Genomic DNA, 55,454 nt, shown 5'->3' with positions numbered 1-55,454 from the left:
CTCCAGCACGTGTGCCCGGATGACACGCGTGTCGACCTCGACCCCTATCGGGCACAGATGGCTGAGCACGTTCATCACCAGGTCGTACTGGTCCTTGCGGATGACGACGCGGCCGCCCTCGCGCTCCACCTCACGCAAGCTCTCGGCCAGTTCCACGCGCATCGTGTACGCGGGCGTCGCGTCGTTCCACTGCTGGACGGCCCGTACCTGTACGGTTCCCGCCCCCTGGGCGAGCACCGAGGCCCACGGCCGGGTCGTGCTGGACAGCCGCGCGTCCGCTCCGCCCGTCAAGCGCACCGACCACACGAGGCGTTCGCCGAGCCCGGTGCCGAGCGGCCAGCAGGTGAGCAGCGTGCCGTCCGCGGCGTCGAGCACGGCGACCGTATCGGGCACGTCCCCGGTCGAGGCGACGTAGCAGCGGCCGGCGTCCGCCGTCACGGCGGTGGCGCCGGGCAGGGGCACGGACGCGGGAAGGCCGGGCGGCGCGTGCGCCGTCCCGTCCGGTCGGCGCAGGTGCACGCGTCCGCCGGCGAGATCGACGACGTAGAGGACGTCGGCGGACGGGGCGAGCGCGAGAGCCGCCGGCTCGGCGCCCACGTCCGTGAAGGTCGCCTGCACGGAGGCGGCGGCGAGATCGACGACCAGCAGGGACGACGCCCCGGGCACCGTGACGTAGGCGCGTGCCGCCCCCACCGCGAGGCCGTGCGGCGCCCCCGGCAGGCTCACGATCTGCGCGGCCGTGAACGTGGGGAGGGACACCGCCCGCAACCGGCCATCCTGCGTCGCGGCCCACAGCCGGGCGCCGCCGGGCTCGCAACGCACCGCCACCACGGGTGAGCCGAGGCTGAGGACCCGGGTCACGGTCCGGGTGACGGGGTCCACCTCGGCGACGTCCCCAGATCGCAGGGCGGCATAGGCGCGGGCGCCGCCCGGATGGTACGTCACGTCGGTGGGCGCGGCGGGGAGGACGATCTGCCCGGCCACCCGGTGGTCCGCGGTGCTGACGACGGTGAGCGTGGTGTCCCCGGCGTCCGCGACCAGGAGCCGGGCACCGTCCGGCGCCGCGGCGATCGCCCGCGGGCCCAGCCCGGCTTTGACGCAGGCCCTCACCGTGCCAGTCTCCGGATCGACCGCCGACACGCTGCCCGTGCCGCCGTTCACCGTCCACACCTGACCGGCCGCGGCCGCGAGCGCGCACGGCTCCGCCCGGGCGACCCGCAAGGTGACGGACGCGCCCGCGTCGACCGTCACCGGGCCCTCGATCGGAGCGGCCGGGCCGGCCTCCTGCGCCAGCGTGAGTTCCGACCCGTCGTTGGCGACGTAGCCGAACCCTGCCGCGTGCGCCAGAGCTCCCAGCCTGGCGAGCGACGCCGTGGACGTCCCTCGTCTCAGGGTCACCGCGCGGCCGGCGCCCGCCGGTCCGTCGTCGGCGGGATCCCAGGCGGACCGCAGCTCAGGGTGCCCGGAGGGCAGAAGCGTGGCCAGCGCCGCCAGCCGGGCGGCCAGCGCCGGATGCACGCGGCGGGTCCGCGGCTGGCTTCCCGGAGGGCGGCCGAACGCGACCGGCGCGTCCACCAGGTAGACGGGATGGACGCGTTCGTCGTCGCGCAGCGGGCCGGGAGGACTCGGGCCGAGCCGGCCGGACGCCGCGACCGAGTCGCCCGCCGCCAGCTCGGCCAGGCCGATCCGCAGCAGGCGGGACGCCGAGAAGGCCCCGCCGCGGTGGCGGACCTGTACCTGGGCGAGCAGGTGTCCGGGCCGCTCGGCGCTCAGCACGACGTCCCGGAGGTCGCTCTGTCCTGTGATGCGCGCCCGTCCCTCCCCGCACGGCATCACCGACCACCGGACGGAGGCCCCCAGGGGTGGCGCCGGTTCCAGCCGCAGCCCGATGGTTTGGTGGATCAGCAGGTCGAAGCCGTTCTCCGGAGTGGCGTCACCGCCGGGACCGGCCACGATCTCCACGGACGCCGTCGAGCGCACGGCCGCGTACACGTCCCCGCTCGCGAGTCCGGCGCCCGGCCGGTGCGCGACGAAGGCGAAGCCGGCCCGCGCGGCCTGCGCGGCCAGCCGATCCGGCGGCAGTGCAGGATGGGCCAGCACCAGGGCGCGGCCGACGGCCCGCAGGTCCTCGGCCGCGGGATCGAAGCCGGCCAGTATCCGCAGCCGGCCGGCGACGCCGCTCGCCGCCAGCGCGCCGAGCAAAGTGCGCAGGGCCACTCGGGTGCCGGTCCGCATGAGCCGTGGATCGCCCGCCGCCGGAGGCTGGGCGAACTCCACCCGTGGGTCGCTGCCGTCCACGAGCAGTTCCGCCGCGAACGCCTTGTCCCGCGAGGGCGGCTCCAGGACGTCCGCTTCGCCGAGCCCGCGCCGTCCGGTGTCGTCCAGCGTGCCGCCCGCCGGGACCGCGACCGGAAGCACGGTCAGGGCATGGGTGGCCTGAACGAGGGTCGCGTCCGCGTCGGTCACCACGAACGGGTCCGCCACCCCGGCGAGCGTGCCGACGACGTCGTTGAGCGCCGCCTGCACCCCGCTCCGCGTCGGCAGCACCCAGCGGCGGAAGATGCGCAGGCGGAGCCGGTACCCCTCGTCGGCCTCGCCCAGCACCGGGTGGAACGCGGCGCGGGCCGCCGACGACAGCCGCACCTCGTCGATCGTCCCCGCGAACGTGCTCGTCGCGTTGACGCCCTTCCTGCCGATGCGTACGGGTTCGGTGTTGGCGAGGGCGCCGGAGAGCGCGGGCAGGCCGCCGGTGGCGGTGAGCGGAGCGGCGGCCACGACCTCACCGTCGACGACGAGGCGCGCCTGGCCGGCGGCGCGGTCCACCACGGCGGCGAGATGCGTGAAGCGGGCGGTGGGGAGCGGGCGGTCGGCGAACAGGTCGCGTGACGTCGTGCCGTCCCCGATGCGCAGGCGCACGTTGCGCGGGATGCCGCGGCCGAACGCGCCGACGCTCAGAGCCCAGCCCGGCAGCGCGGCGTCCGCCGGGTCGGCGTGCTTGGACAGCACCGCGCCGTCACCCGTCATGGTGTCGGGCTTGACGAAACACTCCGCCGTGAGGCTCGCGGTGGCGCCGGTGGACAGCGCGGCGGCGTGCGGGACGGCGATCTCGGCGTCCAGGACCGCGAACCGCATCGCGGTGCCGAAACGGCCGGGCGACTCGGCCTGCACGCCTGCCGTGGCGGCGCCCGGATGCCCGGCGCCCCCGCCCAGATAGAGGGGCCAGGCGTCGCGTACCGAGGCACCGCGCGCGTCGTCGAGGTGGTACAGCGCGACGGTGCCGTCCTCCTGTCCGTACGGTTGCGGCGGGAACCGCGGAACGCCGAGGTCGTATCCGATGCGATCGAGTGTGGCGCCGGTCACCCGTTCGCCCACCCGGGCCAGGGCCCTGACACCGGCCACGTGCCGGTCGAGGACGTCGCGTTCGGCACCGGCCACCCACAACAACGTCGCGAGGTTGCCGAGCAGCGCGGTGACACGCCACTGCTCCGCCACGTGACCGGCGGAGGGCGGCGGCTGGGCGCGCAGGGAGCGCAGCACGGCCTGCCCCTCGTCGCCAGGGCGCAGCACCACGCCGAACGAGGTGCCGGCCACCGTTCCGGCCGGCACGGACACGGTGGCGGTGCCGGTCCGCACGCCGCCGGTGGGCTGGGGCACCTCGTAGCCGATGATGAGCGTGGCCGCGCCGGGCACGTCCGTCACCGCCGTCAGGACGAATCTCGGCTCGGGCTCGACGCCGAACCGTGCTCTGTGCTCGGCGAAGTCGTACAGGACGATGTCCGCCTCGCCCGGTCCGGCGGACGGCACCAGGGTGAGGTCCACGGTGTCGGCGCCGCGGCTGAAGGGAACCGTGAGGCCGGCGGTCATCCGCCGGAGGGAGGCCGTCATCGCGGAGTGACCTCCAGATCGAGCAGCGTGGAGTCGACGGTGAAGACGGCGATCTCCGTGGGGCCCATGGTGAGGCTCTCGCCCGGACCGGCCTCCACGACGTCCGCGGCGAACGCGACCTGCCCCAGCGTGATCCGGCCGAACGCAGGAGGGCAGCGCCGCAACCGCAGGTCCTGCACATCGCTGACGCCCGGCTGCTCGACGAGGGCGCGCATGACCTGGCTGAACAGGACGTCACCGCCCAGCGCCAGGCCGCCGACGTCCGCGGCGAGCCGCTCGGTCAGCGCCCCCACGAGGGCCTGGCTGTCGTAGCCCGGCTGGGTGACGAGCCGGGCCCGCAGCCCGACCTCGATGTGGTCGGCCTCGACGACCTGGGGGTGGATGCCGACCGGCCGCACCCTGTCGATGGCTGCGGTGACCTGTTCGAACAGGCCGGTCACCGTGCCCGGCGGCTCGGTCCGCCAGGGGCGGGCGAACTCGTGGGCGACGACGACGCTGAAGAAGTACGGCTCGCCGAGCCGGCGCTCGTCGCTGAAGAGACGCTGGTCGAAGGGGAACGCGCCGAAGTAGCTCTGCGACACGTCCACACCGCCGAGCGGGTCGGACAGCAGGACGTCGACCACTCCGGGGACGGCGAGCACCGCCTCGCGCACCGCCGCCGGCGTCCACATGGTCCGCGAGCGGCCGAGCAGCCGGCCCCGGTAGGCCTCGTCGTCCTCGTGGTCGGCGCCGCCGGTGAAGGGGCGCTGGTTGGTCACCCGGAAGCCGGTCGGCGGAGCGACCCCGAGGTAGTGCCGCTGGAAGTCCGGGTCGACCTCCGTCACGGCGCCGACGGCGACGTCGCCGCCCGGCCCGGCGGCGAAGGCCCGCGCGGCGACGGTCGCGGTGTCCGCGCCGGCGCTGAGCCGTACGGTCGCGGTGGTGTGGAAGGCGACCACCGGGGCCGGGGCGACGAGGACGGTCCCTTCCGGAAGCACGTAGACGCGCCCCGGCTGCGGGTTCTCGACGGTGATGGTCACCTCGCCGGCGGCCGTCAGGTGCGGCCGGTCGAACCCGAGTTCCTCGCCGAGCCGGTCCAGGTCGTCGCCGATCGCGGAGGACAGGAACCTTGAGTAGTAGAGGTCCTCCAGACGCCGCCACAGCCGGGCGTCCTCGGCGGCGGTCACCTGGAGGATCTTCAGGAGCGGGCTGGTGGGTGACAGGTCGACGTCGTCGCCGAAGGCGGACCGCGCCCGCGCCACCGCCTCGGCGAGCAGGGTGGCGAACTCCTTGCGGACGAACCCTTGCGAGGTCACCCCGAACGCGGCCATGTCAGATCGCCACCTGGAACGGGAGCGTGTGCTGTGCGCCGTCCACCGTCAGGACGGTGACCTCGACCCGCCAGAGCCGGCTCCTGTCGCCGGGCGCCGGATCGAGTACGGCCACGTCGCGGATCTCGCGGACGCGCGGATCGCCGCCGACCGTGCGCACGAGACTGAGCCGCAACAGGTCCTGGGCGGTCCGGGCGCTGGTGGCCTGGGCGAACACGGCGGCGACGTCGAGACCGTAGGTGGTGGCGAACCGGTCGCTGCCCAGCGGTGTCAGAACCCGCAGGGTCAGCGCCTGCGCCAGGTTGGGCAGCCCGGAGACCTGGGCCAGGCGCCCGTCGTCGAGTGCGAGGTCGCCGTCGCGCAGTTCCAGGCTGTGACCGAGGCCTGTCGTGCTCGGCATGTGGTCCTCCTCGGGACGCTCGGTGGGGTTCAACGGGCACGCAAGATCGTCTGGCCGGGCGACAGCACGACGAGCGTGCCCGGCGGGTTGCCGTTGGTCAGGCCGGTCACGGTGTCGAGCAGCGCCGCCCGGCCGCCGTCGGAGAGCGTCGCGGCCATGCCGCCGGTCACCGAGACCACCGCCGTGCACGGCACGATCCCGCCCGGTGCCGGCTTGGTGCCGCAGCCGCTGATCGGCCGCCCGTCGAGGTCTCCCGCCACGAGAACCTTGGCCCCGCCCGCGGTGAGCGTGGCTGCCCCGGCGCCGAGCTGGACTGTTCCTCCGTGACCGCAGCCGATCGAGGCGTCGGCGTTCAGGACGTTCGGCATCAGGCCACCTCCACGGAGGAGCCGCGCAAGGTGATCTTTCCGTCGGCGAGGGTGATGGACGCCGATCCGCTCTTCAGCGTGACGGTCCGGCTCCCGGCGTCCACGGTGACCGCTCCGTCGGCGGCGACGGTGACCGTCGTCCCGCTCTCATGCTCGACGACGAGCTTGCCGTCGAGGTCGGCGGGGACGTCCGGACGCTCGCCGACGTCGGGAAGGAGCTTCTCCCCGACGGTGACGCGCAGGCCCTTCGCCTGCAGTACGCGCCTGCCGGCGGCGTCGGTGAGGTCGTTGACCCCCTTGCCCGCCGGCAGGCCCTTGCCGTCGAGTCCGGTGGGCAGGCAGAGCCACCAGTCCCCCGCCTTGTTCTTCGGCGGCGAGTACGCGGGCTTCTCCGGCCAGAGGAAACCCGTGACGACGGCGTCGTTGACCAGTCCCCTGTTGTGTGCGAGTACGGCCCGCATGCCGGGCAGCACGGGCACCATCAGGCCGCAACGGTGGAAGGCGAAGGGCGAGGCCATCGGGCGGTCGTGCAACTGCGGGGTGTGATCGACCTCCGCCTCGATGCTGGGCGCGACGACCTCCGCGTCCGGTGTCTGCCCGTAGTGGAGGTTCGCCAGGTGCCGGCCGTCCTTGTACCGGGCCACCTCCCCCACGTCGATCGCGGGGCGTTCGCCGCGGACCGACTCGGCGATGTCGCGCATGCGCTGGGCGACTCCCTCGGCGCCGGTCGTGCGTACCGCCTTGCGGCCCGGCTCGGCCGCGACGAGCATCACCTCGCAGGTGTACCCTCGGCGGCTGTCGAACAGGTGGCGGACCCGCTCCACACGCAGAGGGCCGGGCAGCGCGTCACGCGGGTCGTCGGGCACGAGGACGGCGGGGCGTCCCGGGCGGACGGCGGGGTCGCCGAGCACGGTCAGCTCCACGCTGGTGCGCGCTTTCACCGGAACTTTCGGCAGGCTTACGCCGGCGAGCGCCGCGGCGGCGGCCGCGGGTCCGCCGCCGTCGCCGGTGGGCGGCGGATGCGGAACGAGGTCCTCCGGGTCCTCCTGGACGTGGTCCAACGCCACGATGTCGTCGGCCGCCGTGAAGCGCAGCGGCGCGCCGGTGCCCACGACAGCGCCGATGCGGATCGTCCTGTCGCCGATGACGAGCGGTGCCCGGGCGAACTCGGAGATGTCCCGCAGCGCCTGCAGCCCGTCTCCCGCGCGCAGGCTGAAGTTCTTCGCCTCCGGCAGCCCGGCTGCCGAGGCGACGATGGTGGTTCCGTCCGTGCTCGCGGCCTTCGCCACCGCCTCCACGCACGCGGCGAGCGACCGGCCGCCCGGCTCGCCCTCGCGCACCGCCGTACGCAGCAGCTGGAACCCGGCGAGTTCCATGCCGCGCAGCTCGGTCTGCAGTTCGCCGGAGCTGCTCACGCGGGTGCGGATCGACGTGACGACACCGCGCAGGACCGGGTCGGAACGCCCGTCCGGGTCGTCGAAGTAGCCGAGGTGGAGCGAGATCGACAGCGGTTCCCCGCCCGCGAGCCCGTCGGCGTGCCGCGATTTCAGGGTCTCGACGACGTCGGCCGGCAGGTTGGTCAGGGTCGCGCTGAACGTGCTGGCCACGGCGCCGCTCAGGAGGTCGAGCCGGATGTCGGCGTCGAGGACGTACTCGGCGCCGAACACGTCGTTGGACACGCGCAGCGGCAGCAACCCTCCGGGTCCGGCCTTGTCGACCTGCAACTGGAACCAGATCACGAAGCCCATCGCGTCGCCACCCCCGCCAGCACCTCTGACCCGAACGTCCCGGCCGATCCCAGGTTGCGCGGGTCGACGACCATCGACAGCACGACGAGGGCCAGCTCGGCGCCCTCGTACTCCAGCCCGGGCACCAGTTTGCGGCGCAGCACGATCCGCTCCGGTCCGGGTGACTCGCGGGTCACGGTCGCCACTATGAACGCGCCCGGCATGGGCAGCGTCAGCTTCCGGCCGCCGGCCAGCAGCGTCTCCTCGACCACCGTCACCGTGAGCGCGACCGTGTACGTGGCCGGGCCGAGCGCGAGCCGGAAGGCCTGCGGGAAGCCCTCGTCGGCGTTGACGGGCAGTCTCATGTACCTGGACAGGTCGACGCTCATGGCCTTCACCCGGCCAGGGGGGTGGTCGCGACGCGGGGCATGGGGGCGGCCGGCGGCGCCGGGCCGGACAGGGCCGTGCCCGCCGCGAGCGCGAGATCGGCGGCCTCGCCGAGGATCGCGGTGACGCTCGACCGGGGGACGTGCCGGAGGGTCAGGCTGACGTCGAGCGCCTCCCGCCTGTTGACCGACTGGGTGAACCGCAGATCGGTGATCTGCATGTCGAGGCTCACGGTCAGGCCGGACACCACCGGGATGCCGGTGACGGCGAGCATCGGCGCGGTGGCGGCCACCATCACCCGCGAGACCAGGGCCAGCGCTTCGAGCTGTTTCTTGACGAGCAGCCGGTCGGGGCCCGGCAGTGTGGCCTCGATCGCGATGGTCTTCGTCGTGGGCGCGATCGCCTGCGAGAAGCGGCTGCCCGCGATCCGCTCTATTTGGTATCCCTCGGTGATGCTGAGGCTCTGGACGTACAGCAGCGGCACTGTGCCGATGAGCACCGGGGTGTTCCGGTCGGCCATCTCCCCTCCTTCGGCGGGACGTCGTGGGCGGTCGTCGGCGGTTCACAGCCGGTAGGCGCGCAGGTTGCCGGCGCCGAGCCAGGTCCGGAACGCGGCCTTGGCCGCGGCCGGGTCGTGCCCGGCCACCGTGAGGGCGCGGGTCAGCTCCGGCGCGTCGAAGAGCCGGAGCATGCGCTGCCCGAGGTCGGGCAGCTCCGCGGCGACGTTCGGGTGATACAGGTAGATGAGGTCGGTGTAGCGGGTCGCCGCGTGGGCGGTCAGATCCTTGACGATCTGCGTCTCGGCGAAGGTCGCCGCCCCTGACAGGTTGGTCTTGACCTCGACGCTGACGCGGCCCCGGCCTGGTATCTCGGCGAGGATGTCGACGACGCGGTCGGCGCGCGGCGCCTGGAACTCCAGGGAGGTCGCGCCGAGGTCATGGACGAGCGTGCGGGCCGCGTAGAGCTCGCCCCAGCCGCCCTGGACGGCGTGCTCCATCCGGCCGGCCTTGCCGACGTTGCGTTCGAGCATGCTGTGCAGCACGTCCTCCATGCCCATGAGGTCGCGGGCCGGCAGCCTGCCGGCGATGTCGTCCACCAGCACCAGCAGGTCGGCCCGGTCCGCGGCGGCGAGGTCGAGCGCGCTGTCCCAGGCGAAGCCGCCGGTCTCATCGCTCATCCGGGCCAGGTGCTCCAGCCCTGAGAGCTCCCGATCCTGCAGCTGCCCCAGCTGGGCGGCGAGCCGGTCGCGCTGGGCGATCCGCTCGGCGGCCTCGGCCGCGCGGCCCTGCTTCCGCAACCGGGCGGCGGCCTCCTCGAACTCCTCGAGTTCGGCCAGCAGACTCCTCCGGCCACCGGCGCGGAGCCGTTCGAGAGCGCTCCCCGCCGCCTGGGAGATCCGGCGCGACAGCTCCTCGAAGGCGGCCGTCTCCCCGCCGGCCAGCCGGTCCAGCAGCCGCTGGAAGCACGCGGGGTCCGCGATCTCGGCTCTGCGCAGATCCAGGCCGTGCAGCAGGCCGTCGACCGCCCGCATGTCACCGCCGTGGCGGCGCAGCATCGTGAGGTAGACGTCGCCGCCGATCTCGGCGACGAACGTCAGCGATCGCGGCCAGTACGCGAGCGCCTGCAGCGACTCCGCTCCCAGGCGCTCGACCTGGGCGGGCCGCAGCGCGCCCAGCGCGCGCGACCACGCTCCCAGGCGCTGCGCGGGGACGGCGTCCACCAGGTTCGCCAGCGATCGACGTTCCCAGCCGGTGTCGATCAGCCGTCGCAGGGCCGCGACCATGTCCTCGGTGACGCCGCCGACGGCCTCGGCCCGGCGTTCGAACCGGCGCGCCAGGGACAGCGCGTCCGCCAGCCGCTGCACGTCGGGCATGACGTTCCTGGCCTTGGCGAGGTCCCGCAGCACTTTGCTCCTCGCGCCGGCCGGGACGTCGACGAGCTCAGCGAGGCGGACGATCTCGGCGAGGTGCCCCTGGGGGAGCAGTCGCAGGGCCCGCGCGGCGGCGACCTCGTCCTTGAGCATGGCGAGCTTGGTCAGCGCGGACACGAACCGCTCCAGCTTGGACAACTGGCCCGCCGCCTCGGCGGTGCTGCCGAGGCGGCGCAGTGACGACAGCACCTTGAGCAGCGCCGCCAGCCGTTCGGTCAGCCGGACGCCGCCGAGCGCCTCCTTGATCTCGCCGATGCCGACGAACCAGCTCAGGATCTCGATCGCGAGCGCGGTGGCCAGCGTGTTGGCGAGGTCACCGGTGATGCGGGCGCCGCCGCCCCGGCGCCCGTACGGCGTGCCCAGCTCCTCTGCGTACTCCAGCCCGGCCATCGCGGTGCGGATGGCGCCGTCGGCCTGCTCGGCGAGCAGCCGGAGCATCTCCAGCGCCTTCGGGTCGGGTGGGATGCTCGTGGCCCGGTCGACGACGATCGCGAACTCGATGAGGTGGCCGATGCCCTCGATGAGCTCCGCCGGGGAGTGCGTGAACAGGTCCACGACGCCTTCGATCGTCGAGCGCACCCACAGGCTCAGACCGTTGGCGGCGTTGCGCAGGCGGCGGATCGGGTCGGGAGCCCCCGGGTCCGCCCCGATCTCCGGCAGGAGGCCCAGCTCGCGGAAGAGGGCCACCACGAACCGCGGGCTCATCGGGCCCGGCGGGCGGGCGCGTCCGAGGATGAGCAGCAGGTCGATGACCGGGCCGTCGAGCGTGGCGAACAGCCGCCCGTAGGCTTCCTTCTCGCGCAGGATGGCCGCCATCGCCTCGAGTTCGGTGCGGCTGCCGGCCGAAGCGATCAGCTCGACCATGGTCCTCTTCTGCCGGGCGCTCGGCCACAGCAGCCCGGACAGGGCGGCGAGGAACGCCGCGCGCCGTTCCCACGGCATGACGGCGAAGATGTCCCGGTCCATGGTGACGATGCGCTCCAGCATGACCTCGTCGTCGGTCGTGCCGGGCTCGGCGCCGGTGCCCTCGGCCGTCAACCGGGCCGCGGCGACGCGGGCGGCGACGGCCGGATCGACACGCTCGCCCGCCGGTGTGCGTGCGAGTTCACGGCTGATGGCCGAGGGCCGCCAGGAAGCGCCGCGGCTGAGTTCGCACACGAAGCGGCCGTCGCCGGTGACGGTCATGACGACGCGGAAGTCGTTGAGCGGCAGCGTCCTGCCGCGCTCGGTGGCCTGCAGGCCGGGCACCGCCTCGGCGTCGTCACCCGCCATGACGGGAACGGTGCTGCCGAATCGGCTGATCAGCAGGTGCTCCGCCAGCGGCACCATGACGAACCGGTCGGCGGGGTGCCGGCCGCGGCGTTCCATGACGGTGAAGCCGTGCGCCCCGTAGAGCGCCCGGCCCCACTGCAGGGCTCGGGCGAGGGACGGCGAGGTCACGTAGGGGTCGTCGCCGGTCCAGATCCATACGTCCAAGGACAGCTTGATGATCGCCATGGCGGGGAAGGCGGACCGGACGAGCACGTCGCCGAGCGGCAGCCGCTCACCGCCGTCCGCGGCCTGCCGGATCGGGATCGCGACCGGGGCTCCTCCGCCGTTGTAGCCGGGCATGACCCACCATGCTCCGTCGGCGTCGGCTCCCCACGGCTCCCCGCCCGTCCCCCGTCCGCCGGCGGCGGGCGGGGCCGGGCGGTCCGCGCCGCGTGTCCCCAGCGCGCGGCGCACCCCCGCGGCGACGGCCGCCTGGACGCTCCTTCGCGTCCGCTCGTCGCCCTCGCCCGTCCAGCTGACGATCACCGGTTCGGACACGGTCATGGCCGGTTCGGCCGGATGGGTGCTCATTCGGTGACCCCCGGGGTGGGCCGCAGCCCGAACTTCACCTGGACGGTCTCCCGGTTGCTGTTGGGGTTGTGGAACTGGAACGTGAGATTGTCGGCGTCGACGGCGCGACGGTAGTTCTCCGCCAGCGCCTTCTCCAGGTTGTGGTCCAGGCTGACGCGCCGCTCCTGGATGGGGATGTCGGCGGCCTTCGGCAGGTCCACGAGGCCGGGGGGCGGGTCGGCCACCTTGAGCAGCGGCGCCTTGCCCTGGAGCGGGAACGCGAAACCGGCCTCGTCGAGGAAGCGCGCCGCGCCGGGGTCGGCGCGTGCCAGCGTCCAGAACTCGTCGCGCACCCTGTTGTAGAGGTCGAACATCTCCTGCCTGCCGGCATGCGCCAGGGAGCGGTCGCCGACCACCTTCGCCCGGGCCCGCTCCCATATCGGCCCCAGGGGCGTCTGGTCGAGGCGGCGGCCGATGACCCGTCGCACGCGCGCGAGCGCCGCCCGCGACGTCTCGCCCGCGGCGCGCGCGATGTGCTCGAGATCGACGCGCACGCGTTTTCTGCCGGGCACACGGATGTCGTCGATACGCGGAGTCTGTCCCCCCGTGACGCCCGGCCGGCTGGCCCGGCCCTCGATGGCCCCGGTCAGTTCGGCCACTTCGTCCCCGGTGGCGAAGAGGTCGGCGACCTCCTGCCCGGGCCGTCCCGCGTGCCCTTCCATCGCGCTCTCCGCGGCGCCGGCGCGCAGTTCTCTCGCCGTCGCCCGATCGGTCCAGCCCATGTCCTTGAACAGGACGTCCAGCTCGTTCAGGCGTTTGGCGTCGCGTACCGTACGGCCCGCTCTGACGTCGGCGACCGCCGACTCCAGCACCCGCGCGCCCGCAGTCCCGGGCCTCACCTGGGTGAGCGCCCGGTAGGCGACGTCGGCCTCGCGTGCCGAGAGCCGGTAGTCGCGGGCCAGCGTGGCGACCGTGACGGAGGCCCGCCCCGCCTTGTACACCTTGGCCGCGGCGGGCAGCAGTACGGAGGCGGCCAGAACGGCGCGATCCACCGTGCTCAGCTTGTTTCCGAACAGGTCGTACCCGAACGCGGCCTCCCCCGCGGCGACGATGGACCCGACGACGGGGATGAAGCCGATCCCGACCTCGATCGCGGTCTGCCACGCCGGGATGTCGATCCGGATCTCGTACTTCTCGGTGTCCGGATATGCCTGGGCGAGCAGGTACGCCTCGTACTCGGCCGGGTGGGCGGCGAGCCAGGCCTGGAAGTCGGCGGCGACGCTGGTCCTGGTGAAGTCCTCGTGGTGCATGGAGGCGATGACGTCCCGGAGGAACCCCCTCCCGATGAGGTCGCGGACGGCACTCTCCTGCGCCGATTCCCACACCAGGTAGCCGACGCCGCTCTCGCGGTCCTCGATCGTGTAGGGCTCCCGCACCCGCCACACCCGCGTCTTCAGGAAGTCCAGCGCCTCGTCGAGCTTGCGGCCGGCGGCCTCCCAGTGGGTCTTCGAGGCGGCCTCCGCGGTGACCTCCCGGTCGCGGCGGAGCTTCTCGGCCACCTCGGCCCTCACCTCCGCCTCGACCCGGCCCACGTAGAAGCGGGACCACACCTTCGCCGGGTCGTACCTGACGAGCGCGTCGTCGGCCTGCCGGTCGAGCCAGGCGAGGTAGTCGGCCAGCGACGCGCCCAGCCGGAGCTTCTCGGCCTGCGGGACGACGTCCGCCGTCCGTTGCATGGCGCTCGCCAGCTCCAGGAACCGGGTCCTGGCCGATACGGGTGCCGGCCGGGACGCCTCACGCAGGGACGCGCTCCACAGCGCCGGCCCGGTCTGGCGCAGGAACTCAGGAGTGCGGTGGTGCTTCTCGATCCAGGTGTGGTAGCGGCCGAGCGCCTGGGCGGTGAACTCGTCGTCGGGGCGCACCCCGGAGACGTAGGCGAGCAGTTCGCGCAGCTTGTCCAATTGTTCGGAGCGTGGCCGTTCCACTCTGCTCGACGTGTACCAGAGCAACCCGCGCGTGGGCCCGTGCCGAGGGGCGTACAGCGACCCGCGCTCGACGACCGCCACCTTGACCAGGGGATCGACGTAGATGAGCGCGTCCGTGTAGGCCCTGACGACCCGGTCGGGCAGATCCGCGGGCAGCAGGCCGGTGGCCTCGATCACGCGGTCGAGCATGGGCAGGGCGAGACCGCCCGGCCCGAGCACGTAGTCACGCGAGACGTCCTTCTGCAGGTGGGGCCCGAGCCACACCTCGACCCGGACGGTGTCGCCCGGCATCAGATAGCCGGCGTGCGGGTCCATCCGCCGCTGGAGATCGACGAGGTGGTCATCGGCGTCGGACGGGACCTCCCGGCCCAGCGTGGCCCAGCGGCCGCTGAGCCGCATGGCCTGCACGACGCGCATCAGGTCCACCGGCGCGAGGCGGAGGAGGATCCGCAGCACCTCCCTGGCCTCGGCGTCGGTCACCGCCCAGTCAGTGATCCCAGTGCCGAGCAGCTCGGTGATGCGGCGCAGCGCGGCCTGCTGCGCGGCGGGGCCGGTGACGGCCTGCGGCGCCGGGCGGGCGGCGTTCCGCTGCGTCAGCGGGACCCGCACCGGCCGCGCCGGGCCCTGATAGGACATGATGCGGTAGCCGCCGCCCGTGGGCTCTCCGCCGGAGGCCGGCGGCTCATACGGGGCCACCGGTACGCGAGAGGCGCCGGCCGTCGCGGGCGACGTGCCGGAGTCGTCACCGGTGACCCCGGCGGGGCGAGCGCCGGCCAGCGCCCGCGCCGCCTGCTCCGCACGGCGGGCGACCAGCCGCGCCACGGCGTTCTCCAGGCGCGTCAGATCCTCGGCGGTGGGCGTCCCGACCAGCCGGATCCGGATCGGCACCCGCACCTCGACGCCCGGCGTGCCGGTCACGCTCTGCCCTGCCGCCGGAGCGCCACGTCGAGCTCGTCGAACACGTGCCTCGCCACGGCGCCGACCTGCTCGTCCGACAGCTCGCCGACCACCTCGACCTCCACCGGGAAGTTCCAGACCACCCGGGTAGCCCCGCCCATCTGCGAGAACACCGCCTCGCTGCCCGGCGCGGGCACCACGTACTCGCCTTCGTGCACCAGGGCGATCCCGGTGCGTTCGACCCTGCCACCGACGTCGAAAGCCGGCATGACGAACAGGCCCTCGCCCTCGTCGGCGCCGTCGGCGGCCTCGCCCGGCCAGGTCATGACTCGACCCCCGGGCTCAGTGACATGCAGGTGAAGCTCGCGCTCGGCGCGCCGTCGATGACGACGTTGCTGGGATTCACCGACGTGATGACGCACCGGCTGAACTTGAGCGACTTGAACGACCAGTCGGTGCCCTTCTTCTCGGCGACCGTGATCTCGAACTCCTGGCCTTTCACCGCGAGTTCGGTGAGGTCCGCCACCACGGTGCCGATGGCCTGCACCGTCATCGTGAACGTGAAGGTCTGAGGCTGGCGCACGTAGCCCAGGTTGTCCGCCTCGATCGAGTGGATGACCAGGTGCGGCACGTTGAAAGTGGGCGTGAACTGGGAGATCGGCGCGACGACGGTATTGCCGAGGCGGATCTCCAGACGCGTGTTCCAGTCGGGCATGGCCGCTCCTAGACGAAATTGAGGGTCAGTGCGATGCGGTGGATCGCCCCGGCGTAGTCGATCGACACGAGGATCTGGGTGACCCTGTCGGCCTGGGCGTTCTGGATGGCCTGGAGCTGGGCGTCGGTGAGCGCCGCCGGGTCGGCGTCCAGCAGGGCGAGCACCGGGATGTCGATCGCGTAGCCGTCGATGACCTCGTCGCGCACCGCCGGATCCAGGACGGCCTCCATCTGCGCCACGAGCGCTCGCAGCCCGGTACGGCTGATGCGCAGAGTGCCGATGGCCCTGATCAGGCGGGCCTTGAGCCTGAAGGAGATGTCGTCGACCGTCCGCCGCACGTCGATGAACTTCATGCCGCCCGGATTGCCGGTGTACCCCTCGCCGAGGTAGACCCCTCCGCCGGGGATGAGCACGGGATCGACCAGCCAGTTGATCCCGTTGCCCTTCGGCGGGTTGCCGAACTCCTCGCTCGAGTTGATCGCGTCGATCTCGGTCGCGCTGAACGGCGCGCTGGTGATGGCCACCTGCTTGAGCAGCATCGAGATGTGCGGCGGATAACCGGCGATCGTGCCCGCCACCGCCGCCGCCGCGTCGTCGTCGCTCTTGTGGGCGACGTACACCATGCGGTCGCTCACGAGCTTCCCCTTGCCCGTGACCAGCGTCGCGTCGGACACGCCCTTGGCCAGCATGGCGACGCCCATCCGCTCCTTGCCCTCTCCGCCGGTGTCCGAGACGCGCGTGACGTGCTGGGCCAGCTTTCCGATCGCGCCGTTGTCCGCGCCGGACGCGTCGTCGAGCGGGGTCCCGGCGATGACCACGAACTGGACGTCCAGCTCCTCGACCGCGGCGAGCGCCGCCCCGGGATCGGACAGCGGCTTGACCGCGTCGCCCGCCGCCTTGACGGCCCACACCTGGCCGGGGCCGGGGCTCTGGCCGAACAGCGTCGTCAGCGCCGCCGTCAGCAAGGAGTTGAGCTTGACCCGGTTCGGCTGGGTCTCGGTCGGGTCAGGCACCGTCGCAGGACCGAACAGCTTCGTGGCGGCCGACGGATCGGCCACCGCCACCGGCTGGTCGTCGGTCCCCGACGGGGCGGTGCCGATGACGGCGATATTCCCCGTCGCGCGTACGACCGGGGAGAACATGTCCACGTTGGACCTGACGTTGACGTACCGGACGGCCATCACATTTCCCTTCGCTTTCCCGCGGACAGCACCGTCAGTGGAACTTCTCCTGGAGCTTGCGGCGCAGGGCCTGCCGCTGCGCGGCCGTCATCGGCCGGGGAACCTCCGGCTCGGTGACGGAGACCTCCGCCTCGGCGGCGGCGGGCGCCTCCGGCTCGGCGGCGTCGGCCTCGGAGTCGGGGTCTCGTTTCCTGGACCGGGTCATGCGTGGATCTCCTTCCTGGCTTTCGACGAGCTTTCGGGCGTCCGGGCGCGGGACCTACGGCGGCACCGTGATCGCGAGAATGTCCTGACCGGCGAAGAACGCCGTCAGGTCGGCCTCGGCGAATCCGCTCGCGGCCACGGCGTCCGCGGGGAAGACCAGCACCGGGGCGAGCGGGGCGAGGACCTCCAGATCACCCAGGTCGCGGGCGTAGGCGAGATCCCGCTCGGCGAGGTCGCGCACGAGCGAGGCGGAGCGGAGCGCCTCGGTGACGTCGACGACGTCCCGCATGAGCAGGGCCAGCTCCAGCCGCACCCTTCGCTGGTTGGCGGGGTCGCCGGGGTCGAACGGCGGCGGGTCCGCCTGCTTGATCTCTCCGAGCAGGTGGCGGTAGGCCCTCCTGAGCTCGTCGACGGTCTCAAGGCGGTGCCGCGCCATGTAGCCGGCCAGGTCGAAGTAATGGAACTTCGCCTCGAACTCGGCGAGGGTGGTGAACTCCCCGATGTCGGCGAACGTGATCGACTCGATCGCCCCTCGGTCGAGCTCCAGCACGAGGGTGACGGCGAGAGCGGCCGAAAGATCGATCCACTCGGGCGGCGTTCCGGCTTCGCGGCCCTCGTACCGGACGTCGGTGCGCGCGTGGTCGGGCGACGTACGGGTCCAGGTGCCGGTGAGCAGCCGCGGCCTGAACAGCGGCCGCTGGAACCGGGCCCCGAGCACCTCGACCTCCAGGACCTCGTGCACGCTGGAGGCCGGCAGCCCGTACAGCGTGCCGACCAGTTGCCGGACCCTGGAGACGCCCTGCTGGCCAGGAGGGAACAGCAGATCCTGTACGCCGCCGGTGGCGTGGAGTTTCAGCATCAGCGCATCGGTGAAGGCGCTCACCCGGCGCCGCCCTGTCCGGCGCGGCGGTCATCACTTCTCAGCATGTCCGCACCTCTCCACCCGGACGGGGTGTGCGATAGATGACGGGGGCCGCGGTTTCCAGGCAGGGATCAGCCCATCGGGAGGGGGAGATGTGATCGATCACTGCCGCTTGAACACTACGTTCCTTGCGGCAGCGACCCCCCTAGGGTGCGGCCTAGGGAAATCCCTAGAAGTGGGTCCCGCCCGGCTCGTCCCGCCGCTCTCTCGCAATCGTGGGTACGGTCGTCACGCCGCGATTCCCGCGCCTGCGGAGCGTCCTCCCAGTTCGAGAACGCGACGCGCACTAGCGTCGGATGCCATGAGGATCGACGGGGCCCGTGTCCTGATCACCGGTGCTTCCTCGGGCGTCGGCGCGGCGACCGCGCGGGCGATGGCCGCCGCCGGGTCGCGGCTGGTCCTGGCCGGACGTGACCGGCAGCGGTTGCACGCGGTCGCGGCCGAAACCGGCGGGCGGGCCGTCGTCGGCGACGTCACGACGGACGCCCCCGCGCTCGCGGAGCAGGCCGCCCCCGTCGACGTCCTGGTCTGCAACGCCGGAGCGGGATGGGCGGGGGCCTTCGCCGGGATGCCGCTCCGGGACGTGAACGAGCTGGTGGCGGTCAACCTGACGGCGCCGATGGAGCTGGCGCGGCTGCTGCTGCCCGGGATGATCGAGGAGCGCCGGGGACACGTCGTCTTCGTCTCCTCGATCGCCGGCGCCGTCGGGGTGGCGGGTGAGGCGGTCTACTCGGCCGCCAAGGCCGGGCTGGTCGTCTTCGCCGAGGCGCTGCGGGACGAGTTGTCGGAGTTCCCCGGCATCGGGGTGTCGGTGGTGTTCCCTGGCGTGGTCGCCACGCCCTTCTTCGACCGGCGCGGCGTCCCGTACGACCGCCGGTGGCCCCGGCCGATCCCGCCGGAGCGGGTGGCGCGCGGCATCGTGACGGCGATCCGGCGCGGCAGGTCCGAGTGCTACGTGCCGGGCTGGCTACGGCTCCCGGCGCGGCTGCGCGGCGCCGCGCCCGGCGCGTTCCACCGGCTGGCCCGGCGCACGGGCTGACGGTCAGTGGTCGCGTACCGCGCGGAGCGACTGCTGGAGAGAGCCCAGCGTGGCGAAGATCGCGGTGGGCTCGTATCCGCAGTGGGCCATGCAGTTGGCGCACCTGTCGTCGCGACCCCGGCCGTAGGCGTCCCAGTCGGTCTCCTCGACCAGCTCACGGTAGGTGCGGGCGTATCCGTCGGCCATGAGGTAGCACGGCCGCTGCCATCCGTACAGCGAGTACGACGGGATCGCCCACGCCGTGCACGGGAAGTCGACGCGCCCTTCGAGGAAGTCGAGGAAGAGCGGCGAGTGGTTGAATCGCCACCTGCGGCGGTTGCCGTCGGCGAAGGCCTGGCGGAACAGGTCGCGGATCTCCGAGACGCCGAGGAAGTGGTCCTGGTCCGGCGCCTTCTCGTAGGCGTACGCGGGAGAGATCATCATCTGGTCCACGGCCAGGTCGTCGTTGAGGTAGTTGAGCACCTCGATGACCGTCCGCGGGCTGTCGGTGCTGAAGAAGGTGGTGTTCGTGGTGACGCGGAAACCCCGCCGCTGGCATTCGCGGACGGCGGCGACCGCCTCGTCGAACACGCCTTCCTTGCACACGGCCGCGTCGTGACGCTCTCTCAGGCCGTCGATGTGGACGGTCCAGGCGAAGTACCTGGACGGCTCGAACTGGTCGATCTTCTTGGGGATGAGCAGCGCGTTGGTGCAGAGGTAGACGTACCTCTTGCGTGCGATCAGCTCCCGGACCATCTCCGCGATCTGCGGATGCATGAGCGGTTCCCCGCCGGCGATGGACACCATCGGGGCGCCGCTCTCCTCGATCGCCGCGACGGCCTGCTCGACGGGCATCCTGCGGCGGAGCACGTCGGCCGGGTGCTGGATCTTGCCGCAGCCGGCGCAGGAGAGGTTGCAGGCGAACAGCGGTTCCAGCTCGACCAGCAGCGGGAACTTCGAGCGTCGCCGGAGCTTGTTGCTCAGGATGTAGCCGGCGACACGCAGACTCTGGCGGATCGGGATCGTCATGGCTGGGCGTCCTTCGGCAGGGTGAAGCTGATGGATTCGTCGGTCGTCACGGGGCCGAGCCCGCGGAGCGCGTTCTCGGCGGTGTCGACGAGCGAAGGCGAGGTGGAGGCGCCGGCGGTGAGGACGACGGTGCGGGCGCCGCGGAGCCAGGCGAGCTCGATGTGCTCCGGCGCCTCGACGAGCCGGGCCGGTGCGTGCCGGGTGGCGGACTCCACCAGGTTCCTGGTTTCCGGGGAGCCGGTGGGCCCGATGACGAGGACGAGGTCGGCCCGGCTCGCGGCGCCGTCGAGGTCCGGTGACGCGCGGAGCACCGTCCGGGGCGCGGTCGCCGCGGCCCAGCGGGTGAGGGCCGGGCCGACGCGGCGCAGCACGCGGCGGGCCGTGAGCGCGTTGCGCACGGTGGCCGGGCTCAGCAGCGGGGCGGCGGGCGTGTCGACGACGACCCGGACGGCCGCCACCGGCCGGCCGGCGGCCGCGCGGGCCAGCGGGCCCGTCTCCATGTCGACGGCGTGCGCGCCCCGCTCGGCGAGTTCGCGCCCGCGGGCTCCGGTCACCACGTGGTCCACGGTCAGCAACGAGCCGGTCCGGGCGCGCAGACCGGCGCGCGCCAGCTCCCCGGCGAGCAGCGGCGCCGACGGGCAGGCGAGAACCCGGTCGCCGTAACGGATCTCCTCGGCCACCAGGACGTCCCCCGCCCGCAGGCCGGGGACGAGCGAGCCCGCGAAGCCCGTCACGGCCAGCGCGTCGAACTCCGGCAGGATGGCCGCGACGCGCGCGGCCCGGCGTGGCCCGAGCCCTGTCCGGCGCAGCCGGACGCGCACCGGGGAGCGGGAAAGGCCCCGCCTGACGGCTCGTGCCTCCATGCCCAGGGCGGTGCAGATCAGCAGGGCCGTCATGGCACCTGCCCGCAGGCCCGCAGGTAGCGCCCGAGGGCGTTGACGGGAAAGACGAGCCGGTACAGGTGGTAGTTGATGGAGAAGTCGCCCGGGAATCCCGTCCCGGTGAAGTGCGGTTCGTCCCAGGTGCCGTCGGGGCGCTGGTGCTCGACCAGCCAGCGCACGCCCGCGTCCACCACGGGCGACCGCTCCCCGGCGGCGAGCAAGGCCATCAGCGCCCACGCCGTCTGCGAGGGCGTGGAGGCGCCGCGTCCGATCCACGCCGGGTCGGTGTAGGAGCGCAGGTCCTCGCCCCAGCCGCCGTCCTGGTTCCGGTGGGACTCCAGCCATGCGACCGCCCGGCGGACGCATGCCGCGTCGCGACGTACGCCGGCCGCGACCAGGGCGGGCACCACGGCGCCGGTCCCGTAGACGTGGTTGGCCCCCCAGCGGCCGAACCACGACCCGTCCGGCTCCTGCGCCTTGAGCAGCCAGAGCACGGCCCGGCGCAGCTCCGGCGAGCCGGGCGCGGACTCCTGCGCCAGCGCCTCGACGACGTGCGCGGTCACGTCGGCCGACGGCGGGTCGATCACGGCCCCGAAGTCGCAGAACGGCAGTTTCGTACAGAGCGTCCTGGTGTTGTCGGCGTCGAAGGCCGCGAAGCCTCCGTCACGGGAGGCCATGCCGGTCATCCACCGCACGGCGCGGCCGATGGCCGGTCGCGCGTCCGGCCGGCCCGTCCGGCCCAGGGCGAGGACCACCTCGGCCGTGTCGTCGATGTCGGGATAGAGGTCGTTGTCGAACTCGAACGCCCAGCCGCCCGGCGCCAGCCGGGGCCGCCGCACCGCCCAGTCGCCCGGCCCTCTGATCTCTTCCTCCAGCAGCCAGTCGACGGCCTCGGCGACGGCCGGATGGTCGTGGGAGACACCGGCGTCGAGCAGCGCGTTGACGGCGAGCGCGGTGTCCCATACCGGGGACTGGCACGCTTCGAGCCTGCGGCCCCGCTCGTCCCGGATGGTGAACCGGTCGAGGCCCCGGAGCCCGCGCCGCATGATCGGATGGTCCAGGTCGTAGCCGGACAGGTTGAGCGCGATGAGCGAGTACACCCAGGGCGGCTGGATGCCTCCCCAGGAGCCGTCGGCCTCCTGCCGCGCCACGATCCACTCGGCGGCCCGCCTGATCGCCGCCTCGCGCAGCCCTCGTACGGGCCGTCGTTCGTAGCGGACCAGCAGCCGGTCCAGGCCGTGGAAGAACCCGTCCCAGCCCAGCCCGCCCCGCCTCGGCACGGGACGGCCGGTGCGGAGCTCGGCCAGGTCGAACGGGAGCGGGCGGACGGGCCGGCGCGCGCTGACGATCGTGAGCGGGACGATCGTCTGCCGTGCCCAGCAGGCCCAGTCGTAGACGTTCAGCGGGAACCACGACGGCAGGAACATCAGCTCGGGCGGCAGGACGGGCAGCCGCTCCCAGGGCCACTGCCCGAACATGGCCAGCCAGATCCGGGTGAAGACGCGCGCCGACTCGATCCCGCCGGATTCCCGTACGAACGAGCGGGCGGCGCGCATGTGGGCCGCCTCGACGGGGTCGCCGGCGAGCCGGAGCGCGGTGTATGCCTCGACCGTGGTGGAGAGGTCGGGCGGGCCGCCGTGGAAGGTGGCCCAGGTGCCGTCCGCCCGCTGTTCGGACCGGATCCAGTGGGCCGCCTCGGCCGTGTCGTCCTTGGCCCGGATGCCCAGGAACTCCCGGAGCAGCAGGTCCTCGGCGTCCATGGTGACGTTGGTCTGCAGTTCGCCCTTCCACCAGCCCTGCGGTGACCGGAGCCCGATCAGGTGGTCGCGGGCGGCGTCGAGGGCCCGCCTCGTGGACCGGAGCGTGTCGGCCGTGCTCATGACCGGCGACCTGTCGTGACGAGCTGCCGCCGGACCAGGCCGGCGGCGTGAAGTCCGCTGCGCACGGCGCCCTCCATCGTGTCGGGCCAGCCCGTGTCGGTCCACGCGCCGGCGAGGTACAGCCCCGGCCACCGGGTCCGGGCGTGAGGCCGGCGCGCACCGCTGCCCGGCCCCTGGAAGAAGGTGGCGTGGCGCTCCCTGGTGACGAAGAAGTCGGTGAGCCGGGCCTGCCGGGCCGCGGGGAACAGCCGTTCGAGCGCGGGGACGAACTCCGCCCGGATCTCCGACGTGGGCAGGTCGATCCACCGCTGCGCGGCCGACACCGAGACCGTGAGGTACTGGCCCTCGTTCAGCCCCGCCACTCCGGTCTTGTCGAAGACCCACTGCACCGGCGAGCCCACGGCGGCGGCCGACGGCAGTTCGGTGACCGTCCGGTCGTACACGGCGTGCACGTTGACGATCGGGCTCGCGCCCAGCTCACGCCAGGCGTCCCGGCCGGGCGCCGCCCCGGCGGGCACGATCCTGGCGGCCTGCCCGTGCGGCACGGCCACGATCACCGCGGCCGCCGGCACCAGGGCGCCGTCCACGACGACCGCCGGCCCTTCGGCGATCCCCGTCACCTTCGCGGACAGCCGCACCTCTCCGCCGCGCCGCTTGATGGCGTCGTGCGCGGCGGTGCCGTGCAGCTCGCCGAGCGGCGCGTCGGGGACGCCGATGTCGGCGGCGTCGGACCTGCCGAGCAGGGCGGTCCTGAACACCTTCACGGCGGGCCCGAGCGCCGCCTGCTCGGCGCCGACGTTCAGGGCGGCCTTCGCGAGGAGGTCCCAGAGGGCCTCGCGGACGGGCTCGGGCTGACCGTGCGACTCCAGCCAGCACTGCAAGGTGATCCGGTCGAGCGCGGGGTCGGCGGGGTCCAGCCGGGCCAGCGCCAGCGCGCCCCGTACGGCGCGCAACCGGTCGGCCGGACCGAGGAGGGAGTACGTCGCCAGCGCGGGAAGCATGTGCAGAGGGCCGGGAAGCGCGGTCCGGCGCAGCCGCCCGCCGCGGCCCCCGGGCGTGAGGACGCGGACGTCGAACCGCTTCTGCAGCCGGACCTTGTCCGAGACGCCCATCCGGTCGAGCAGGCCCATGTAGGCGGTGCAGCATCGCAGGAACACGTGCTGCCCGTTGTCCACGGCCATCCCGTGACGTTCGAACGAGTGCGTGGCGCCCCCCAGCCTGGGACGCGCCTCGTACAGCGTCACCGCGTGACCGGCCTCGCCCAGGGCGACGGCGGCGGCGATGCCCGCCAGCCCGCCCCCCACGATCGCGACCGGCGCCGCCGGTGAGCCGCTCATCGGCGGGGTCCGGCCACCGCGCGGACCGCGATGGCCGTCTTGCGCCAGGTGGGCAGCGACGACCGCGCGGCCAGCGCCCGGAGCGGGTCGGCGGCGATCCGGTCCAGCAGGGACCGGTAGATGCCGGCCATCGCCATCGTGCAGGCGGCGCTGCGGCGGTCGAGCAGCCTCACCAGCCGGGCCCCTTCCTCGTACCAGTCACGGGCGCGGGCCGCCTCGTGCCGGACGAGCGCGGCGAGCCGGTCCGGCGGGTCGGTGAACCTGCCCCGGGCGTCGAGGTCCAGGGTGCAGCCGAAGCGTTCGAGGTCCTTCGACGGCAGGTAGACGCGTCCGGAGAGCCGGTCCTCGCGCACGTCGCGCAGGATGTTCGTGAGCTGCAGCGCGACCCCCAGGGCGTCGGCCAGGGGCTCGGCCTTCCGGTGGTCGTCCGCGCCGAAGACGCCGAGTGACAGCCGCCCGACGGATCCGGCGACGCACCGGCAGTAGCCCAGCAGCTCGTCGAAGCTCTGGTACGTGGTGCCGCGCACATCCGCCGCGCAGCCGTCGATCAGCTCGTCGAAGGCCGGCAGGGGGATGGGATAGCGGCGGGCCGCGTCGTCCAGGGCGAGCAGGACGAGGTTCGTCTCGCCCGGGCCGATGCGGCGGAGGGCGTCGCGTACCTCCGACAGCCCTGTGAGCCGCTGCTCGCTGGGACCCTCCGTGTCGCCGATGTCGTCGATGCGGCGGGCGAGGGCGTACACCGCGCTGAGCGCCTGGCGCTTCGGCTCGGGAAGCAACCGGATGCCGTAGGAGAAGTTCCTCGCCCGGGTGCGGACAATCTGTTCGCAGAGCCGGTATGCGTGGGACAGGGTCATCCGGTTCTTCACCTCCAGGTAGTGAGAATGCGGAGCCAGGCGGCCAGCAGGCGGCCGCGACGCGGGCGGACGGCGCGGCCCAGGACGTCATGGCCCGCCCGGTCGAGCGCGGCGACGGTGGCCAGGCCGCCGGCGACGTATCCGGCGACCGCCGGCCGGGCGTATCCGGACAGCGAGGCGACGAGCGGGCGTCCCTCGCGCAGCATCTCGGCGGCTCGCACGGTCTGCAGGGCCACGACGCGGCGCAGCCTCCCCGGAGTGGTGCGGGAGGACAGGTCGGCCTCGGCGCAGCCGAACCGGCGCAGATCCTGCGCGGGCAGGTAGATCCGGCCGCGCGCGTGGTCCTCGCCGACGTCCTGGCAGTGTTCGAGGATCTGCAACGCGGAGCAGACGCGATCGGACCAGGCCAGCCGCGGCGGATCGGCCGAGGCGAACACGTGCAGGACGATGTGCCCCACGGGGTTCGCCGACAGCTCGCAGTAACCGAGAAGGTCGTCGAAGGTGTCATACCGGGTGACCGTCTGGTCGCGCCGGTTGGCCTCCAGCAGCCGGCGGAAGGGCTCGGCCGGAACCGCGCAGCTCTCCACCGTCCGGGTGAGCGCGCGGACCACCGGCAGGCGCGGTCCGGATCCCCCGTAGAGGCGGTCCAGGTCCGTCTCGACGTCGTCGAGCAGCCCCAACCGGTCGCCCGGCTCCCCCTCGTCGCCCAGGTCATCGACGAAACGCGCGAACCCGTACACGGCTGCCAAATGGTTCCGGTAATGGACCGGCAGCATTCTCAGTGCTACTGGAAAATTCTCCTGGCCGGCTTTCGACATGAAATCGTACGTACCGGTCCCGCGCGACGCCATTGCCAACGAATGCCCGCCGTGCGCTGCCCAAAACGAGCCGAAGTAACTTGTCCGGGCACTTATTAAGCGGCCACGATCCCCGTTTTACTTTTTCAGCGGAAGTCCACGGAGAAGCCCCGGTCAATCAAAATCTGGGAAACTCCGGTTTCGCCGTTCCAGGCACCGGACACACAATATCCGCACTTATATCGAGGAGGGCCGCTGTGTCCTGCCTGTCACGACATCCGCACGGCACCGCGCCCGCTGCCGACCTCGTGGTCGCGCAGCGGCCCGACCCGCAGCCCCGCCCGGCGGCAATGGCCGACCACCTCGGGCAGCGCGCCGAGCGCCGAACGCCAGCAGCCGGCGGCGGACGTGTGATCGGTGTCGTGCAGCACGACGGTCGCGCCGCCCCCCAGCCCCGGGCGCAGTCGCGCCATGACGGACTCCGGCGTGGCCGAAGCCGTCCAGTCCTGGCCCGACACGGTGCACAGCACCGGGCGGAGCCGGTGCAGCCGGGTCGCGACCAGCGCCTCGGCGCTGAGCACCCCGTACGGCGGCCGGTACCAGACGGGCCGGACCCCGGTGAACGACCGGACGAGATCGGCTGTCCGGCCCATCTCCGAGGTGACCGCTCCCGGACGGGTGACGAGGGCGTTGGTGTGCCGCCAGCCGTGCACCGCCATCTCGTGCCCCTCGGCCACGATCCGTCGCCCCACCTCAGGATGGCGTTCGAGCATCTCCCCGAGGACGAAGAACGTGGCCCGGCAGCCGAGCCGGCCGAGCTCGTCCAGGAAGAACGGCGTGGAACGCGGATCGGGACCGTCGTCGAAGGTCAGCGCGACATGGTCGTCGCGGCCCGCGCCCGCCAGCCGGGGCAGCCGGCGCCGCGCCGTGGCCAGCCAGGTGGCGCCAGGACCGACGTGGACGAACGCCAGCCCCGCCAGCGCCAGCGGCAGCGCGGCCCGCTTGATCATTGCGTCCCCCCGCGGGCCGGACGATGAGCGCCGAGGGCAGGCGTCTGCTGATCATCAGCGCCGCCATGGGCGCAGGGCACGACGCCGTGGCGGCGGAACTGGCCCGCCGCCTGACTTCCCTGGGCGCCGACGTGCAGGTCGTCGACGTGCTTCATCTGCTCCCCCTCCGCCTGGGCCGCCTGTTGCGCGGGTCGTACCGCTGGATGATCAGGCGTGCTCCGTGGCTGTACGAGGTCATCTACCGGGTATTCTTCGCGGCCAAACGCGCCCCCTCGGTCTCCCCCTTGACGGCGCTCGCCGGGGTGCGGCTGCTGCGCCTGGTCTCGCACCGCCCGCCGGACGAGGTGATCTCGACCTTCCATGTCGCGGCCCAGGTGACCGGGACGCTGCGGCGGCGTGGCCGGCTTCCGGCGACGAGCACCGTGCTCGTGACCGACTTCGCCGTGCACCGGCTGTGGCTGCATCCGGGCAACGACCGGTATCTGTGCCCGAACCCGGCGACGATCCCGCGCATCGCCGCGCTGACGGGCCGGCCCGCGTCCGTGCACGCCCCGGTCGTCCGGCCGGCGTTCCTCGACCGTACGCGGCCGGCGGCCGGCGACGTCCGGGCCCGCATCGGCGCCGCGCCCGGCGACCGGCTGGTGCTCATCTCCTCGGGATCGTGGGGAGTGGGGCACGTCGCGGAGACCGCCCGGATCGTGGCGCGTTCCGGCCGGTACGTGCCGGTCATCCTGTGCGGGCGCGACGCCGGGCTGCGCCGCCGCCTCGCCGGCGCCCACGGAGTGCTGGCCCTCGGCTGGCAGGAGGACATGCCCGCGCTCATGTCGGCGGCCTACGCCCTGGTCGACAACGGCGCGGGGCTGACCTGCGAGGAGGCCTTCGCCGCGGGCCTGCCCGTCATCTCCTACCGGCCCATCCCGGGACACGGGCTCGACGGCGCGCTCGCCATGGCCCGCGCGGAGGTGACGGTGCACGCGCCCGACGCCGCGTCTCTCGTACGCGCGCTCGATCAGTTGCGGGACGCGCGCCGACGCGACCGCCTGCTCGCCCGGGCCTCGGCCCTCTTCGACGCCGCGCCGGCCGAGGCGGTGCTGCTACGTTGACGGCGAGTCCTTGAGCAAGGGCGTTCTCGCGAGCATCACGGTGCCGAGGAAGATCACGCCGATGCCGGCCGCCTCAAGGACGATCCACGGCCCCGAGCGGACGTCCTCCCCGAACATCAGGGTGCCGTACAGGATGCCGGCGACAGGGTCGCTGATGGTCAGCGCCGGCTGCGCGACCACCAGCGGCCCGCTCCGGAACGTGAGCTGCAGGAGGAACAGGCTGCACAGCCCCGCGACCACCATCGCGTACGGCTGCCACGAGGTCACCAGAGACCCCGGAGCACTCTCCAGGATCATGGTGCTCTCCTTGATGAGCGCGGCGGTGAAGGCGAACCCGAAGCCCGTCGCCACCCCGAACAGCGCGGGCCGGCCACGGCCGCCGAAGAGGTACGCGACCGCGCAGAGTCCGAAGATCGCCCCGACCGTCGCGGTCGCCGCCAGGGCCCACACCTCCGTGCTGGGACGGTCGTGGCCGACGCTGGGCGCCGCGCTCAGCAGGAAGATCGCCAGCCCGCCGGTCATGGCCGCGACCGCGAGCCACGGCCGCCGCCCCACGTGTCCGCCCAGGATCAGCGGGATCAGGACCAGCGTGAACGGCAGCTCCGTGACGAGGACCGGCTGGACCAGCGCCAGGGGTCCGGTCGCCAGCGCCGCGGCCTGGAAGACGAAGCCGCCGATGAGCGCGGCGATCCCGGCCAGCCAGACCGGACGCCGGACCAGCGCCAGGACCTGCCGCGGCCCGAACTCCTCCTGCTGGGGCAGGGACAGCGCCGCCTGACGCTGGAGGTTGGAGGCAGCGGCGTTGGAGGCCGCGGCCAGCAGAGCCAGCACCACCGAGATCAAGGGCCCTCGCCTTCGACGCCGCACAGTCATCCGGGGAGGGGTGACCGAGATCTTCCACATGTCCCTTGCCGGAAACGGCGTTTTACGATCTCCCGGCCTTGGTGTGGGAGTTCACGGACGGCCCGTCAGCGGGCCGGAGTCCGGGGGCGGTTCCACCAGAGGGAGAGGGACAGGGCGGCGGTGATGAGGACGGCGCCGCCGGCGGCGAAGGCGGCGGCCGTGTCGACCCGCTGACGGACGACGGTGAAGGTGCCGGGGAGGGCGTCGAGGGCGCTCTGGAGCTGGTCGGCGTTCTCGGCGCGGTGGTAGGCGCCGCCGGTGGTCTCGGCGATCTCCTTGAGCGCGGGCTCGTCGAGCATGCGGACGTTCCGGCCGCCCCTGTCGAATCCGCCCCGGCCGCCCCAGCCGCCGCCCCAGCCTCTGCCGTCGAACTGCGAGTTGTCGCAGACCATCGGGGCCGGGTTCGTGGTGCCGAAGCCGATGGGGAAGACGCGGACGCGGCGCAGGGCCGCTTCCCTGGCGGCGGTCTCGGGGTCGACGCCCTGGGTGTTGGCGCCGTCGGTGAGGACGACGATCGCGGCGCCGGCGTAGCCTTCCCCGGCACCGCCCGGGTCGGCCCCGGTGGGGGCGACCGACGGGTCGACCTCGGCGATCGCGTCGATCGAGGTGAGCACGGCCTGCCCGATGGCGGTGCCGCGGCCCACGGTGAGTCCGTCCAGCGCCTCGATCAGCGCGTCGGTGTCGTCGGTGGGCGGGACGAGCAGGCCCGCGGTGCCGGCGAAGGTGACCAGGCCGATGCGCGGGCCGCCGCGCTGCGACTCGATGAACTCCGCCGCGGCTTTCCTCGCGGCGGTGATGCGGTTGGGGTCGACGTCCGTGGAGCACATGGAGCCGGAGGTGTCGAGCGCGAGCAGGATCGTCGCCGACGTCTGAGGCACCGGCACCGACGCCTGTGGCCGCGCCGCCCCGACGACCAGCAGCACGAGCCCGGCCACGAGCAGCGCCGGGGGGATCTTGCGCGTCCAGCGGGTGCGGCCGGGCAGTGCGGTGCGCACGAGCGCGATCGAGGTCACCCGCACGGCGGCGCGCCGGCGGCGGCGCAGCGCCCACCAGCGGACGGCGAAGATCAGCGGGATGACCATGACTGACAGGAGCGCCCACGGCCACGACAACGTCATTCAGATCACCCGTCCAGACCGGAGCACGGTGAGCGCCGCTCCTGCGGTGAGCAGCGCGAGGGCGAGCCCGATCAGGCCGCCGGCGAGGGGCAGCGGCTCGTCGGAGACGGTGAGCCGCAGGTCGATCGTGTCGGCGACGCCGTCGAGCCGCGCGGCGTCGGAGGCGGGGTGGTAGGCGCCGCCGGTGGTCCGCGCGATCGCGGTGAGGGTCTCCTCTTCGAGCGAGCTCTGCAGGTGGAAGCCGTCGACCTTCACCGTCGCCCCGGCGGTCGTGCCGATCCCGACGGTGTGGATGTGGACGCCCGCCTTCTGGGCCACGGCCGCGGCCTGTTCCACGTCGCCGCCCCGGTTCTGGCCGTCGGAGAACATCACGACCGTGGCCGACGGCCAGTAGCCGATGTCGGGCGCGGCGCCGTCGCGGCCGACGGCCACCTGCTTGCCGGTGATCGCCGAGAGCGAGGCGGTGATGGCCGTTCCCAGCGAGGTGCCGCCGGTGACCTTCAGCCGCTCGATGGCCTTGAGCGCGATGGAGTGGTCGGAGTCGGGCCGCGCCGTGGTGAGGGCGCCCCGTTCGAACGCGACCACGCCGATGTCGACGCTGTCGGGCTGTGCCGCCACGAACGCGCGGGCCGCCCGCTGCGCGGCCGCCAGCCGGGTGGGGGCGACGTCGTCGGCGCTCATGCTGTTGGAGACGTCGATGGCGAGGATGACGGTGCCCGCGGTCCGCGGCACCGGCACCATGGCCGCCGGTCCCGCGGTGGCGATCGCGAGCACCCCGACGCCGGCGATCGTCAGACCGGCTCCCAGGTACGTCCCGCGCCCGCCCCGCACGACGACCCCGGCCGCGGCGAGCGCCGCCGTCCGGCGGCGCGCCGAGACGACGGCCGCCCAGGCGAGCGCCACGGTGACGACCAGCCCGACGGCCAGCAGCAGCGGCGACGACAGGGTCATGGCGACCGGTCCCGGGTGCGGGCGACGACCTCGACGAGCGCCTCGGCCAGGTCGCGGTCGGTGTCGACGCGGTGGACGGGCACCCCGGCGCGGCGCATGCCCGCCGCGAGCCGGGCGTCGCGGTCGTCGACGGCCTGGCGGAACCGTACCCGGAGCAGCGGGTCGGCGGAGTCGACGACGAGTTGCTCGCCGGTCTCGGCGTCCTCAACGACGATCAGCCCGGCTTCCGGCAGCACGTCGTCGGCGGTGTCCGCGATCCGCAGGGCGACCACCTCGTGCCGCCGGGCCAGGCGCTGGAGCGAGCGTTCCCAGTCGCCGTCGCCGATGAAGTCCGACAGCACGACGATGAGCGCGCGGCGGCGGGCCAGCCGTCCGGCCGCGTCGAGCATCTCCGCCAGGTCGGTGGTGGCGCCGCCGCGGGCCTGGCCGGTGCGGGCCAGTTCGGCGCCGATCCGCAGCGTGTGCCGCCGGGAGGTGCCGGGCGGCACGACGCGCAGCACCCCGGTGTCGAACAGCAGGGCGCCGACGCGGTTGCCGCCCCGGCCGAACAGCCGGGCCAGGACGAGCGCGAGCTCGGCCAGCACGTCGTGCTTGCCGCGCCCCGGCCGGCCGGCCGCCATCGACGCCGACCGGTCGAGCACCAGCCAGACCGTCAGCTCGCGGTCCTCGGTGAACACCCGCAGGTGCGGCTCGTCCAGCCGCGCGGTCACGTTCCAGTCGATGTGCCGGGCGTCGTCGCCTTCTCCGTACGGACGCAGGCCGGTGAAGTCGATCCCGGAGCCGCGGTGCGCGGTGCGGTGGGCGCCCTGGAGCCGGCCGTCGAGCCTGCGGACGACCTTCCACTCCAGGCGGAGCAGGAGCTTCTCGGGGGCGGTGGCCATCAGCGGTTCTGCAGGACGACGTCGGGCGTCCAGACGGCCCCGAGCACCCTGGTGATGATCGTGTCGGCGTCGACGTCGTCCGCGAGCGCCTCGTAGGACAGCACGAGGCGGTGGCGGAGCACGTCGAGCGCGAGCTCGGTCAGGTCGTGCGGCAGGACGTAGTCGCGGCCGCGCAGGAACGCCAGCGCGCGGGCGCCCGTGACCAGCGCGATGGACGCCCGCGGGCTCGCCCCGTGGGTGACGTATGGTTCCAGCTCGCCGAGCCCGGCCGTCGCGGGGGAACGCGTCACGGCGACCAGCCGTACCGCGTAGTCGACGATCGCCGGGTCGACGTAGACCTGCTGGGCGCGGGCGCGCATGGCCATCAGGTCCTCGGCCGTGACCATGGGCTGCGGCGGCTGGGGCGGGCGCAGCGCCCGGCTGACGATCGCCTGCTCCTCGGCCTGGGTCGGATAGTCGACGACCACCTTCATCATGAACCGGTCTACCTGCGCCTCGGGCAGCGGGTAGGTGCCCTCCGACTCGATCGGGTTCTCGGTCGCCATGACCAGGAACGGCTCGGGCACCCGGAACGTCTCGCGGCCGATCGTCACCTGGTGCTCCTGCATCACCTCCAGCAGGGCGCTCTGCACCTTGGCCGGGGCGCGGTTGATCTCGTCGGCCAGCAGCAGGTTCGCGAACACCGGGCCGAGCTCGGTCCGGAACTCGCCGGAGTGCTGGTGGTAGACCCGCGTGCCCACGAGGTCGGCGGGCACCAGGTCGGGGGTGAACTGGACGCGCTGGAAGCTTCCGGCGATCGCGGCGGCCAGCGACCGCACCGCGAGCGTCTTGGCCAGGCCGGGCACGCCCTCGACGAGCAGGTGCCCGTCGGCGACCAGCGCCACGGCCATCCGCTCCAGCAGCACGTCCTGCCCGACGATGGTGCGTTTGACCTCGAACAGCACCTGTTCGAGCGGGTGGGCCGGGTCGGGGGAAGAGGTCATCGCATTCCTTCGGTCAGATCTGGGGTCCGTCGCCCGGCGGGCCGTCGCCTTCGTCACCGCCCAGGGCGGCGCCGATCGGCACCGCGAACGCGATGCCGGCGAACGCCTCGTCGCCTCCCGGGTCGGCGATCGAGACGACGATGCCGATGACCAGGCCGCGGGCGTCCAGGAGGGGGCCGCCGGAGCTGCCCGGGTTGACGGAGGCGTCGAACTGGATGAGCCCTCTCAGGCCGCCCTTGTCGGTGCTGCGGTTCAGGCCCGACACGACGCCGGTGGAGACGCTGTAGGCCAGGCCCAGCGGGTTGCCGATCGCCACGACGGGCGCGCCCACGGCCGCGGCGCCGCCGAGCGTCGCCGGGACGACGATCTCCGGCAGCTTCGCGGGCTTGAGCATCGCGATGTCGAGCTTGGGGTCGGACGACACGACGGCGGCCTTCGCCCTGGTGCCGTCGGCGAACGTCAGGGTGACGTCCTTCGCGTCCTCGACGACGTGGTGCGCCGTCAGGATCGTGCCGTCCTCGGCCGCGATCACTCCGGTGCCGAGCGACTTCCCGGCGCGGATGACCACCACCGACGGCCCGACCCTGTCGAAGACCTCGGGCACCGTGAGGGTCGCGCTGGGGGTCGGCGTCGCGCTCGGCGCGGGCGCGGCCTCCTCGCCGTTCCCGCCGCTGCTTCCCAGCCAGTACGCCAGCACGGCCACGACGACGAGTGCCACTCCCCCGACGACGAACCACCGAGCCCTACCGGCCATGGCTCCCTGAGTTCCCTGAGCCTCGGCCGCACCCGTCTCCTGCGGCACGTGCTCCATCGCCCCATCGTCATAAATTTCAGGCGAAAGTGCTACAAACTCCGCCTGAGAACTCCATGAGAACCGAGCGAGTCCCATCCGGCATCGATCCGTGACGTACCGGCGCATCCAACGGAGTAGGACTTCCCTGGAGAATCCGGAGATGACGGGATGACCAGATTCCTCGTCGCGCTCGCCGCCGTACTGACACTCACCGCCTGCGCTCCGCCGTCCCCCGACGTGGCGGCGCTCGACCACGAGTTCGCCCGGCGGTCCACCGTACGCGTGGACGTCGAGCTCACCGTCCGGGCCGACGACGCGCCCGCTGGACACACCTTCCGCCAGCGCGGCGTGCTGAAGCTCAGCCCGTCGGGAGCGGACGGTGCGGACCTCGTCCTGGAGTCGTCCCACGACGGGCCACGGTCCCTGCACTCGATCCAGACCGGTGGCCACGTCTACTACGACCGGCCGCCCTGGTCACGGATGCCCCTCGTGGTCGACGAGGTCACCTGCGACGTGCCGTCCTACATCGGCTGCCTCGTGGATGTGCTCCGGCCCGGGGTCGCCGAGGCGCTGCTCGCCGCGTCCGTCTCGGCGGCGCCGGACGGGGCGGGGACCGTACGGCACAGCGGTGTCATCACCGGCGATCGGCTCCACCAGGCCGCCGGGAAGAGACTTCTCTCCCTGCCCATGAGCGTGGTCCCGGCGGCCCTGTCCGGCGACGCGGAGCACTCCTGGTCGATGTGGATCGGCGCCGACGGGCTGCCCCGCCGCGTCCAGGCGTCCGGCCCGATGAGCTCGGTGGTGCCCGAACCGGTGAGCGGTCTCTTCATGACCGTGGACATCCGCTTCCACGACTGGGGCGGGTCCCGGACGATCAGCGCCCCGGCCGGCTACATCGACGTCGGGTGACCGTACGGCCGAAAACCGGTTGCCTCGCGTGATCATCGTCCGGGAATGTGGTGTCCATGATGCTTTGACGGACAACGCCCCCTGATCCCCCATCCTGTTCAGCGAAGAGAGCGTCTTGTCTCAGCAAACCTCGGCCACCGTCGCCGTGTTCGCCTCCCCCACGAGCTGGATCGAGTCCGACGCCCTGGACCAGTGTCACCAGGTGGCCGCGCTCGACGGCATGATCCACGTCGCCGCCATGCCGGACCTGCACCCGGGCAAGGGCGCCCCCATCGGCGCCGCCATGACGTCCGCCACGCTGTACCCGTTCCTGGTGGGCTCCGACATCGGCTGCGGCATCGCCGTGTTCCCCATCAGGCTCAGGCGCGCCGACCCGGCCAGACTCGCCGCCCGGTTCCCCGACCTCGACCACGCGCCGGACGCCGACGACCCGGCGTGGGACGTGGTGGAGGGCGACATCCCCGCCGGTCACGTCGAAGGGCTCGGCACGGTCGGCCGGGGCAACCACTTCGTCGAGCTGGCGCGCGTCGGGACCGTCTTCGAGCCGGACCACGCGAGCCGGCTCGGGCTGGCCGCCGGCGACCTGGTGCTCGTCGTCCACAGCGGCTCGCGCGGCCTGGGCGAACGGATCCTGCGCGCGCACACCGAGGTCCACGGCGCCGGCCCAGCCCCCGATCCCGCCGCCTACCTGGCGATGCACGACGACGCCGTACGGTGGGGCTCGCTCAACCGGCGGCTGATGGCCGCCCGGGTCGCGCACGCCCTGGGCGCGGAGCCCGCCGAGCCGGTCGTCGACCAGTGCCACAACCTGGTGGTGGTCCGCGACGGGGTCTACCTGCACCGCAAGGGGGCGGCGCCGGGCGACGGCCGTGACGTGCTCATCGCCGGCACCCGCGGCACCCCGTCCTACCTCGTGGCCGCCCACGCCGGGCCGGACGCGAACCACTCCGTGGCGCACGGCGCGGGCCGCAAGATGTCGCGGGCGGACGCCCTGCGCCGGGGCCGGGCCAAGCACACGGTCGAGGAGCTGCGCCGCACCCCGGTGGGGTCGCTGGTGGTGTGCGGCGACCGGCAGCTGCTCTTCGAGGAGGCGCCGACGGCCTACAAGCGCATCGAGCAGGTGATCGCCGACCTCGTGGAGCACGGCCTGGCCACGCCCGTGGCCACCACGGTCCCGCTGGTCACCTACAAGACGGCCGACATCGGAAGGGACCGGCGCCGTAAGAGAGGCCGGTCGTGAGCGTCCACCTGCTCCTGTCGGCCGGGCGTGGCCCGCAGGAGTGCGCCTGGGCGCTGGCCCGGCTCCTGCACCGCCTGGAAGCCGACGCCGCCCGGCGGCGTCTGGAGACCCATCGCGCCCAGGCCGTGCCCGGTGACCGGCCCGGCACGTACCGATCGGTCGTCGTCCGGATCACGGGAGCGGACGCCGAGGCGTTCGCCGCCTCCTGGACCGGGACCCTGTGCTGGCAGGCCCCCAGCCCGTACCGGGCCCGCGCGGGCCGCAAGAACTGGTATGTCATCGCCCAGCCGTGCGAGGTCGAGGCCCCGTCCACCACGTTCGCCGAAGCGGACGTCGACGTCGTCGCCTGCCGCACCGGCGGGCCCGGCGGGCAGCACCGCAACAAGGCGAGCACCGCGGTGCGCGCGACCCACCGGCCCACGGGTCTCGTCGTCGTGGTCGACACCGAGCGGCTGTTCAGCCTCAACCGCCGCCTCGCCATGCGCCTGCTGCGCGAACGCATCGAGCGCGGCGACGAGGCCGCGGCGCGCGACCTCACCACCGCCCGCTGGCGCGTCCACGACGAGCTCGTCCGAGGCGACCCCACCCGGGTCGAACGCCCGTGACCGCCCGGCTCACCGGACCGGCGACGCCTGCCTCGTCGCGCGGCGTGGGCACGCCTTAGGATCAGGGCCATGGCCTTGACGGTGAGCGACGTCGACCGGTTCGAGGCCTCCAGGCCGCGTCTGGAGGCCATCGCCTACCGCCTTCTCGGCTCCGCCGGTGAGGCCGAGGACGCCGTGCAGGAGACGTTCCTGCGCTGGCAGGCCGCCGACGCCGAGCACATCGAGGTGCTGGAGGCGTGGCTGACGAAGGTCCTCACCAACCTGTGCCTCAACCAGCTCACCTCCGCGCGGGCGCGCCGCGAGACCTATGTGGGCCGATGGCTGCCCGAGCCGCTGCTCGCCGGCGACCCGATGCTCGGCCCCGCCGACACCGCCGAGCAGCGCGAGTCGGTCTCGTACGCGGTGCTCGCCCTCATGGAGCGCCTGTCCCCCGGCGAGCGGGCGGTCTACGTGCTGCGGGAGGCGTTCGACTTCCCGCACCGGGAGATCGCCGAGATCCTCGACATCTCCGAGGCCGCCAGCCAGCAGACCTTCCACCGCGCCAAGAAGCACGTCGCGGCCGGCAAGGCGCGCGCCGAGGTCGACGAGGCCGCCGCCCGGCGGATCATCGAGGAGTTCCTGACGGCCGCCGCCACGGGCAAGACCGAGCCGCTCGTGCGCCTGCTCACCGAGGACGCCGTCTCGGTCGGCGACGGCGGCGGGAAGGTCCCGGCCCGGGTCAAGCCGTTCGAGGGCGCGGTCGCGGTCGCCAAGTTCGTCCGGGGGCTGGTCAGGCCCGCCGCGGCCAAGCGCGCGTTCACCGGCGGCGCGCCCGAGGTCTACGCCTGGACCGCCAACGGCGGCCCCGCCGTGGTGGCCGTCGTCGACGGCCGGGTCGTCGGCGTCATGTGCCTGAGGGTCACCGACGAGGGCATCGCCGAGCTCTACAACCAGGTCAACCCCGACAAGCTCGAACGGGCGACCGTGCGCTGGGCCGCGTCCGATCACGGGGAACCCCTGTTCACCATTCTGTGAGGCGCTTCACACCGCGTTCCTGTCAGGAAACGGCGGGCTGTCCGGTTCAAAGGGCACATCCGCGTAAGACAGGAGCGAGGAAATGCAGCATCGCGTCATCGTCCTCGGCGCCGGCTACTCCGGGGCCATCGCCGCCGGCCGGCTCGCCAGGCGGCTCCATCGCGAGGACGTCGCCATCACTCTCGTCAACTCCGAGCCCGACTTCGTGGAGCGGATCCGCATGCACCAGCTGGCGGTGGGCCAGGACCTCAAGCCCCGGCCGTACAGCGAGATGTTCGCCGGCACCGGCGTCGAGGTGAGGATCGCGAACGTCACCGGCGTCGACGTCGACGGCAAGACCGTCACCGTCACCGGCCCGAAGGGCGCCGCGCAGCTCGCGTACGACACGCTCGTCTACGCCCTCGGCAGCGGCTGGAACTCACAGGGCGTCCCCGGGACCGCCGAGCACGCCTATGAGATCGCCGGCCGTCCCGGGGCGCTCAGGCTGCGGGAGCGCCTGGCCCGTCTCGGCGCCGGGGAGAGGGTGGTGGTCGTCGGCGGCGGCCTCACCGGTCTGGAGGCCGCGACCGAGATCGCCGAGTCCCGCCCGGACCTCGACGTCGCCCTCGCCGCCGACGGCGCCCTCGGAGACTGGCTGTCGCCCAAGGGCCGTGCGCACCTGTGGAAGGTCTTCGGCAAGCTGGGGATCACCGTGTACGAGCACGCCGCCGTGACCCGCGTGGACGCCGACCGCGTGGCCACCGCGGACGGCAGGGACATCCCGGCCGCGGTCACCGTGTGGACGACCGGCTTCGCCGTCCACCCGATCGCGAAGGCGACCGCCCTGAAGGTCACCGGCACCGGCCAGATCGTGGTCGACGGGATGATGCGCTCGGTCTCGCACCCGGACGTGTACGCCGTCGGCGACGCGGCCATGGCGATCGGCGCCGGCGACAAGCCGCTGCGGATGTCGTGCGCCTCGGGAGGGCCGATGGCATGGCAGGCGGCCGACGCCATCGCGGCGGGGCTGACCGGCGGGAAGCTCCCCAACGCGCCGCTCCGCTACTTCAACCAGTGCATCTCGCTGGGCCGCAAGGAGGGTCTGATCCAGTACGTCACCGCCGACGACCGCGCGAGGCGGGCGGCTCTGACCGGGCGGATCGCCGCCGTCTACAAGGAAGTGGTCTGCAAGGGCGCCGCCTGGAACGTCGCCAACCCGACGTTCGGGCTCCCGGTCCGCCGCCGCCGCGTCACCCCGGACCGGGCCGCAGCGGCCTCGGCCGCCAGAGCGGCCGCCTAACCTGAGGCGACCTCCAGGCAGGGCGGCGCGCGAAGCGACGTCCGTGCGGGACGCACGAATCTCCCTGCCATCACCCCCGCCGGAGGCAGCGTGCGGGGGTGATGACGCCGCGTGAGATGCTGCATCGGTGTCCACGACCGAGCAGGCCGAACCGGCCCCGCGCCGCCGGCGGGGCCGTCCCGGTTATGACCAGCCGGCGATCCTCCGGGCCGCGATCGACCTGTTCAACCGGCGGGGGTACGACGCCACCAGCATGGGCGACCTGGCCAAGGAGCTGGGGCTGACCAAGCCGGCCATCTACCACCACGTCACGAGCAAGGAGCAGCTGCTCGGCCTGGCGCTCGACGACGCGCTCGACGAGCTGACCGCCGTCGTGACCGAGGCGTCGCGCGAGCGGGCCGGCGTCGGCGCCTACGAGCGGCTGCGCGAGGTGGTGCGGCGCAGCGTGGAGGTGCTGGTGGCGCACCAGCCGTCCGTGACGCTGCTGCTGCGGGTGCGCGGCAACAGCGAGGTCGAGCTGGCGGCGCTGGAACGGCGGCGCTGGCTCGACGACCGGCTGGCCGCGCTCGTCGCCGAAGCCGTGGCGGAGGGCGCGCTGCGCGACAACGTGCCGCCGGCGCTGGTGAGCCGGTTGCTGTTCGGGATGGTGAACTCGCTGGTCGAGTGGTACCGGCCGGACGGCGCCTACGACCCGGTGATGGTGGCCGACGCGATCACCACCGTCGCCTTCGACGGGCTGGCGAAGCACGAGACCTGACGTCGTACGGGCTCAGGCGTCGTAGTCGACGGTCACCTGCTCGCCCGCCGGGAACGTCTGGCAGGTCAGCACGAATCCGGCCGCGACCTCGTACGGTTCGAGCGCGTAGTTGCGGCGCATGTCCACCTCGCCCGCGCGCACGACGGCGCGGCACGTGCCGCAGACGCCGCCCTTGCAGGCGAACGGCAGGTCGCCGCGGGCGGCCTGGGCGCTGTCCAGGAGGGTCGTCTCCCGGGAGACGGTCGAGGTGGTGCGGCGGCCGTCGAGCACGGTGGTCAGCTCGGTGGTCGCGCCGGACGGGATCCCGTCGCCGGTCCGCCTCGGCGCGGGCGGCGGGGCGTCGGCGTAGAACAACTCGACGTGCACGCGTTCCGCGGGGACGCCCAGCTCGGCGAGCACCGGACGCGCTTCCTCGATCATGCGCAGCGGCCCGCACAACCAGACGTGGTCGAACACCTCGACGGGGACGAGACCGGTGAGCAGGCGGCGCAGCCGGTCGCCGTCGAGCCGCCCGGACAGCAGCTCGACCTCGCGCGGCTCGCGGGAGAACGTGTGCACGACCTGGAGGCGGGGGCCGTAGCGGTTCTTCAGGTCGCCGAGCTCCTCGGCGAACATGACGGTGCGGCTGGTGCGGTTGCCGTACAGGAGCGAGACGTGGGCCCCCGGGTGGGTGAGCACGGTCGAGGCGACCGACAGCATCGGGGTGATGCCGGAGCCGGCGGCGACGCACAGGTGCCGCTCGCCCGGGTCCGGGTCGGCCCGCCAGGAGCCGGTGGGCGGCTGGACCTCGATGGCGGTGCCCGGCCTCACCTCGCGGACGAGCCAGGAGGAGAACAGGCCGCCGGGGATCTCGCGGACGCCGATGCGCGGGGCGGCGCCGGCGGGGGCGCAGATCGAGTACGAGCGGCGGTGCTCGTGCCCGTCGATGACGCGGCGCAACGTGAGCGACTGCCCGGCCCGGAAGGCGTACGCGGCGCGCAGCTCGTCGGGGACGGCGAACGTGATGGCGGTGGCGTCCTCGCACAGCCGGTCCACCGCCGACACGGTCAGCGGGTGGAAGACGGCGGCCCTGGACGGCGCGGGCGCGAGCGTGGTCATGGTCAGATCTCCTTGACGTGCTCGAACGGTTCGAGGCAGCCGGTGCAGCTGTAGAGGGCCTTGCAGGCGGTGGCGCCGAACTCGGAGGTGAGCCGGGTGGCCGCCGACCCGCAGCGCGGGCACGGTGGGGCCGAGCGGGGCGGGCCGAGCGTCAGCGGGACCGGCCCGGTGCGGCGGGGGGCGGGGCCGGGCGCGGACAGCCCCGCCGCGCGCAGGGCCGCCCTGCCGCGTTCGGAGATCCAGTCGCTGGACCACGGCGGGTCCAGCACGACCCGCACCTCGACGCGGGCGAACCCGGCGTCGTTGAGCCGGTGCACGAGGTCGTCGCGCATGGTCGCCATGGCCGGGCAGCCGGTGTACGTCGGCGTGATGGACGCGATCACGACCTCGCCGCCCTCCGCGTCCCGCACCACCTCGACATCCCGCAGCACCCCGAGATCGGCGAGCGTGAGCATCGGCATCTCGGGATCACGCACCCGGCCCGCCGCCTCGACAGCCCGCCGCGCGGACGCCGTTCCCCCGGTCGCGGGCCGTCGGGTGGTCACCAGCGCCCCATGGGGTGGGCGCGGGCGACCACCTGCATCTCGGCGAGCAGGAGGCTGAGGGCCTCGGTGTGGAGGCCGTCGCGGCCGGTGCGGCCGCCGACGCCGGCCAGGGGTGCCCGTTCTGGACGGTCGAGGCCGGCTGCGGTGAGGACCTGGCCGAGGACGGCGTCCACCGGATCGCGCAGCGACGCCGGATCGACGCCGACCCCGGCCAGCGCCAGGGAGTGTTCGAGCGGGTGCGGGGCGACCAGTTCGGCCTGCAGCGGCCACAGCGCGTCGAGGGCGGCGAGGAGCCTGCGGCGCGACTCCTCGGTGCCGCGTGCCAGCGTGACGAACCAGCGCCCGGCCCAGTCGCGGTGGTAGGCGACCTCCTTGACGCCCTTGGCCGCGACGGCGGCGAGCACGTGGTCGCGGCTGACGCACAGCCGCTCCAGCAGCGCGAGCCGGGCCGTCGAGAACAGCAGCAGGCGGACGACGACGTGCGCGAAGTCCCCGTTGGCCACCTCGGCCAGGCGCACGTTGCGGAAGGCGCGGTCGTCGCGGAAGAAGGCGAGCGCGTCCTCCGGCGGCACCGGCGACCCCTCCGGCAGGGCGGGCACCACGCGCGGGTCCGCGGCGGCCGCCCGCGCCAGCAGCAGGCGCGCCTGCCCGAGAAGGTCGAGGGCCATGTTCGCCAGCGCGATGTCCTCTTCGAGGTCGGGGGCGCGGCTGCACCACTCCGACAGGCGCTGCGACATGATCAGCGCGTCGTCGCCGAGCATGAGACAGTACGCGGCCAGCTCGGCGGGGTCGACACCGTCGGGCGTGGTGGTGTCGATGCCGGCCAGCGGGTCCTCGAAGTCGGTGCCGAAGGCCCACTGGGAGGAGTCGCCGCCGAGCAGGCCGTCGAAGATGCTGCCGTGGTCGTCGTTCATCCAGCCCTCACATGTGCGGGACGTCTTCGGGGATCTCGTAGAACGTCGGGTGCCGGTAGACCTTGTCGCCGCTGGGCGCGAACAGCGGGTCCTTCTCGTCCGGGCTGGAGGCGGTGATGGCGTCGGCGCGCACCACCCAGATGCTGACGCCCTCGTTGCGCCGGGTGTAGACGTCGCGGGCGTGCCGCAGGGCCATCGCGTCGTCGGGGGCGTGCAGCGATCCGACGTGCACGTGGTTGAGTCCGCGCTTGCCCCGGACGAACACCTCGTAGAGCGGCCATTCCCGCCGGTCGCCGCTCATCGGGCGCCCTCCCGCTCCGCGAACGCGGTCGCCGCCTCGCGCACCCAGGCGCCGTCGTCGTGCGCGGCCCTGCGGTGGGCCAGCCGCTGCGCGTTGCACGGCCCGTCGCCGCGGATGACGGCGGCGAGCTCCCGCCAGTCGGGCTCGCCGAAGTCGTAGTGGCCGCGTTCCTCGTTCCAGCGCAGGCCGGGGTCGGGCAGCGTCACGCCGAGCGCGTCGGCCTGCGGGACGGTCATGTCGACGAACTTCTGGCGCAGCTCGTCGTTGGAGTTGCGCTTGATGCCCCACGCCATCGACCGCTCGCTGTTGGGCGAGTTCGCGTCCGGCGGGCCGAACATCATCAGCGACGGCCACCAGAACCGGTCGACCGACTCCTGCACCATGGCCCGCTGCTCGTCGGTGCCGCGCATCATCGTCATCAGCAGTTCGTAGCCCTGCCGCTGGTGGAAGGACTCCTCCTTGCAGATGCGGATCATCGCGCGGCCGTAGGGCCCGTAGGAGGTGCGGCAGAGCGGCACCTGGTTGCAGATCGCGGCCCCGTCGACCAGCCAGCCGATGGTGCCGACGTCGGCGTACGAGAGGGTCGGGTAGTTGAAGATCGAGGAGTACTTCTGGCGTCCGCTGAGCAGCAGGCCGGTCAGCTCGGCGCGGGACACGCCGAGGGTCTCGCACGCCGAGTACAGGTAGAGCCCGTGCCCGGCCTCGTCCTGCACCTTGGCCAGCAGGATCGCCTTGCGGCGCAGGGAGGGCGCGCGGCCGATCCAGTTGCCTTCCGGCTGCATGCCGATGATCTCGGAGTGGGCGTGCTGGGCGATCTGGCGGACGAGCGTCTTGCGGTAGGCGTCCGGCATCCAGTCGCGCGGTTCGATGCGGTCGCGGCGGGCGATGGTCGCGTCGAACCCGGCCTGCAGCCGGGCCTCCAGGTCCGGCTCCGCTGGGATGGTCGTCATCTTCCCTCCGGAACGGGCTCATTTACTTATCGCTCGGTCAGTAATAAGGTCGCACACGAGTGGGCATCGACGCAACGGGGCGCGAGAGGAGACAGGGTGAGCACGCTGCTGGAGAGCTACGCAGCCGGACGGTGGTTCCGCGCGTCCGACGACGGGGAGCCGCTGCTCGACGCGGCCACGGGCGAGGAGGTCGCGCGCCTCTCCAGCCGAGGGCTGGACATCGCCGCGATGGTCCGCCACGCCCGCGAGACCGGCGGCTCCGCGCTGCGGTCCCTGACCTTCCACGAGCGGGCCGCGCTGCTCAAGGCGCTGGCCAAGCACCTGTCGGAGCGCAAGGAGGAGCTGTACGCGCTGTCGGTGCGTACCGGCGCCACCTCGCGCGACACCGCTGTGGACGTCGACGGCGGCATCGGCACCCTGTTCAGCTACGCGAGCAAGGGCGTACGGGAGCTGCCGAACGACACGGTCTTCCTGGACGGCGGCCTGGAGCGCCTGGGCAAGGGCGGCACGTTCGTCGGCCAGCACCTCTACACGTCCAGGCCGGGCGTGGCGCTGCAGATCAACGCCTTCAACTTCCCCGTCTGGGGCATGCTGGAGAAGCTGGCCCCGGCCTTCCTCGCCGGGCTGCCCTCGATCGTCAAGCCCGCCAGTCAGACCGCCTATCTCACCGAGCTCGCCGTCCGGCTGATCGTCGGCTCGGGCATCCTCCCCGAAGGCTCGATCCAGCTCGTCGCGGGAAGCGCGGCCGGGCTGCTCGACGAGCTGACCGTGCAGGACTCGGTGGCCTTCACCGGCTCGGCGCACACCGCCGGGATCCTGCGCCGCCACCCGAACGTGCTCGACGGCGGCGTGCTGCTCGGCGTCGAGGCCGACTCGCTGAACTGCTCCGTCCTCGGCCCCGACGTGCGGCCGGACGACCCGGAGTTCGACCTGTTCGTGAAGGGCGTCGTCACCGAGATGACGGTCAAGGCGGGGCAGAAGTGCACGGCCATCCGCCGCGCGCTGGTGCCCTCGGCGATGGCGGACCAGGTGGTGGAGGCGCTGACCGCGCGCCTCGCGCGGGTGACCGTGGGCGACCCGCGCAACCCCGACGTGCGGATGGGCGCGCTGGCCGGGCTCGGCCAGCGCGAGGAGGTGCGCAAGGCCGTCGAGGCGCTGCGCGCCGGCGCCGACGTCGTGGCCGGCGACCTCGCGGGCGGGCCTCTGCTCGACGGGGACGCGACGCGCGGCGCGTTCATGACCCCGCTCCTGCTGCGTGCCCGGCCCGGCGCCACCGAGCCGCACGAGGTGGAGCCGTTCGGGCCCGTCAGCACCGTGCTCACCTACGACACCCTGGACGAGGCCGTGGCCCTGGCGGCGCGGGGCCGGGGCAGCCTGGTCGCCTCTGTCGTCACCCACGACCCCGAGGTCGCCCGGTCCGTCGTGCTCGGGCTCGCGCCGTGGCACGGCCGGATCCTCGTCCTCGACCGGGACGACGCCGCCGAGTCCACCGGTCACGGTTCGCCGCTGCCCGTGCTCGTCCACGGCGGCCCGGGGCGGGCGGGCGGCGGCGAGGAGCTGGGCGGGGTGCGCGGCGTGCTGCACCACATGCAGCGGACCGCCGTCCAGGCCTCCCCCGACCTGCTCACCGCCGTCACCGGGCGCTGGACGACCGGCGCGGCGCGCACCGACTCGGACGTGCACCCGTTCCGCAAGTCGCTGGCCGAGCTGCGGATCGGCGACACGATCGCGTCGCCGCCGCGCACGGTCTCGCTCGACGACATCGAGCACTTCGCCGAGTTCACCGGCGACACCTTCTACGCGCACACCGACCCGGAGGCGGCCGCGCGCAACCCGCTGTTCGGCGGCATCGTCGCCCATGGATATCTGGTCGTCTCGCTGGCGGCCGGGCTGTTCGTGGACCCCGCGCCGGGTCCGGTGCTGGCGAACTTCGGCGTGGACGCGCTGCGCTTCCTCACGCCGGTCAAGGCGGGCGACGCCATCGCCGTGACGCTGACCGTCAAGCAGATCACGCCGCGCAGCGGGGCCGGCCACGGCGAGGTCCGCTGGGACGCCGTCGTGACCAACCAGGAAGGGCGCGCGGTCGCCACGTACGACGTCCTCACGCTGGTGGCCAAGACGTGGGACGAGAACGCGCGTTGACATCCTCCCCGTGCTGAAGCACGGGGATTCCAACCGCAACTACCCCACGAGGAGGAGGTCGTGTTGAGGTTCGCGGTGCACCGGCCCGGCAACCCGTGGCCCTTCCCGCGCAGACACGACATGCCCTGCCGCGTGTGCGATGTTCCTGGCCGCGTTCACATCAGCGTTGGCGGCGTATCCGCAGGACCGGCACCGGTAACGCGCTTGGCTCTCACGCGCTTGCCGGTCCACGATCCCGCACGCCGAGCACCGCTGACTCGTGTACGCGGGGCTGACCTTCACCACCCGCCCGGGCGCCTTGTCCTCCAGGCGCCGGACGAGACAACCCCATCCGGCGGCCATGATCGACCGATTCAGCCCCGCCTTGGCCCGGACATTGCGGCCCGGCGCCTCGACGGTGCCGCGCGCCGACCGGGCCATGGCACCGATCTTCAGGTCCTCGACGGCGACCACGTCGAACCGCCGGGCCAGGCCCGTGCTGACCTTCTCCACCCAGTCCTTGCGCCGGTCGCTCTCGCGCGCCTTCACCCTGGCGATGGCGGCCTTGACCTCGGCACGCCGGTTAGATCCGCGCCCGGCCCTGGCGAGCTTGCGCAACAGCCGCCGAAGCCGCGCCTTCTCCGCCTCACGCAGCCCGGGAGCATGCAGCATCTCCCCGCTCGACAGGGCGGCCGACACAGCCACACCCCGGTCCACACCGACGACCTCGCCCAGGCCCGGCGCCGGGACGGGATCGGGGATCGCGGCGAACGCGACATGCCAGCGCCCGGCGCGGTCGCGGGTGACCCGATACGACTTCACCTCGTCAGGGACGGCGCGGGACCAGCGGAAGCGGATCCAGCCCACCTTCGGGACCTTCACCTCGCCCACGTGCCGGGACAGGCGGCGCACGTCACCCGCTTTGACGGCGACGATCCGGAACCCTTCACCCCGCCCGCGCTTGCGCCATGTCGGACGCCTGTGGGTTCCACCGAAGTAGTTCGCCATGGCTTGCGCGAAGTCCTTCAGAGCCTGCTGCTGGACGATGATCGACCCGGTGCGCAGCCACGCGAACGCTGCCCGCGCCTCGGTCAACTGGCGGCACTGCTCGGCGAACCCCGGCGCGCTCCTGCGGCCCGGCTTCCAGAGCATGTGCTGCTCAACCGCGAGATTCCACACATACCGGGCGTGCCCGCAGTGCTCCAGCAACCCTGCCTCCTGGGCAGGCGACGGCTGGAGCCGGTAGCGGGACACGCCGATCAAACTACCGACCACCACCGACAAAACCGGGAGACCGCAGTGTCTGGCCGTTCCGGCTTTCCTCCCCGCCCTGAACGACGGGGCCTCCAGCCTGTAGGTATCCGGTGAGCGACACCGGCGAGGGCCGGCCGGCACGTCCTGCCGCCCCGCTGGACGACGTGGACCGGGCGATCATCGCCGAGCTGCTGCGCGACGGGCGCATGTCGGTGCGGAACCTGGCTGAGCGCGTGCACATCTCGCGCGCCAGCGCCTACGCGCGCCTGGCCAGGCTCCTGGACGACGGCGTGATCACGGGTTTCACGGCCGAGCTCGCGCCGGCGAAGGCAGGGCTGGGCACCAGCGCGTACGTCTCGGTGGCCATCGAGCAGAACACCTGGCGGCAGGTGTCGGCGCGGTTGCGCGAGATCGCGTACGTGGAGCACATCGCCATGGTCGGCGGCGACTACGACCTGCTGGTGCTGGTCAGGACACCGGACAACGAGGCGCTGCGGCACATGGTGCTGGAGCGCATCCAGGACATCCCCGGCGTGCGCGCGACCAGGACGTGGCTGGTGTTCGACGAGGCCCGCGGCCGGGGCGCGGAGTGGTGAGCCAAACGTCCGGCTCACCCTCCGCAAGAAACCCGATTGGATCGACATTTGGCCCACATAAGCGCCATTTTTGGCCATTTGTCGCTGTTTGTACGTGATGTCTTGAGCAGGTGGCTCGCGCGGCACACGCTTCTCTTGTCAAACGTCCAGAGAAAGCGAGTGTCGCCATGTCCCATCACCAGGTGGCCGGCCTTCTCCCCGCGCCCGACCCGGTGCGCTTCGTCGCCGAGGACGGCACCGCCGTCGATCCGCCCGCCGGTTACCGGACGCCCGCGGACGAACAGCTGGCCGAGGCCTACCGCCTGATGGTCCAGGGCCGCCGCTTCGACCGCCAGGCGACCGCGCTGACCAAGCAGGGCAGGCTCGCCGTCTACCCGTCCAGCCTGGGGCAGGAGGCCTGCCAGGTCGCCGGCGTGCTCGCGCTGGGCGCGGACGACTGGCTCTTCCCCACCTACCGCGACTGCGTGGCCCTGGTCGCGCGCGGCCTCGACCCGGTCGAGGTGCTCACCCTGCTGCGCGGCGACTGGCACTGCGGCTACGACCCCGCGGCCACCCGCGTCGCGCCCCAGTGCACGCCGCTGGCCACCCAGACCGTGCACGCGGTCGGCATGGCCGAGGCGCTGCGCCGCAAGGGCGAGGACGCGGTCGTGATGGCCTTCGTGGGCGACGGCGGCACCAGCGAGGGCGACTTCCACGAGGCGCTCAACTTCGCGGGCGTGCTGCGCTCCCCGGTCGTGTTCTTCGTGCAGAACAACAAGTACGCGATCTCGGTGCCGCTGGCCAGGCAGACCGCGGCCCCGGCGCTCGCGTACAAGGGCGTCGGGTACGGCGTCCGCTCCGAGCAGGTGGACGGCAACGACCTGGTCGCGGTGCTGTCCGTGCTGACCGAGGCGGTGCGGCACGCCCGTGAGGGAGGCGGCCCGTTCCTGGTGGAGGCGCACACGTACCGCATGGACGCGCACACCAACGCCGACGACGCCACCCGCTACCGCGACGACGAGGAGGTCGAGCGGTGGGCGGCGGCCGACCCGCTGGCCCGGCTGGAGACCTACCTGCGCGAGCGGGGCCTGCTCGACGCGGCGGGCGTCACGGCGGCGCGCGAGGCGGCCGAGGAGTTCGCCGCCCGCGTCCGCGACGGCCTGAACGCCGACCCGGAGACGGACCCGTACGAGCTGTTCGACCACGTCTACGCCGACCCCACGCCGCAGTTGCGCGAGCAGCGCGAGCTGCTGGCGGCCGAGCTGACCGCACCGGAGGAGTGACATGACCGCGATGTCGATGGCGCAGGCGCTGAACGCCGCCCTGCGTGACGCGCTGCGTGCGGACGAGCGGGTGCTCGTCTTCGGTGAGGACGTCGGGCCCCTGGGCGGCGTGTTCCGCGTCACCGACGGGCTGACCAAGGAGTTCGGCGAGGAGCGGTGCTTCGACACGCCGCTGGCCGAGTCCGGCATCGTGGGCCTCGCGGTGGGCATGGCGATGGGCGGGTTCCGGCCGGTGGTGGAGATGCAGTTCGACGCCTTCGCCTATCCGGCGTTCGAGCAGATCGCCTCGCACGTGGCCAAGACGCGCAACCGCACCCGCGGCCGGGTGACGCTGCCGATGGTGATCCGCGTCCCGTTCGCGGGCGGCATCGGCGGGGTCGAGCACCACTGCGACTCCAGCGAGGCGTACTACGCCCACACGCCGGGGCTGAAGGTCGTCACGCCCGCGACGGTCGAGGACGCGTACTGGCTGCTGCGTGACGCCATCGCCGATCCCGACCCGGTGATCTTCATGGAGCCGAAGCGGCTGTACTGGTCCAAGGAGGCGTTCTCCCCCAGCGGGCGACGGCGCGCGCCCGGGTTCGGGCAGGCCGTGGTCCGGCGCGAGGGCCGCGACGCGACGCTCGTGGCCTACGGGCCCGGCGTGCCGGTCGCGCTCCAGGCCGCCGAGGCGGCGGCCGCCGACGGGGTCTCCCTGGAGGTGGTCGACCTGCGGACGATCGTCCCGTTCGACGACGAGACCGTCACGTCCTCCGTACGGAAGACCGGGCGGTGTGTCGTGATCCAGGAGGCGCAGGGGTTCGCCGGGGTGGGCGCCGAGATCGCGGCGCGGGTCCAGGAGCGCTGCTTCCACTCGCTGGCCGCGCCCGTGCTGCGGGTCACGGGCTTCGACATCCCCTATCCGCCGCCGAAACTGGAGCACGCCCATCTGCCGGACGCCGACCGGGTCCTGGACGCGGTCGACCGGCTGCAGTTCGACGACCGGCCCGACGTGGTGCACCTGAGCAGGGAGGCGTCATGACCGCGGGGCAGGTGTTCCGGCTGCCCGACCTGGGCGAGGGGCTGACCGAGGCGGAGATCCTCGACTGGAAGGTGTCCGTCGGCGACACCGTCGAGATCGACCAGATCGTGGTGGAGGTCGAGACCGCCAAGGCTGCCGTCGAGGTCCCGGTCCCCTACGCGGGCACCGTCCTGGCCCTGCACGCCGAGCCCGGCGCCGTCCTGTCCGTGGGCGCGCCCCTCATCGAGGTCGCCGCCGAGCACCCGGCGGCGGCCCGCTACCGCGACGAGGAACGCGCCGGCTCCGGCAACGTCCTCATCGGCTACGGCACCACCCCCACCCCACCCCGCCGCCGCCGCCGTCCCGCCACAAACGCGAACGCCACCGCAGGCCTCACCCCCACCACAAACCTCAGCCCCGCCACAAATCTCCGTCCCGCCACAGACCGGCGGCCCGCCACAGAATTCCGCCCCATCACAGACCCCCGCCCAGCCGCAGGCCCCCGTCGCACCGCAGACCTCACTACCACCACAAACCTCAGCCCCGCCACAAATCTCCGTCCCGCCACAGACCGGCGGCCCGCCACAGACTCCCGCCCCACCACAGACCCCCGCCCAGCCGGCGGCCCCCGTCCCACCGCAGATCTCCGTCCGGGTGCGGAATCGCATCCCGCCGCAGAGCCCAGCCCCGCCACAAACCTCCGTCCCGCCGCAGAGCGGCGGCCCGCCGCAGATCCCCGCCCGGCAGACCTCCGCCCCGCTGCGGAATCACGGCCTGTCGCGGAGGTGCGGAGGCGGGAGGCGGCCGGGGGGATGGCGCCGCGGGTGATCTCGCCGTTGGTGCGGAGGATCGCGCGGGAACATGGGATCGATCTCGACGAGGTCACGCCCACGGGGCCGCGTGCGGTGATCCTGCGCCGCGACGTGGACCGAGCCATCACCGACCGCGCCCGCGCCACGGCGGGGAGGGCGCCGGTGGCCGACCGTTCCCAGACCACGGCGGGGAGGGTGCCGCTGGCCGACCGTTCCCAAACCACGGCGGGGAGGGCGCCGGTGGCCGACCGTTCCCAAACCACGGCGGGGAGGGCGCCGGTGGCCGACCGTTCCCAGGACATGGCGGGTCACGAGCGCGTGCCGCTGCGGGGGGTGCGGCGGGCTGTGGCGGAGAAGCTGAGCCGCAGCCGCGCCGAGATCCCCGACGCCACGACGTGGGTGGACGTGGACGCGACCGAGCTGCTCGCGGCCAGGGACGCGCTCCGGCGCGACCGCCCCGACCTCGGCATCGGCCTGCTGGCCCTGCTGGCCCGCATCTGCGTGGACGGCCTGCGCCGCTTCCCCGAGCTGAACTCCACGGTGGACGTCGCCCGTTCCGAGATCGTCCGGTACGAACACGTCAACCTGGGATTCGCGGCCCAGACCGACCGCGGGCTCGTCGTCCCCGTCGTCCGCGGGGCGCACCGGAAGACCACCGCCCAGCTCGCCGCGGAGCTGACCCGGCTCACCGGCCTGGCCCGCACGGGCAAGCTCCCGCCCGAGGCGCTGACCGGCGGCACGTTCACGCTCAACAACTACGGCGTCTTCGGCGTGGACGGCTCCACTCCGATCATCAACCACCCGGAGGCCGCTCTCCTGGGCGTCGGCCGCGTCATCGACCGCCCCTGGGTGCACGGCGGCACGGTCGTCCCCCGCAAGATCACCCAGCTCTCCCTCACCTTCGACCACCGGGTCTGCGACGGCGGCGCGGCCGGCGGGTTCCTGCGCCACGTGGCCGACCTCGTGGAGAACCCGGCGATCCTGCTCGCCCACGTCTGAGCGTCAGGAACCGCCCGGCACCACCAGGCCGGACTCGTAGGCGATGACGACGAGCTGGGCCCTGTCGCGGGCGTGGAGCTTGGCCATCGCCCGGTTGACGTGGGTCTTGGCGGTCAGCGGGCTGATCGCCAGGCAGTCGGCGATCTGGTCGTTGGACAGGCCCTGCGCGACCAGGGCGACGCTCTCGCGTTCCCGGTTGGTCAGCTCTTCGAGCCCTCTGCCGGTGCCGAGGGTGATCGGCCGGGTGACGTACCTGTCGATGAGTTTCCTGGTGATCGACGGCGCGAGCAGCGCGTCGCCGCGGGCGGCGACGCGCACGGCGTGCAGGAGGTCCTCGGGCACGATGTCCTTGACCAGGAACCCGGCCGCGCCGGCGCGCAGCGCGTCGAAGACGTACTCGTCCAGGCCGTAGTTGGTCAGGATGACGACGTGCACCCCGGCCAGCGCGGGGTCCGCGGCGATGCGCCGGGTCGTCTCGATGCCGTCGGCGACCGGCATCTGGACGTCGACGAGCGCGATGTCGGGCAGATGCTCCCTGGCCAGGGCCAGGCCCTCGACGCCGTCGCCGGCCTCGGCCACCACCTCGATGTCGTCCTCCAGGTCGAGGAGCGCGCGGAACCCGCTGCGGATCAGCGGCTGGTCGTCGACCAGCAGGACGCGGATCACGGCAACCGGTCCACGGGGAGTTCGGCCCGGACGGTGAAGCCGCCCTCGCCGCGCGGCTCCGCCCGCAGGCGTCCGCCGAGTGCGGTGACGCGTTCGCGCATCCCGAGCAGCCCCACGCCGGGCACCGGGACGGTGTCCTGGGTGGCCCTGCCGTCGTCGTCGACGCGTACTTCGAGCGTGTCCGGGCGGCAGTCGATCCGGACCGACGCGGTCGCGGCGGCGGCGTGCCTGGCGACGTTGGTGAGCGACTCCTGGACGATCCGGTAGACGGTCCTGCTCACCGCGGCGGGCACGTCCTGCCGCCGCCCCTCGATCGTCAGGGTGGCGTCCAGGCCGATGGCGCGGGCCCTTTCCACCAGTTCCGGGACGTCGTCGAGCCCGCGCGGCGGTGTCGTGTCGTCGTCGCGCAGCGCCTGCAGGGTCGCGCGCAGCTCGCGGGCCGCCTCGCGCCCGGCCTCCTGGATCGCCAGCAGCGCCTCCGGCACCTGTTCGCCGCGCCTGCGGGCCACGTGCACGGCGACCTCGGCCTGCAGCTTGACGATCGAGATCTGGTGGGTGAGCGAATCGTGCAGCTCCCGCGCGATGCGCAGCCGCTCCTCGTCGGCGCGGCGCCGCGCGGTCTCCTCGCGGGTGCGCTCGGCCTCCTCCGCCCGCCGCTCGGCCTGCCGCAGCGCCTCGCCCGCCGCCCCGGCCGCGACCAGCCAGGCCAGCTCAAGAGCGCCCCGGGCCTGCGCGAACGCCTCGCCCATGTCGTACGATCCCGAGGCCACGGCGGCGAGCGGCAGCGCGGCCAGCATGGTCACGCTCGCCACCACCGTGACGACGCGGTGCCCGGCCCGTACGGCGGCGTACACCGCGAACAGGAACGCGACGGCGGGCACGTCGAAGCCGGCCGCCTGGTAGCCCACCGCGCACAACCCGGTGACGACCAGGACGGGGACCGGCGCCCGGCGGCGCGCGGCCAGCGCCAGGCCGCCGGCGACCAGCGCCGCGTAGCCGGCGGGGTTCGCGGAGCCCTGCCCGGACAGCCCGGTGACGAGCAGCGCCGCCGCCACGCAGCCGGCGATCGCCCAGTCGAGGGCACGGGACCGTCCTGTGCTCATGCGCGCACCATAGCCCGATGCCGTCGCGGGCGGATCCTGCGTACGGACGATCGCCGGGCTACCGCGTCCGCGGTACTTCCACGGATCCTGCGTCACCGGCGGCAGCGCGCATCGCCTCCCCTGGCCGGACGACCGGCGGCGGGTCCGGAGGACACCATCGGGACACGTCCAGTCCCAGGAGGAGAGTCTCATGTCCGTCACCTTCACCCTGCTCGGAGTCGTGGACCCCGTCGACGCCTACGCCATGACCTCCGGGCGGCTCTGGTCCGCGGTGGGCGCGCTGCTGGGCCTGGCGGGCACGGTGGTCGGCGGGCTGGCCGTGGCCCGCGCCACCGGTCGCATCGGCGCCGGGACCGGCAGGAGGGGAGCCGTCGTGGCCCTGGTGGCGGGGCTGGCGGGCGCGGCCGTCGGCGGGCTGGTGGTGGCCGCCGCCGAGGGCGGTCCCGGCACCGGTTACGGCATCGTCGGCGGGTATGTCGCCGTGGTGGTGGGCCTGTGCTCCGTCGTGCTCGGCGGGCTGGCGCTGACCCGCCGCGTCCGCCGCTGATCGCCGGGCCCGTATCATCGCGGCATGCTGAACCCCAGCAGGCGGGCGGTGCTCCTGGCCGCCGGTGGGCTGATCGCCGGTTGCTCGCGGCAGCGCGAGGTCGGCGAGATCGACCTCCGGCTGGCCACCGGGCCGGCGGGGGCGGTCTACCGGCGCATCGGCGGCTCGATGGCCGCGCACATCTCCGAGCAGGTGCCGGGCGTCACGGTGCGCACCGTGCCGAGCGGTGCGTCCACCGACAACATCCGGATGCTCCGGGCCGGCGCGGTGCACCTCGGGCTGACGAGCCTGGACGCGCTGATCCTGACCGACGGCAGCGCGCCCGAGGAGCTCTCGGCGATCTGCCGGCTCTACGACAGCCACCTGCATCTCGTGGTCATGGCCGGTTCGGCGATCGAGGAGTTCGGCGACCTGGAGGGCAAGCGCATCTCGCTCGGCGCCCGCGACTCGGGCACCGAGTTCACCTCGCTGCGGGTGCTGGAGCTCGGCCCGGTCGACACCGACAGCCGGTATCTCAGCCAGGCAGAGTCGGCGGCGGCGCTGCGCGAAGGCGTGATCGACGCGATGTTCTCCCTGACCGGCGTCCCGACCCCGGCCATCACGGAGCTGGCGCAGCGCCACCCCATCCGCCTGATCCCGCTGGACGCGCAGGCGGGTGCGCTCTTCACGGCGTTCCCCGGCCCCTACGCGCCGGCCATGATCCCCGCGACCGCCTACGCCGGCGTCCCGGCCACCCGCACCTTCGCCGTGCCCAACGTGCTTCTCGTACGGAACGATCTGCCGGCCGACCTGGTGTACGCCATCACCGACACGATCTTCACCCACACCGGCACGATCTCCTCCGCCGGCCACGGCGACACCGAGGCCATTCCCGAGGCCTGGCACATCAACGTCCGCACCGGCATCTCGACCGCGTCGATCCCGCTCCACCCGGGCGCCGCCGCCTGGTTCCGCGACCGCAAGCACTGACCGGCACGCCGCACGAGACATGAGTCAGTTGCAGGGCTATCGTTGTTGCAAGTCATTTGCAATTACGAGGAGAGATAGCTCATGGGTGACTACACCCTGCCGGACATGCCGTACGACTACGCGGCCCTGGAGCCCGCTATCACCGGCGAGATCCTTGAGCTGCACCACGCCAAGCACCATGCCGCCTACGTCAAGGGCGCCAACGACACCTTGGAGAAGCTGGCCGAGGCACGGGACAAGGGCGAGTTCGGCGGGCTGGTCGGGCTGGAGAAGACGTTCGCGTTCAACCTGTCGGGCCACGTGCTGCACACGATCTTCTGGGAGAACCTGTCCCCCGACGGCGGCGACCGCCCCGACGGCGACCTCGGTGCGGCGATCGACGAGCACTTCGGCTCCTTCGACGCCTTCAGGAAGCAGCTCACCACCGCCACCGCCACCGTGCAGGGTTCCGGCTGGGGCGTGCTGGCATGGGAGCCGCTGGGCCGCCGCCTGGTCGTCGAGCAGGTGTACGACCACCACGGCAACGTCGGCATGAACACCACCCCGCTGCTGGTGTTCGACGCCTGGGAGCACGCGTACTACCTGCAGTATCGCAACGTACGCCCGGACTACGTCGAGAAGCTGTGGGACCTGATCAACTGGAACGATGTGATCTCCCGCTACGACGCCGCCCGCGGCGTCTGACCCAGACCGGCGACGCCCGCCCGGTCTGAGCTTGGTCCGCGGGGCCGGGCGGGCGCCGCCTCAGTTTCGTGCGACTTGCTTGCAATTGCGACTTATATGCAGAATGGGGTGTTTCGTATCGCAATTGCCCGATCCTCTCACCACCGGAGCTCCACCACATGAGCCGCCCGCCCCGTACCACCCCGAAGTCAGGCTCCATGAAGAAGCTGCTCGTCCTGGCGGCGGCCCTGACGCTGACCGCCTGCTCGCAAGCACCCACCGCCCAGGAGCCCACCCAGCAGGCGGCGCCGCAAACCGGCTTCCCCGTCACGGTCGAGAACTGCGGGCGCACCCTCACCTTCGACCGGCCGCCGGCCAAGGTCGTGACCGGCTACCACCCCTCGCTGGAGACCCTGTTCGCCCTCGGCCTGGGCGACCGGATCACCGGGCGGACCAACTTCTCCGAGAGCCCGTTCCTGCCCGGCCACAAGGAGCAGTACGACAAGATCCCGGAGATCTCCGACACGATCATGATGCCGCAGAAGGAGATCATGCTCTCCCAGGGCGCCGACTTCATCGT

51 protein-coding genes and 1 pseudogene (1 of these 52 running past the window's edge) are annotated in these 55,454 nt (G+C 73.1%); 17 read left to right on the top strand and 35 right to left on the bottom strand.

Annotated elements, in window-relative coordinates; translation table 11 throughout:
- The 14 genes in view from ACZ6YG_RS42110 to ACZ6YG_RS42045 are tightly spaced (at most 54 nt apart) and all read right to left on the bottom strand, a layout consistent with a single transcriptional unit that may run on beyond the window.
- Positions 1–3,885, bottom strand: the 5' portion of a protein-coding gene (locus ACZ6YG_RS42110) for a LamG-like jellyroll fold domain-containing protein (RefSeq protein ID WP_466021031.1). 102 nt of this gene lie to the left of the window's left edge; only the first 3,885 of its 3,987 coding nucleotides appear in the window; its start codon is at positions 3,883–3,885; its stop codon lies off the left edge, out of view.
- Positions 3,882–5,195, bottom strand: coding sequence for a baseplate J/gp47 family protein (locus tag ACZ6YG_RS42105; protein ID WP_466021030.1), 1,314 nt, complete (start codon positions 5,193–5,195; stop codon positions 3,882–3,884). Before ACZ6YG_RS42105 ends, ACZ6YG_RS42110 begins: the two co-directional genes overlap by 4 nt.
- Position 5,196: 1 nt before the next feature.
- Positions 5,197–5,595: a hypothetical protein gene (locus ACZ6YG_RS42100; RefSeq protein WP_364233390.1), complete on the bottom strand. Its 399-nt coding sequence runs from the start codon at positions 5,593–5,595 to the stop codon at positions 5,197–5,199.
- 29 nt (positions 5,596–5,624) lie between these two features.
- Entirely contained in the window at positions 5,625–5,963 is a 339-nt protein-coding gene (locus ACZ6YG_RS42095) for a hypothetical protein (RefSeq protein ID WP_271277257.1), read from the bottom strand.
- The gene (locus ACZ6YG_RS42090; RefSeq protein WP_466021029.1) at positions 5,963–7,711 is read right to left on the bottom strand and encodes a hypothetical protein; all 1,749 of its coding nucleotides are present in this window, start codon (positions 7,709–7,711) and stop codon (positions 5,963–5,965) included. The genes ACZ6YG_RS42095 and ACZ6YG_RS42090 overlap by 1 nt, the downstream gene beginning before the upstream one ends.
- The gene (locus ACZ6YG_RS42085; RefSeq protein WP_466021028.1) at positions 7,699–8,079 is read right to left on the bottom strand and encodes a hypothetical protein; all 381 of its coding nucleotides are present in this window, start codon (positions 8,077–8,079) and stop codon (positions 7,699–7,701) included. Before ACZ6YG_RS42085 ends, ACZ6YG_RS42090 begins: the two co-directional genes overlap by 13 nt.
- Before the next feature lie 5 nt (positions 8,080–8,084).
- Positions 8,085–8,597 carry a hypothetical protein gene (locus ACZ6YG_RS42080; protein WP_271277254.1) on the bottom strand — a complete coding sequence of 171 codons (513 nt, stop codon included), beginning with the start codon at positions 8,595–8,597 and terminating at the stop codon, positions 8,085–8,087.
- 42 nt (positions 8,598–8,639) lie between these two features.
- Positions 8,640–11,849 carry a hypothetical protein gene (locus ACZ6YG_RS42075; RefSeq protein ID WP_466021027.1) on the bottom strand — a complete coding sequence of 1,070 codons (3,210 nt, stop codon included), beginning with the start codon at positions 11,847–11,849 and terminating at the stop codon, positions 8,640–8,642.
- Positions 11,846–14,731, bottom strand: coding sequence for a pre-toxin TG domain-containing protein (locus tag ACZ6YG_RS42070; RefSeq protein WP_466021026.1), 2,886 nt, complete (start codon positions 14,729–14,731; stop codon positions 11,846–11,848). Before ACZ6YG_RS42070 ends, ACZ6YG_RS42075 begins: the two co-directional genes overlap by 4 nt.
- On the bottom strand, positions 14,728–15,036 hold the full coding sequence (locus ACZ6YG_RS42065; RefSeq protein ID WP_466021025.1) for a hypothetical protein: 309 nt from the start codon (positions 15,034–15,036) through the stop codon (positions 14,728–14,730). The genes ACZ6YG_RS42070 and ACZ6YG_RS42065 overlap by 4 nt, the downstream gene beginning before the upstream one ends.
- Positions 15,033–15,425 carry a hypothetical protein gene (locus tag ACZ6YG_RS42060; protein WP_271278247.1) on the bottom strand — a complete coding sequence of 131 codons (393 nt, stop codon included), beginning with the start codon at positions 15,423–15,425 and terminating at the stop codon, positions 15,033–15,035. Before ACZ6YG_RS42060 ends, ACZ6YG_RS42065 begins: the two co-directional genes overlap by 4 nt.
- An 8-nt stretch (positions 15,426–15,433) precedes the next feature.
- On the bottom strand, positions 15,434–16,606 hold the full coding sequence (locus ACZ6YG_RS42055; protein ID WP_466021024.1) for a hypothetical protein: 1,173 nt from the start codon (positions 16,604–16,606) through the stop codon (positions 15,434–15,436).
- Positions 16,607–16,640: 34 nt separating this feature from the next.
- Positions 16,641–16,811, bottom strand: a complete 171-nt coding sequence (locus tag ACZ6YG_RS42050; protein WP_271278249.1) for a hypothetical protein — start codon at positions 16,809–16,811, stop codon at positions 16,641–16,643.
- 54 nt (positions 16,812–16,865) lie between these two features.
- Entirely contained in the window at positions 16,866–17,669 is an 804-nt protein-coding gene (locus ACZ6YG_RS42045; RefSeq protein ID WP_466021023.1) for a hypothetical protein, read from the bottom strand.
- Positions 17,670–18,033: 364 nt separating this feature from the next.
- Between ACZ6YG_RS42045 and ACZ6YG_RS42040 the strand changes: the two genes are divergently transcribed.
- Positions 18,034–18,771: an SDR family NAD(P)-dependent oxidoreductase gene (locus ACZ6YG_RS42040; protein ID WP_466021022.1), complete on the top strand. Its 738-nt coding sequence runs from the start codon at positions 18,034–18,036 to the stop codon at positions 18,769–18,771.
- A gap of 3 nt (positions 18,772–18,774) precedes the next feature.
- Here ACZ6YG_RS42040 and hpnH read toward each other — a convergent pair whose 3' ends face one another.
- The 7 genes from hpnH to ACZ6YG_RS42005 all read right to left on the bottom strand — a co-directional run bounded on the left by hpnH (position 18,775) and on the right by ACZ6YG_RS42005 (position 26,538).
- Positions 18,775–19,779, bottom strand: a complete 1,005-nt coding sequence (hpnH, locus tag ACZ6YG_RS42035; protein ID WP_271278252.1) for an adenosyl-hopene transferase HpnH — start codon at positions 19,777–19,779, stop codon at positions 18,775–18,777.
- Positions 19,776–20,675, bottom strand: coding sequence for a phosphorylase family protein (locus tag ACZ6YG_RS42030; protein WP_466021021.1), 900 nt, complete (start codon positions 20,673–20,675; stop codon positions 19,776–19,778). The genes hpnH and ACZ6YG_RS42030 overlap by 4 nt, the downstream gene beginning before the upstream one ends.
- The gene (shc, locus tag ACZ6YG_RS42025; RefSeq protein WP_466021020.1) at positions 20,672–22,540 is read right to left on the bottom strand and encodes a squalene--hopene cyclase; all 1,869 of its coding nucleotides are present in this window, start codon (positions 22,538–22,540) and stop codon (positions 20,672–20,674) included. Before shc ends, ACZ6YG_RS42030 begins: the two co-directional genes overlap by 4 nt.
- Entirely contained in the window at positions 22,537–23,877 is a 1,341-nt protein-coding gene (gene hpnE / locus ACZ6YG_RS42020) for a hydroxysqualene dehydroxylase HpnE (protein ID WP_466021019.1), read from the bottom strand. The genes shc and hpnE overlap by 4 nt, the downstream gene beginning before the upstream one ends.
- A complete protein-coding gene (gene hpnD / locus ACZ6YG_RS42015; RefSeq protein WP_466021018.1) occupies positions 23,874–24,731 on the bottom strand; it encodes a presqualene diphosphate synthase HpnD in 858 nt (285 codons plus the stop codon). Before hpnD ends, hpnE begins: the two co-directional genes overlap by 4 nt.
- Before the next feature lie 8 nt (positions 24,732–24,739).
- On the bottom strand, positions 24,740–25,549 hold the full coding sequence (hpnC, locus tag ACZ6YG_RS42010) for a squalene synthase HpnC (protein ID WP_466021017.1): 810 nt from the start codon (positions 25,547–25,549) through the stop codon (positions 24,740–24,742).
- 248 nt (positions 25,550–25,797) lie between these two features.
- Complete coding sequence (locus tag ACZ6YG_RS42005; RefSeq protein WP_364233422.1) at positions 25,798–26,538, bottom strand: polysaccharide deacetylase family protein; 741 nt, start codon at positions 26,536–26,538, stop codon at positions 25,798–25,800.
- A gap of 23 nt (positions 26,539–26,561) precedes the next feature.
- Here ACZ6YG_RS42005 and ACZ6YG_RS42000 point away from each other — a divergent pair, with 23 nt between their 5' ends.
- Positions 26,562–27,641, top strand: a complete 1,080-nt coding sequence (locus tag ACZ6YG_RS42000; RefSeq protein ID WP_466021016.1) for an MGDG synthase family glycosyltransferase — start codon at positions 26,562–26,564, stop codon at positions 27,639–27,641.
- On the opposite strand, the gene ACZ6YG_RS41995 is transcribed toward ACZ6YG_RS42000, so the two are convergent.
- From ACZ6YG_RS41995 to ACZ6YG_RS41970, 6 genes are all read right to left on the bottom strand, one after another.
- Positions 27,633–28,475, bottom strand: a complete 843-nt coding sequence (locus ACZ6YG_RS41995) for a DMT family transporter (protein ID WP_364233723.1) — start codon at positions 28,473–28,475, stop codon at positions 27,633–27,635. The genes ACZ6YG_RS42000 and ACZ6YG_RS41995 overlap by 9 nt on opposite strands.
- Positions 28,476–28,609: 134 nt before the next feature.
- On the bottom strand, positions 28,610–29,662 hold the full coding sequence (locus ACZ6YG_RS41990) for a vWA domain-containing protein (protein WP_466021015.1): 1,053 nt from the start codon (positions 29,660–29,662) through the stop codon (positions 28,610–28,612).
- Positions 29,663–30,613 carry a VWA domain-containing protein gene (locus ACZ6YG_RS41985; protein ID WP_466021014.1) on the bottom strand — a complete coding sequence of 317 codons (951 nt, stop codon included), beginning with the start codon at positions 30,611–30,613 and terminating at the stop codon, positions 29,663–29,665.
- On the bottom strand, positions 30,610–31,494 hold the full coding sequence (locus tag ACZ6YG_RS41980) for a DUF58 domain-containing protein (RefSeq protein WP_271278262.1): 885 nt from the start codon (positions 31,492–31,494) through the stop codon (positions 30,610–30,612). Before ACZ6YG_RS41980 ends, ACZ6YG_RS41985 begins: the two co-directional genes overlap by 4 nt.
- The gene (locus ACZ6YG_RS41975) at positions 31,494–32,477 is read right to left on the bottom strand and encodes an AAA family ATPase (protein ID WP_246640192.1); all 984 of its coding nucleotides are present in this window, start codon (positions 32,475–32,477) and stop codon (positions 31,494–31,496) included. Before ACZ6YG_RS41975 ends, ACZ6YG_RS41980 begins: the two co-directional genes overlap by 1 nt.
- A gap of 13 nt (positions 32,478–32,490) precedes the next feature.
- Positions 32,491–33,231 carry a S1C family serine protease gene (locus ACZ6YG_RS41970; protein WP_271278263.1) on the bottom strand — a complete coding sequence of 247 codons (741 nt, stop codon included), beginning with the start codon at positions 33,229–33,231 and terminating at the stop codon, positions 32,491–32,493.
- Positions 33,232–33,438: 207 nt separating this feature from the next.
- Here ACZ6YG_RS41970 and ACZ6YG_RS41965 point away from each other — a divergent pair, with 207 nt between their 5' ends.
- The 6 genes from ACZ6YG_RS41965 to ACZ6YG_RS41940 all read left to right on the top strand — a co-directional run bounded on the left by ACZ6YG_RS41965 (position 33,439) and on the right by ACZ6YG_RS41940 (position 39,074).
- Positions 33,439–34,179, top strand: a complete 741-nt coding sequence (locus ACZ6YG_RS41965; RefSeq protein WP_466021013.1) for a hypothetical protein — start codon at positions 33,439–33,441, stop codon at positions 34,177–34,179.
- Between the two features lie 115 nt (positions 34,180–34,294).
- The gene (locus ACZ6YG_RS41960; RefSeq protein ID WP_466021012.1) at positions 34,295–35,419 is read left to right on the top strand and encodes an RNA ligase RtcB family protein; all 1,125 of its coding nucleotides are present in this window, start codon (positions 34,295–34,297) and stop codon (positions 35,417–35,419) included.
- Complete coding sequence (gene prfH / locus ACZ6YG_RS41955; RefSeq protein WP_271278266.1) at positions 35,416–36,024, top strand: peptide chain release factor H; 609 nt, start codon at positions 35,416–35,418, stop codon at positions 36,022–36,024. The genes ACZ6YG_RS41960 and prfH overlap by 4 nt, the downstream gene beginning before the upstream one ends.
- Before the next feature lie 69 nt (positions 36,025–36,093).
- Positions 36,094–37,038, top strand: a complete 945-nt coding sequence (locus tag ACZ6YG_RS41950) for an RNA polymerase sigma-70 factor (RefSeq protein WP_466021011.1) — start codon at positions 36,094–36,096, stop codon at positions 37,036–37,038.
- A gap of 82 nt (positions 37,039–37,120) precedes the next feature.
- Positions 37,121–38,317 (top strand): NAD(P)/FAD-dependent oxidoreductase, encoded by a 1,197-nt coding sequence (locus ACZ6YG_RS41945; protein ID WP_466021010.1) that lies wholly within the window; start codon positions 37,121–37,123, stop codon positions 38,315–38,317.
- A gap of 127 nt (positions 38,318–38,444) precedes the next feature.
- Entirely contained in the window at positions 38,445–39,074 is a 630-nt protein-coding gene (locus ACZ6YG_RS41940; protein WP_466021009.1) for a TetR/AcrR family transcriptional regulator, read from the top strand.
- A 12-nt stretch (positions 39,075–39,086) separates the two neighbouring features.
- On the opposite strand, the gene paaE is transcribed toward ACZ6YG_RS41940, so the two are convergent.
- Genes paaE through paaA form a run of 5 tightly spaced genes read right to left on the bottom strand, consistent with a single transcriptional unit; the run spans position 39,087 to position 42,882 of the window.
- Complete coding sequence (gene paaE / locus ACZ6YG_RS41935) at positions 39,087–40,172, bottom strand: 1,2-phenylacetyl-CoA epoxidase subunit PaaE (RefSeq protein ID WP_466021008.1); 1,086 nt, start codon at positions 40,170–40,172, stop codon at positions 39,087–39,089.
- A 2-nt stretch (positions 40,173–40,174) separates the two neighbouring features.
- Positions 40,175–40,720, bottom strand: a complete 546-nt coding sequence (gene paaD / locus ACZ6YG_RS41930; protein WP_466021055.1) for a 1,2-phenylacetyl-CoA epoxidase subunit PaaD — start codon at positions 40,718–40,720, stop codon at positions 40,175–40,177.
- Positions 40,714–41,631: a 1,2-phenylacetyl-CoA epoxidase subunit PaaC gene (gene paaC, locus ACZ6YG_RS41925; protein WP_466021007.1), complete on the bottom strand. Its 918-nt coding sequence runs from the start codon at positions 41,629–41,631 to the stop codon at positions 40,714–40,716. Before paaC ends, paaD begins: the two co-directional genes overlap by 7 nt.
- A gap of 7 nt (positions 41,632–41,638) precedes the next feature.
- On the bottom strand, positions 41,639–41,932 hold the full coding sequence (gene paaB / locus ACZ6YG_RS41920; protein WP_148034990.1) for a 1,2-phenylacetyl-CoA epoxidase subunit PaaB: 294 nt from the start codon (positions 41,930–41,932) through the stop codon (positions 41,639–41,641).
- On the bottom strand, positions 41,929–42,882 hold the full coding sequence (paaA, locus tag ACZ6YG_RS41915; protein ID WP_148034991.1) for a 1,2-phenylacetyl-CoA epoxidase subunit PaaA: 954 nt from the start codon (positions 42,880–42,882) through the stop codon (positions 41,929–41,931). Before paaA ends, paaB begins: the two co-directional genes overlap by 4 nt.
- A gap of 96 nt (positions 42,883–42,978) precedes the next feature.
- Here paaA and paaZ point away from each other — a divergent pair, with 96 nt between their 5' ends.
- The gene (gene paaZ / locus ACZ6YG_RS41910) at positions 42,979–45,024 is read left to right on the top strand and encodes a phenylacetic acid degradation bifunctional protein PaaZ (protein WP_466021006.1); all 2,046 of its coding nucleotides are present in this window, start codon (positions 42,979–42,981) and stop codon (positions 45,022–45,024) included.
- Positions 45,025–45,063: 39 nt separating this feature from the next.
- Here paaZ and ACZ6YG_RS41905 read toward each other — a convergent pair whose 3' ends face one another.
- Positions 45,064–46,257, bottom strand: coding sequence for an RNA-guided endonuclease InsQ/TnpB family protein (locus ACZ6YG_RS41905; RefSeq protein ID WP_466021005.1), 1,194 nt, complete (start codon positions 46,255–46,257; stop codon positions 45,064–45,066).
- A gap of 110 nt (positions 46,258–46,367) precedes the next feature.
- Here ACZ6YG_RS41905 and ACZ6YG_RS41900 point away from each other — a divergent pair, with 110 nt between their 5' ends.
- From ACZ6YG_RS41900 to ACZ6YG_RS41885, 4 genes are all read left to right on the top strand, one after another.
- The gene (locus tag ACZ6YG_RS41900) at positions 46,368–46,853 is read left to right on the top strand and encodes an Lrp/AsnC family transcriptional regulator (protein WP_466021004.1); all 486 of its coding nucleotides are present in this window, start codon (positions 46,368–46,370) and stop codon (positions 46,851–46,853) included.
- 167 nt (positions 46,854–47,020) lie between these two features.
- A complete protein-coding gene (pdhA, locus tag ACZ6YG_RS41895; RefSeq protein WP_466021003.1) occupies positions 47,021–48,115 on the top strand; it encodes a pyruvate dehydrogenase (acetyl-transferring) E1 component subunit alpha in 1,095 nt (364 codons plus the stop codon).
- Between the two features lies 1 nt (position 48,116).
- Entirely contained in the window at positions 48,117–49,136 is a 1,020-nt protein-coding gene (locus ACZ6YG_RS41890) for an alpha-ketoacid dehydrogenase subunit beta (protein WP_219545957.1), read from the top strand.
- On the top strand, positions 49,133–50,926 hold the full coding sequence (locus tag ACZ6YG_RS41885; protein ID WP_466021002.1) for a dihydrolipoamide acetyltransferase family protein: 1,794 nt from the start codon (positions 49,133–49,135) through the stop codon (positions 50,924–50,926). The genes ACZ6YG_RS41890 and ACZ6YG_RS41885 overlap by 4 nt, the downstream gene beginning before the upstream one ends.
- Positions 50,927–50,929: 3 nt before the next feature.
- Here ACZ6YG_RS41885 and ACZ6YG_RS41880 read toward each other — a convergent pair whose 3' ends face one another.
- Positions 50,930–51,592: a response regulator gene (locus ACZ6YG_RS41880; protein WP_219545959.1), complete on the bottom strand. Its 663-nt coding sequence runs from the start codon at positions 51,590–51,592 to the stop codon at positions 50,930–50,932.
- Positions 51,589–52,695, bottom strand: a complete 1,107-nt coding sequence (locus ACZ6YG_RS41875) for a sensor histidine kinase (RefSeq protein ID WP_466021001.1) — start codon at positions 52,693–52,695, stop codon at positions 51,589–51,591. Before ACZ6YG_RS41875 ends, ACZ6YG_RS41880 begins: the two co-directional genes overlap by 4 nt.
- Before the next feature lie 190 nt (positions 52,696–52,885).
- On the opposite strand from ACZ6YG_RS41875, the gene ACZ6YG_RS41870 reads away from it, so the two are divergent.
- From ACZ6YG_RS41870 to ACZ6YG_RS41855, 4 genes and pseudogenes are all read left to right on the top strand, one after another.
- Positions 52,886–53,242 carry a DUF6223 family protein gene (locus ACZ6YG_RS41870; RefSeq protein WP_148034998.1) on the top strand — a complete coding sequence of 119 codons (357 nt, stop codon included), beginning with the start codon at positions 52,886–52,888 and terminating at the stop codon, positions 53,240–53,242.
- Between the two features lie 24 nt (positions 53,243–53,266).
- On the top strand, positions 53,267–54,211 hold the full coding sequence (locus tag ACZ6YG_RS41865; protein WP_466021000.1) for a TAXI family TRAP transporter solute-binding subunit: 945 nt from the start codon (positions 53,267–53,269) through the stop codon (positions 54,209–54,211).
- Positions 54,212–54,292: 81 nt separating this feature from the next.
- A complete protein-coding gene (locus ACZ6YG_RS41860; protein WP_271279499.1) occupies positions 54,293–54,895 on the top strand; it encodes a superoxide dismutase in 603 nt (200 codons plus the stop codon).
- Positions 54,896–55,092: 197 nt separating this feature from the next.
- A pseudogene (locus ACZ6YG_RS41855) lies at positions 55,093–55,454 on the top strand (hypothetical protein); the annotation flags it as partial.

This window comes from Nonomuraea sp. NPDC054003 (assembly GCF_055585125.1).
The sequence above is the reverse complement of the archived record's forward strand: the minus strand, read 5'-3'. Positions and strand labels throughout refer to the sequence as shown.

What these genes read in the sequence shown, in the direction of transcription:
- ACZ6YG_RS41870 (WP_148034998.1), top strand. Translation starts at nt 52,886, where the DNA reads ATGTCCGTCACCTTCACCCTGCTCGGAGTCGTGGACCCCGTCGACGCC.
- ACZ6YG_RS41875 (WP_466021001.1), bottom strand. Translation starts at nt 52,695, where the DNA reads ATGAGCACAGGACGGTCCCGTGCCCTCGACTGGGCGATCGCCGGCTGC.
- ACZ6YG_RS42105 (WP_466021030.1), bottom strand. Translation starts at nt 5,195, where the DNA reads ATGGCCGCGTTCGGGGTGACCTCGCAAGGGTTCGTCCGCAAGGAGTTC.
- ACZ6YG_RS41990 (WP_466021015.1), bottom strand. Translation starts at nt 29,662, where the DNA reads ATGACGTTGTCGTGGCCGTGGGCGCTCCTGTCAGTCATGGTCATCCCG.
- ACZ6YG_RS41860 (WP_271279499.1), top strand. Translation starts at nt 54,293, where the DNA reads ATGGGTGACTACACCCTGCCGGACATGCCGTACGACTACGCGGCCCTG.
- ACZ6YG_RS41965 (WP_466021013.1), top strand. Translation starts at nt 33,439, where the DNA reads ATGACCAGATTCCTCGTCGCGCTCGCCGCCGTACTGACACTCACCGCC.
- ACZ6YG_RS42060 (WP_271278247.1), bottom strand. Translation starts at nt 15,425, where the DNA reads ATGCCCGACTGGAACACGCGTCTGGAGATCCGCCTCGGCAATACCGTC.
- shc (WP_466021020.1), bottom strand. Translation starts at nt 22,540, where the DNA reads ATGAGCACGGCCGACACGCTCCGGTCCACGAGGCGGGCCCTCGACGCC.
- ACZ6YG_RS41945 (WP_466021010.1), top strand. Translation starts at nt 37,121, where the DNA reads ATGCAGCATCGCGTCATCGTCCTCGGCGCCGGCTACTCCGGGGCCATC.
- hpnD (WP_466021018.1), bottom strand. Translation starts at nt 24,731, where the DNA reads ATGACCCTGTCCCACGCATACCGGCTCTGCGAACAGATTGTCCGCACC.
- ACZ6YG_RS42040 (WP_466021022.1), top strand. Translation starts at nt 18,034, where the DNA reads ATGAGGATCGACGGGGCCCGTGTCCTGATCACCGGTGCTTCCTCGGGC.
- ACZ6YG_RS41890 (WP_219545957.1), top strand. Translation starts at nt 48,117, where the DNA reads ATGACCGCGATGTCGATGGCGCAGGCGCTGAACGCCGCCCTGCGTGAC.
- ACZ6YG_RS42050 (WP_271278249.1), bottom strand. Translation starts at nt 16,811, where the DNA reads ATGACCCGGTCCAGGAAACGAGACCCCGACTCCGAGGCCGACGCCGCC.
- ACZ6YG_RS42100 (WP_364233390.1), bottom strand. Translation starts at nt 5,595, where the DNA reads ATGCCGAGCACGACAGGCCTCGGTCACAGCCTGGAACTGCGCGACGGC.
- ACZ6YG_RS42000 (WP_466021016.1), top strand. Translation starts at nt 26,562, where the DNA reads ATGAGCGCCGAGGGCAGGCGTCTGCTGATCATCAGCGCCGCCATGGGC.
- paaB (WP_148034990.1), bottom strand. Translation starts at nt 41,932, where the DNA reads ATGAGCGGCGACCGGCGGGAATGGCCGCTCTACGAGGTGTTCGTCCGG.
- paaC (WP_466021007.1), bottom strand. Translation starts at nt 41,631, where the DNA reads ATGAACGACGACCACGGCAGCATCTTCGACGGCCTGCTCGGCGGCGAC.
- hpnC (WP_466021017.1), bottom strand. Translation starts at nt 25,549, where the DNA reads ATGTCGAAAGCCGGCCAGGAGAATTTTCCAGTAGCACTGAGAATGCTG.
- hpnH (WP_271278252.1), bottom strand. Translation starts at nt 19,779, where the DNA reads ATGACGATCCCGATCCGCCAGAGTCTGCGTGTCGCCGGCTACATCCTG.
- ACZ6YG_RS42065 (WP_466021025.1), bottom strand. Translation starts at nt 15,036, where the DNA reads ATGACCTGGCCGGGCGAGGCCGCCGACGGCGCCGACGAGGGCGAGGGC.
- ACZ6YG_RS42095 (WP_271277257.1), bottom strand. Translation starts at nt 5,963, where the DNA reads ATGCCGAACGTCCTGAACGCCGACGCCTCGATCGGCTGCGGTCACGGA.
- hpnE (WP_466021019.1), bottom strand. Translation starts at nt 23,877, where the DNA reads ATGAGCGGCTCACCGGCGGCGCCGGTCGCGATCGTGGGGGGCGGGCTG.
- paaE (WP_466021008.1), bottom strand. Translation starts at nt 40,172, where the DNA reads ATGACCACGCTCGCGCCCGCGCCGTCCAGGGCCGCCGTCTTCCACCCG.
- ACZ6YG_RS41970 (WP_271278263.1), bottom strand. Translation starts at nt 33,231, where the DNA reads ATGGCCGGTAGGGCTCGGTGGTTCGTCGTCGGGGGAGTGGCACTCGTC.
- paaA (WP_148034991.1), bottom strand. Translation starts at nt 42,882, where the DNA reads ATGACGACCATCCCAGCGGAGCCGGACCTGGAGGCCCGGCTGCAGGCC.
- ACZ6YG_RS41980 (WP_271278262.1), bottom strand. Translation starts at nt 31,494, where the DNA reads ATGGCCACCGCCCCCGAGAAGCTCCTGCTCCGCCTGGAGTGGAAGGTC.
- ACZ6YG_RS41885 (WP_466021002.1), top strand. Translation starts at nt 49,133, where the DNA reads ATGACCGCGGGGCAGGTGTTCCGGCTGCCCGACCTGGGCGAGGGGCTG.
- ACZ6YG_RS42045 (WP_466021023.1), bottom strand. Translation starts at nt 17,669, where the DNA reads ATGCTGAAACTCCACGCCACCGGCGGCGTACAGGATCTGCTGTTCCCT.
- ACZ6YG_RS41985 (WP_466021014.1), bottom strand. Translation starts at nt 30,613, where the DNA reads ATGACCCTGTCGTCGCCGCTGCTGCTGGCCGTCGGGCTGGTCGTCACC.
- ACZ6YG_RS42090 (WP_466021029.1), bottom strand. Translation starts at nt 7,711, where the DNA reads ATGGGCTTCGTGATCTGGTTCCAGTTGCAGGTCGACAAGGCCGGACCC.
- ACZ6YG_RS42005 (WP_364233422.1), bottom strand. Translation starts at nt 26,538, where the DNA reads ATGATCAAGCGGGCCGCGCTGCCGCTGGCGCTGGCGGGGCTGGCGTTC.
- ACZ6YG_RS42075 (WP_466021027.1), bottom strand. Translation starts at nt 11,849, where the DNA reads ATGAGCACCCATCCGGCCGAACCGGCCATGACCGTGTCCGAACCGGTG.
- pdhA (WP_466021003.1), top strand. Translation starts at nt 47,021, where the DNA reads ATGTCCCATCACCAGGTGGCCGGCCTTCTCCCCGCGCCCGACCCGGTG.
- ACZ6YG_RS42085 (WP_466021028.1), bottom strand. Translation starts at nt 8,079, where the DNA reads ATGAGCGTCGACCTGTCCAGGTACATGAGACTGCCCGTCAACGCCGAC.
- ACZ6YG_RS41975 (WP_246640192.1), bottom strand. Translation starts at nt 32,477, where the DNA reads ATGACCTCTTCCCCCGACCCGGCCCACCCGCTCGAACAGGTGCTGTTC.
- ACZ6YG_RS41950 (WP_466021011.1), top strand. Translation starts at nt 36,094, where the DNA reads ATGGCCTTGACGGTGAGCGACGTCGACCGGTTCGAGGCCTCCAGGCCG.
- ACZ6YG_RS41865 (WP_466021000.1), top strand. Translation starts at nt 53,267, where the DNA reads ATGCTGAACCCCAGCAGGCGGGCGGTGCTCCTGGCCGCCGGTGGGCTG.
- ACZ6YG_RS42030 (WP_466021021.1), bottom strand. Translation starts at nt 20,675, where the DNA reads ATGACGGCCCTGCTGATCTGCACCGCCCTGGGCATGGAGGCACGAGCC.
- ACZ6YG_RS42055 (WP_466021024.1), bottom strand. Translation starts at nt 16,606, where the DNA reads ATGGCCGTCCGGTACGTCAACGTCAGGTCCAACGTGGACATGTTCTCC.
- ACZ6YG_RS42080 (WP_271277254.1), bottom strand. Translation starts at nt 8,597, where the DNA reads ATGGCCGACCGGAACACCCCGGTGCTCATCGGCACAGTGCCGCTGCTG.